Below are 53,911 nucleotides of genomic sequence, written 5' to 3' on the forward strand. Positions count from 1 at the left end.
CAGGAGGTCAAGGACGAGTACAAGGACTCCGAGGGCAAGCCCGAGGTCAAGGCCAAGGTGCGCCAGATGCAGCGCGAGATGGCCAACCGGCGGATGATGCAGGCGGTGCCCCAGGCCGACGTGGTGATCACCAACCCGACGCACTTCGCCGTGGCCCTGCAGTACGACGGCGACAAGGGCGGCGCGCCGAAGCTGCTGGCCAAGGGCAACGACTTCATGGCCCTGAAGATTCGCGAGATCGCCCAGGAGCACAAGGTCACCGTGCTCGAATCCCCGGCCCTGGCACGGGCGGTGTACTACTCCACCGAGCTGGACCAGGAAATCCCTGCCGGCCTCTACCTCGCCGTCGCCCAGGTGCTGGCCTACGTCTACCAGCTCAAGCAGTACCGCGCCGGCAAGGGCAAGCGCCCGGGACCGATGCCGGACCTGCCGATTCCGCCGGATCTGCGCCGCGACGAGTAGTTTTCCGCCTGGAGTGTCGCCCGGCGATGTGGCAGCCTGCCCGGTTTCGATGGGTTGGCGGGCTGGGAAGTTGCCGATGAAGATGATGCTATTGCGCCATGCCGCGCTGTGTTGGCTGCTGGCGATCTGCGCCCTGTGTGTGCCGCTGCGTGAAGCTCGCGCTGACATTCCCGAGGGCGCCATCCGGCTGGACTTGTCGGACCGCGTCATTGATCTTACCGATACGCTGGACGCCCCCACGCGCCAGCGACTGGTCAGCAAGCTCGCGGCGCTGGAGCAGCGCCGCGGCGCGCAACTGGTGGTGCTGATGGTGCCCGGCACCGGCAAGGCCAGTATCGAGGACTTCACCTTTCGCCTGTTCAACACCTGGAAGCTTGGCCGCAAAGGGGTGGATGACGGTGTACTGATCGTCGTGGCCAAGAACGACCACCGCATGCGCATCGAGGTCGGCTACGGCCTGGAGGGCGCGATCCCCGACGTGCTGGCCGGGCGCATCATCCGCGAGCGCATGGCGCCGGCCTTCCGTAATGACGACTACGCCGGCGGCATCGAGTCGGCGGTCGATGCACTGATTCTGCTGGTCGACGGCGAGGCGCTGCCGGAGCCCGCCAGCGAACCGTTGCACTTCCCGTTGCAAGCCTGGCTGCTGCTGGCATCCTTCGTGGCCGGCGGAGTGGGCGGGGTACTGCTCGCCGCCCGGCGGATGGGCTGGCGCGGCGCCCTGGCATTCTGTGCGGTGGTGGTCGTGCTGGTGGCCATGTTGTCCGGTGGCAAGGATGCGCTGGGAGTGGTCGCCGTCACGCCGATCTGCCTGCTGGTCGGCGGCGCCACCTTCGGCGCGCTGTGGACGGCTCGTGGGGTGTTCTACAGCGTGCTCGGGCTGATCGCCTACTGCATCCTGCTCGGCTTCCTGACGCCGCGCTTCGGCGGACTGCTGTGGGTCTATGCGCTGGCCGCGCCGCTGGCGACCTTGTTCGTCATCGGCCTCTGGTGGCTGCTGATCTCGATGATGCGTGACGTCTGGCGTGGCCCGCGCAAGCGCCGCAATGGGCGCAAGACCGGCAAAGCGGCGGACGGGCACAAGGCCTTCTACTGGCGCCTGACGGTGTTCATCGGCCTGTACCTGCTGATCGGCCTCTTCGCCGGTGCGCCAGAGGCTCCGCTGAACTGGCTGCTGGTGCTGCCCTTCATGTGCCTGCCGGGGTTGGTGGTGTTCGGCGCGGGGCCGGGCGGTTCCGGTTCGGGATCTGGCAGCGGTTCCTCGGGGGGCTCCTCCGGCGGCAGCTCGGGCGGCGGCGGTTCTTCCGGTGGCGGCGGCTCCAGCGGTGGCGGTGGTGCGTCGGGCAGCTGGTGACGGCATAATTTGCCGATTTCCGGGCCGCCAGGCCTGCAACCTTCAGGGACAGAAGGCATGAACATCTGGATTCGCGGCGCGCTGTATCTGCTGCTCCTGCTCGCTACGGCCGGCGTGCGGGCAGAGGTGCCGAGCGTTGCCGTGCCGCAAGCAGCGGAGACGCTGGTCGCAGTACCTGACAAAGCTGAACCTGCGCCGGCCGCCAGCATTGCGGTGCCGGAGCTGAAGAGCCCGGTCACCGACCTCACCGGCACCCTCGACAGCGGCACGATCATCACGCTGAAGCAGCGGCTGCTGGCGCTGCAGCAGCGCAAGGGCTCGCAGATCGCCATTCTCATGCTGCCCACCACGGGCCAGGACAGCATCGAGCAGTTCGCCACGCGGGTCTTCGAGCAGTGGCGCCTGGGGCGCCAAGGCATCGACGACGGCGTGCTGGTGCTGATCGCCAAGGATGATCGGCGCATGCGCATCGAAGTCGGCTACGGCCTGGAAGGCGCGATTCCCGACGTGGTCGCCAGCCGCATCATCCGGGAAGAAATGGTTCCGGCTTTCCGCGCCGGTGACTTCGCAGGCGGCATCGAGCGCACGGTGGATCGGCTGGAGCAACTGATCGACGGCGAGACCTTCGCCGAGCCCTCCCGCCGTGGTGGCTTAACCCTGGAAGGCTGGCTGCTGCTTAGTGGCCTGGTGATCGGCGGTGTAGCCGGCATCGTCCTGCGCCGTCGCTGGATCAAAATGAAGGTGGTGCTGCCGAGCATGGTGGTCGTGGCGGTGTTGCTGGCCGCCAGTGGTGGCCTGCAGAGCGGGCCGGTGCTGCTCTTTGCGTTGCCCTTCGCCATGCTCATTGGCGCCGGTATCGGTGCGGTGGCGGCCGGCTCGCGGCGCTCGGCGCTGATCGTCGGCGCCATCCTCGCCTACCTCCTGACGCTGGTGGGCTGTGCACAGTATTTCGACGGTGGCGATGTGGCGCTCTACGGTCTCGCCGCGCCGCTGGGCGGCGGCGCAGCACTGATCTTCCTCAGCCTGCCGTTCCTGTTTGCCTATGCCGCCTGGAAGCGCAGCCGCCGCGAGTTCTTCATCCGCCTGGCCGTGACGGGCGGCATCGTCGGCTTCCTGCTCAACATCACCGATGCCATCAACCAGCCCTGGGAGTTTCCCGATTCGTTGATGCTGATCCCGATGTTCTTCGTCCCGGCGATGATTGCCTTCATCGCCGGCACGGGTTCGGGCTCGGGGGGCGGGTCGGGCTCGGATTCCAGCTCGTATTCCAGCTCCAGCAGTGACAGTTCGTCTTCGTCCAGCAGCGACAGCAGCTACTCCGGCGATGGCGGCTCCAGTGGTGGTGGTGGTTCGTCCGACAGCTGGTGACCCGCCGAACGTCAGGGGAACCTAATCGCGGACGCGAGGGGTCGAACCGAAGCAGTAATGAGCGCTGGCGGAGGGATGAAGATGGGTAGGGATCGCTTGAAACTGCTGGCGCTGGCGGCGATGGTCGGCTTCGTCGCGGGCTGCGCGCCGGATGTGCCGGTCACCCGCTACAGCCTGCAGGTCTGCGGCCAGGAGCACAGCTCGCAGGTGCGCGACCGCTGGTGGGGGTCGCTGTACGTGGCGCAACTGATGGGCGACAGCGAACTGGTGGTCGGTGTACCGCTGGCGGTACCGGGGGAGGGCGGCCGGCCGGCGACGCTGACCGCGCAGTTCCACCTGACCACCCTGGAAGACCAGCTACGCCGCGCCCCGGAGCAGCTCAAGGGGCGCTACGCCATCGGCGCGGCGCAGGCGGGCAGGTCCCGCCCAGGCGAGGGCGCCGCCGTGCTGTTCCGCGAGCAGCCCGAGGATGCGCTGCGGGCCAGCGCCGGTGAGCTGGTGATCGACAGCGTAGAGATTGTCCGGCGCGAGGACGACACGGCCTATGGCGTGATGTCCGGGCATTACCGCTTCGAGGCGCGCAGCGATGCCGACCAGTCCACCTGCGCCATCGCCGGGAGCTTCAAGGACGGCACTTTCAAGCTGGTCGGCGACAGCTCCTGAGGCCCGCCCGGGCCTTTTCGTAAAAGTTGGAACGCTTCCTGCAAAACCCTGTGCGGATGCCCCTTCGGGCGTCAAAAGTTTGATCCGCTGGCCATCTCGGCCAGCGAAGCGCAGGGGAATATCGGGTGGATCGTACGCAACTGATCGGCACTGTTCGCAGCAATCTGGCCGGGCTCAGCCGGGGCAACCTGGGTGTGCCGCTGCTGTTGCTGGCCATGCTGGCGATGATGACCCTGCCGATCCCGCCGTTCCTGCTGGACGTGCTGTTCACCTTCAACATCGCCCTGTCCATCGTCGTCCTGCTGGTCAGCGTGTACGCCCTGCGCCCGCTGGACTTCGCCGTATTCCCGACCATCCTGCTGGTCGCCACCCTGCTGCGCCTGGCGCTGAACGTCGCCTCCACCCGCGTCGTGCTGCTCCACGGCCATGACGGCCATGCCGCTGCGGGCAAGGTGATCCAGGCCTTCGGCGAGGTGGTGATCGGCGGCAACTACGTGGTCGGTATCGTGGTCTTCGCGATCCTCATGATCATCAACTTCGTGGTGGTCACCAAGGGTGCCGGGCGTATTTCCGAGGTGAGCGCGCGTTTCACCCTCGACGCCATGCCCGGCAAGCAGATGGCCATCGACGCCGACCTCAACGCCGGCCTGATCGAGCAGGCGGAAGCCAAGAAGCGCCGCGCCGAAGTGGCCCAGGAAGCCGACTTCTACGGCTCCATGGACGGTGCCAGCAAGTTCGTCCGCGGTGACGCCGTCGCCGGCCTGCTGATCCTCTTCATCAACCTCATCGGTGGCGTGGCCATCGGCATGATCCAGCACTCCATGAGCTTCGGCGATGCCGGCAAGGTCTACGCCCTGCTGACCATCGGTGACGGCCTGGTGGCGCAGCTGCCGTCGCTGCTGCTGTCCACCGCTGCGGCGATCATGGTGACCCGTGTCTCCAGCTCCGAGGACATGGGCCAGCAGGTCAACCGGCAGATGTTCGCCTCGCCCAAGGCGCTGGCCATCTCCGCCATCATCCTGATCGCCATGGGCCTGGTCCCGGGCATGCCCCACGTGTCCTTCGTCGGCCTCGGCGGCCTGGCCGCCGGCGGCGCCTGGCTGATCTGGCAGCGCCAGCGCAAGGCCAGCCAGCAGACCGAGCAGGAAACCCAGCGCCAGCAGGAGCTGCTGCCCGCCGAGCGCCCGGAGCAGACCAAGGAGCTGGGCTGGGACGACGTGACCCCGGTGGACATGGTCGGCCTGGAAGTGGGCTATCGGCTGATCCCGCTGGTGGACCGCAACCAGGGTGGCCAACTGCTCGCGCGGATCAAGGGCGTGCGCAAGAAACTGTCCCAGGACCTGGGTTTCCTGATGCCGTCGGTGCACATCCGCGACAACCTTGACCTGCTGCCCAACGCCTATCGTTTGACGCTGATGGGCGTCAGCGTGGCGGAAGCCGAGATCTACCCGGACCGCGACCTGGCGATCAACCCCGGCCAGGTGTTCGGCACCCTCAACGGCATTGCCGGGCGCGATCCCGCCTTCGGCCTGGAAGCGGTGTGGATCGAGGCTTCCCAGCGCGACCAGGCGCAGTCCCTGGGCTATACCGTGGTGGACGCCAGCACCGTGGTCGCCACCCACCTGAACCAGGTGCTGCACAAGCATGCCCACGAACTGCTCGGCCACGAGGAAGTGCAGCAACTGATGCAGCTGCTGGCCAAGACCTCGCCCAAGCTCGCCGAAGAGCTGGTGCCGGGGCTGATTTCCCTGTCGACCCTGCTCAAGGTGCTGCAGGCGCTGCTGCAGGAACAGGTGCCGGTACGCGACATCCGCACCATCGCCGAGGCCATCGCCAACGTGGCGGTGAAGAGTCAAGATCCCGCCGCGATGGTGGCGGCGGTGCGTGTCGCGCTGGCCCGCGCAATCGTGCAAACCATTGTGGGACTAGAGCCGGAGCTGCCTGTGATCACTCTGGAACCCAGGTTGGAACAGATATTGCTCAATAGTCTTCAGAAGGCCGGACAGGGCTCCGAAGACGGCATGTTGCTGGAACCCGGAATGGCCGAGAAGCTGCAGCGCTCGATGGTTGAAGCGGCGCAGCGTCAGGAGATGCTTGGCAAGCCGGCGATTCTGCTGGTGGCAGGTCCGATCCGCGCGATGATGTCGCGATTCGCGCGGATGGCGGTTCCTACCATGAACGTGCTGGCTTACCAGGAAATTCCCGACAACAAGCAAGTCACGATTGTCGCCACTGTTGGGCAGAACTGATTGAGGTCCAAGGCCATGCAGGTAAAACGCTTCTTCGCCGCTGATATGCGTCAGGCCATGAAACTGGTCCGTGACGAGCTGGGCCCGGACGCCTCGATCATCGGCAATCGCCGTGTCGCCGGTGGCGTGGAGCTGACCGCGGCGCTGGATTACCAGGCCCCGGCGGCGGCCAGCAAGCCCAACCCGGCGCTGGAAGCCGAGCTGCGCAAGACCCAGGCGAAGATCGCCCAGGCCAAGGCCGATCTGTCGGCCCCCAGCCGCATGGCCGAAGGCGTACGCAAGGACCGTCAAATGTACGGCAGCGAGGCCCCGCGCCGCAGCGCCGCCGAGACCCTGGCCGAAGCCATGGCCGCGCCGGCTGCCCCGGCCGCCGCCGCAGTGGGCCACCAGGCGCTGGAAGCCATGCGCTTCGAGCTCAATGGCCTGCGCGAACTGATCGAAGTGCAGCTGGGCTCCATTGCCTGGAACCAGCTGCAGAACCAGCGCCCGAAACAGGCCAACCTGTGGCGTCGCCTGCAGCGCATGGGCCTGCCGGCAGACCTGTCGCGCAGCCTGCTGGAGCGCGTCGCCTCCATCGCCGATCCGAAGCAGGCCTGGCGCATGCTGCTGGCGCACCTGGCGCGCTCGATCAACACCCCGGAAGTCGACCTGCTGGAGCAGGGCGGCGTGATCGCCCTGGTCGGCCCCGCCGGCATGGGCAAGACCACCACCCTGGCGAAGATGGCCGCCCGCTACGTACTCAAGTACGGCGCGCAGAGCATCGCCCTGGTGTCCATGGACAGCTTCCGCATCGGCGCCCAGGAACAGATCAAGACCCTGGGCCGCATTCTCAACGTGCCGGTGACCCTGGTCGATCCGGGCCAGTCGCTGGTCCAGGCCATGGCGCCGCTGGCGCGCAAGCGCCTGGTGCTGATCGATACCGCGGGTCTGCCCGCCAACGATCCGGCGCTGCGCATGCAGCTCGAAGCCCTGGCGGCGCCGAGCCTGAACGTGAAGAGCTACCTGGTGCTGGCGGCGACCAGCCAGAGCCAGGTGCTCAAATCGGCCTGGCAGAACTATCGTTCCTGTGGGCTGGCCGGTTGCATCCTGAGCAAGCTGGACGAAGCGGGAAGCCTCGGCGAAGCTCTGGCTCTGGCTATCAGCCAGCATCTCCCGGTAGCCTATCTGGCGGACGGGCCGAAGATCCCGGATGACCTGCATGTGGCACGGGCGCACCAGCTGGTCAGCCGTGCGGTGAGCCTGCAGGCGCCGGAAGAGCCCAGCGAGGACGCCATGGCCGACATGTTCGCCGGCCTTTACCAGCAGCCGGTGCGTCGCGCCAGCTGACGAATGTGTGACGCTCCCCGGATGGGAGCGAGGGGCTGGCCGGTTGCGCCGCCCAAGCGATGCGGATGCTCTGTTAGATGATCCGCGAGCACCGGAAGTGGTGGAGCACCACGGCCGGATTAGCCGAAGCGCCAGAAACGCGACGGTCGAACGACGAGACAAGGTATTGATATGGGCATGCATCCCGTTCAGGTAATCGCAGTCACCGGTGGCAAGGGTGGCGTCGGCAAGACCAACGTGTCGGTGAATCTGTCGCTGGCGCTGGCCGATCTGGGCCGTCGCGTCATGCTGCTGGACGCCGACCTGGGCCTGGCCAACGTCGACGTGCTGCTCGGGCTGTCGCCCAAGCGGACGCTGGCCGACGTGATCGAAGGCGAGTGCGACCTGCGCGACGTGATCCTGCAGGGCCCCGGTGGCGTCCGCATCGTCCCGGCGGCCTCGGGCACCCAGAGCATGGTGCACCTCACGCCGATGCAGCATGCCGGCCTGATCCAGGCCTTCAGCGACATCAGCGACAACATCGACGTGCTGGTGGTGGACACCGCCGCCGGCATCGGCGACTCGGTGGTGAGCTTCGTTCGCGCCGCCCAGGAAGTGCTGCTGGTCGTCTGCGATGAACCCACTTCCATCACCGATGCCTATGCTTTGATCAAGCTGCTCAACCGCGACTACGGCATGACCCGTTTCCGCGTGCTGGCGAACATGGCCCACAGTCCGCAGGAAGGGCGCAACCTGTTCGCCAAGCTGACCAAGGTCACCGACCGCTTCCTCGACGTGGCGCTGCAGTACGTCGGCGCCATCCCCTACGACGAGTCGGTGCGCAAGGCCGTGCAGAAGCAGCGTTCGGTGTATGAGGCGTTCCCGCGCAGCAAGGCTTCCCTGGCTTTCCGTGCGGTGGCGCAGAAGGTCGACAGCTGGCCGCTGCCGGCCAACCCACGCGGGCACCTGGAGTTCTTCGTCGAGCGCCTGGTGCAGCATCCGACCACGGGTTCGGCCGTATGACCGCGGCCTCCGGAGCGCGTATGTACAGCAAGGCACAGGCGCACAACTCCCAGGAACTGCTGATCCAGAAGCACGCCCCGCTGGTGAAGCGGATCGCTTACCACCTGCTCGGCCGCCTGCCGGCCAGCGTGCAGGTGGAAGACCTGATGCAGGCCGGCATGATCGGCCTGCTGGAAGCGGCGAAGAAGTACGACCAGGGCAAGGGCGCCAGCTTCGAGACCTACGCCGGCATCCGCATCCGTGGCGCGATGCTCGACGAGGTGCGCAAGGGCGACTGGGCCCCGCGTTCGGTACACCGCAACACCCGCATGGTCAGTGACGCCATCCGCACCGTCGAGGCGCGCACCGGACGCGACGCTAAAGATCAGGAGGTTGCTGCCGAACTCAATATGAGTCTCGAAGACTATTACGGCATCCTCAGCGACACCCAGGGCAGCCGGTTGTACAGCTTCGACGACATGCTGCAGGACGGTGACCAGGGTGGTGGCTTTGCCGAAGACGCCTCGCACCACGACAACGAGCCTTCCCACGGCCTGGAAGACGAGCGCTTCCAGGCGGCGCTGGCCGACGCCATCACCAAGCTGCCCGAACGCGAGCGCCTGGTGCTGGCGCTGTACTACGACGAGGAGCTCAACCTCAAGGAGATCGGCGAAGTGCTGGGGGTCAGCGAGTCGCGGGTCAGCCAGTTGCACAGCCAGTGCGCCGCGCGCCTGCGCTCGCGACTGGCGGAGTGGCGCGCGCGCTGAGCATCGGGTAGTTTCGCGTCGGTTTCTTCTGAGAGGCAGTGCTGAAGGGAATTTCCTTAAGCGCGTTATAGGCTTACGAATTTTTGGGTGACGTTCCTTTGACGCGCCCGCACCCAGGAGCGTACGGCGCTCAATGAATTGACGGCACGCCCGCCAGGGCGCGTTTGGTATCGATGGAGGCAGGCTTGGACAAGAACATGAAAATTCTCATCGTGGACGACTTTTCCACGATGAGGCGCATCATCAAGAACCTCCTGCGGGACCTGGGGTTCACCAACACCGCAGAGGCCGACGACGGCACTACGGCGCTGCCGATGCTGCACAGTGGCAACTTCGACTTCCTCGTTACCGACTGGAACATGCCCGGCATGACCGGCATCGACCTGCTCCGTGCGGTCCGCGCCGACGAGCGCCTCAAGCACCTGCCGGTGCTGATGGTCACCGCCGAAGCCAAGCGCGACCAGATCATCGAAGCGGCCCAGGCCGGGGTCAACGGCTATGTGGTCAAGCCTTTCACCGCTCAGGTGTTGAAAGAAAAGATCGAGAAGATTATCGAGCGGGTCGGCAGCTGAGGCTGACCAAGAGGGCGTCATGGATTTCAACGAATCCGCGGGTGACTTCGAGTCGACCCTGAAAAAACACGCGCACGAATTGGTCGAGTGCCTCGAGCGTGGCGACGTTCAGACTGCCGTGCAGCTGATCTCCGAGCTCAACCAGGCGCGTGACCGCGGCCTCTACCAGGAGGTCGGCAAGCTCACCCGCGAACTGCACAACGCCATCGTCAACTTCCAGATCGACCCCAACTCCCGGCACGCCGAGGAGATGTCGCAGATCGCCGACGCGACCGACCGCCTGTCCTACGTGGTGACGATGACCGAGAAGGCCGCCAACCGCACCATGGACCTGGTGGAAGAGTGCACCCCGGTGGTCATGCACATCGAGACCCAGGCCAAGGAGCTGCAGGAAGACTGGTCGCGCTTCATGCGCCGCGAGCTGGGCCCGGAGGCCTTCCGCGAGCTGGCCAAGCGTGTCGACCAGTTCCTCTACGTCAGTGCCCAGGACAGCCGCAAGCTCTCCGCCCACCTCAACGACATCCTCCTCGCGCAGGACTTCCAGGACCTCACCGGCCAGGTGATCAAGCGTGTCACCAAGCTGGTGACCGAGGTTGAGTCGAACCTGGTGAAGCTGGTGTGGATGGCCGGTCAGGTCGATCGCTACGCCGGTATCGAGCATGACCACGACGGCATGCGCGATGCGGTGGAAAAAGAAAGATCGTCCAAGGGTGAAGGTCCGCAGATTGCTGCCGATACAAGAAAGGACGTCGTGTCCGGTCAGGACGACGTCGATGACCTGTTGTCCAGCCTTGGTTTTTAAGCGTCGCCTGACGCTGTAGAGGGAGCACCGAATGAGCTTCGACGCCGATGACGAAATCCTCCAGGACTTCCTGGTGGAGGCCGGCGAGATCCTCGAGCTACTGTCCGAGCAACTGGTCGAGCTGGAAAGCCGCCCGGAAGACATGGACCTGCTCAATGCCATCTTCCGTGGGTTCCATACCGTCAAGGGCGGAGCCGGCTTCCTCCAGCTGAACGCGCTGGTGGAGTGCTGCCACATCGCTGAAAACGTCTTCGACATGCTGCGCAAGGGCGAACGCCGCGTGGATGCCGAGCTGATGGACGTGATGCTGCAGGCGCTGGATACCGTCAACGTCATGTTCCAGCAGGTGCGTGACGCCGAGGAACCGACGCCGGCCACTCCCGAACTGCTCGCCGCGCTGTCGCGCCTGGCCGACCCCAACGCTGCGCCGGCCGAGGCTCCGGCGATCGCCGTGGTGGCCGCTGCCGAGCCTGTGCAGGAAGCTGCGCCGGCCGCCTACGGCGACATCACCGATGCCGAGTTCGAGCAACTGATGGATGCCCTGGAGCCCACCCCGGACGCGCCTGCCGCGGCGGCGGGTGGCGGTGGCGACGACATCAGCGACGACGAGTTCGAAGCGCTGCTCGACCAGCTGCACGGCAAGGGCCAGTTCAGCGCGGGCGCCAAGGAACCCGCCAAGCCGGCTCCGGCACCGGCTGCCGAAGCTCCGGCCGGCGGCGACGAGATCAGCGACGACGAATTCGAAGCGCTACTCGACCAGTTGCATGGCAAGGGCCAGTTCACCGGTGCCAAGGAAGAGGCCGCTGTCACCGCAGCCGCGCCGGCAGAAAAGGCCGAGCCTGTCCCGGCTGCCGCGGGCGACGACAACATCACCGACGACGAATTCGAGAAGCTGCTCGACGAGCTGCACGGCAAGGGCCAGTTCACCGGAGCCACCGAAGCGCCGGTCGCGGCCGCCCAGCCTGCGACTCCTGCTCCTTCTCCTGCGCCCAGGCCCGCCGCCGCGCCGGCACCGGCCGCAGTTGCCAAGCCGGCCGCGGCCAAGCCCGCTGCCGCTGCTGCGGAAAAGCCCGCCAGCGAAGCGGAAACCACCGTGCGCGTGGACACCGCCCGCCTGGACGAGATCATGAACATGGTCGGCGAACTGGTGCTGGTGCGTAACCGCCTGGTGCGCCTGGGCCTGAACAGCGGCGACGAGGCGATGGCCAAGGCCGTCAGCAACCTCGACGTGGTCACCGCCGACCTGCAGTCCTCGGTCATGAAGACCCGCATGCAGCCGATCAAGAAGGTCTTCGGCCGCTTCCCGCGGCAGGTCCGCGATCTGGCGCGCAACCTGAAGAAAGAGATCAACCTCGAGCTGATCGGCGAAGAGACCGACCTCGACAAGAACCTCGTCGAGGCCCTGGCCGACCCGCTGGTGCACCTGGTGCGCAACGCGGTCGACCACGGCATCGAAGGCCCCGACGAGCGCGAGGCCGCCGGCAAGTCGCGTTCGGGCAAGGTGGTGCTGTCCGCCGAGCAGGAAGGCGACCACATCCTCCTGTCGATCTCCGACGACGGCAAGGGCATGGACCCCGACGTGCTGCGCGCCAAGGCCGTGGAGAAGGGCCTGCTGGACAAGGACGCGGCCGACCGGCTGTCCGAGTCCGACTGCTACAACCTGATCTTCGCCCCGGGCTTCTCGACCAAGACCGAGATTTCCGACGTCTCCGGCCGCGGTGTCGGCATGGACGTGGTGAAGACCAAGATTTCCCAGCTCAACGGCATCATCAACATCTACTCGACCAAGGGCCAGGGCTCGAAGATCGTCATCAAGGTCCCGCTGACCCTGGCGATCATGCCGACCCTGATGGTGATGCTGGGCAACCAGGCCTTCGCCTTCCCGCTGGTCAACGTCAACGAGATCTTCCATCTCGACCTGTCCAACACCAACGTGGTGGACGGCCAGGAAGTGGTGATCGTCCGCGACAAGGCCCTGCCGCTGTTCTACCTCAAGCGCTGGCTGGTGCCGGGCGCCCAGTGCGACGAGTCCAGCGAGGGCCACGTGGTGATCCTCTCGGTGGGCACCCAGCGCATCGGCTTCGTGGTCGACCAGCTGGTGGGCCAGGAAGAAGTGGTGATCAAGCCGCTGGGCAAGATGCTGCAGGGCACGCCGGGCATGGCCGGGGCGACCATCACCGGGGACGGGCGCATCGCCCTGATCCTCGACGTGCCGAGCATGCTCAAGCGCTACGCCCGTCGTATCTGACCGCCATGGGCGGGCCGTGGGACGACCCCGCGCCCGCCCGTGTGATGGAAGAAGTCTTTTTCAGGAGTGTCTATGGCTGTCAAAGTCCTGGTGGTGGACGATTCGGGGTTCTTCCGCCGCCGCGTCTCGGAGATTCTCTCGGCTGATCCGCAGATCCAGGTGGTCGGCACGGCCACCAATGGCCGCGAGGCGATCGATCAGGCGCTGGCGCTCAAGCCCGACGTGATCACCATGGACTACGAGATGCCGTTGATGGACGGCATCACCGCGGTGCGGACCATCATGCAGCGCTGCCCGACGCCGGTCCTGATGTTCTCCTCGCTGACCCACGAGGGCGCGCGGGTGACCCTGGACGCGCTGGACGCCGGCGCGGTGGACTACCTGCCGAAGAATTTCGAGGACATCTCGCGCAACCCGGACAAGGTCCGCCAGTTGCTGTGCGAGAAGGTCCATACCATCGCCAAGAGCAACCGGCGCTTTTCCGCCTATGCCACCAGCGCCCCGGCCCCCGCGCCGAGCGCCGCAGGCAGCAGCGCGCGCCCGAGCGTATCGCCGAGCGCCCACTCCAGCAGCCACGCGCCGGCCGCACCGGCTCCGGCGACTTCCGCCGCCCCAAAGCGTAAGCCCTACCGGCTGGTGGCCATCGGTACTTCCACCGGTGGGCCGGTGGCGCTGCAGCGGGTGCTGACCCAGCTGCCTGCCAATTTCCCCGCACCGCTGGTGCTCATCCAGCACATGCCGGCGGCCTTCACCAAGGCTTTCGCCGAGCGCCTGGACAAGCTGTGCAGGATCACCGTCAAGGAAGCCGAGGATGGTGACATCCTGCGTCCTGGCGTGGCGCTGCTGGCCCCCGGTGGCAAGCAGATGATGGTCGATGCCCGTGGCGCGATCCGCATCCTGCCCGGTGACGAGCGCCTGAACTACAAGCCCTGCGTCGACGTGACCTTCGGTTCCGCGTCCAAGGCCTATGGCGACAAGGTCCTGGCGGTGGTCCTCACCGGCATGGGCGCCGACGGCCGCGAAGGCGCACGCATGCTCAAGCAGGGCGGCGCCCAGGTCTGGGCCCAGGACGAGGCCAGCTGCGTGATCTACGGCATGCCCATGGCCATCGCCAAGGCCGGCCTGGCCGACGCGGTGTACAGCCTCGACGACATCGGCCGGCACCTGACCGAGGCCTGCGGCTGATGGATGTCCTCAGCCTGGTCGGCCTGATCCTCGGGCTGGTGGCCATCATCGGTGGCAACTTCCTCGAGGGCGGGCACGTCGGTGCCCTGGCCAACGGCCCGGCGGCCCTGATCGTGATCGGTGGCACGCTCGCCACCGCGCTGCTGCAAACCCAGGTGGGCGTGCTCAAGCGCGCGCTGACCATGCTGCGCTGGATGGTCCTGCCGCCCAGGGTGGACCTGGTCGGCGGTATCAACCATGTGGTCGGCTGGAGCATGACGGCGCGCAAGGAGGGCCTGCTGGGCCTGGAAACCGTCGCCGACGCCGAGCGCGATCCCTATGCGCGCAAGGGCCTGCAACTGCTGGTGGACGGCGTCGAGCCGGAGGCCATCCGCAGCATCCTCGAAGTCGATCTGTTCAACCAGGAGAACCGCGACCTGGCGGCGGCCAAGGTCTTCGAGGCCATGGGCGGCTACGCGCCGACCATCGGCATCATCGGCGCGGTGATGGGCCTGATCCACGTGATGGGCAACCTCGCCGATCCCAGCCAGTTGGGCAACGGCATCGCTGTGGCCTTCGTCGCCACCATCTACGGCGTCGGCCTGGCCAACCTGCTGCTGTTGCCCATCGGCAACAAGCTCAAGAGCATCGTGCTGCGCCAGTCCTGCTACCGCGAGATGCTCATGGAGGGCCTGCTGTCCATCGCCGAGGGCGAGAACCCGCGATCCATCGAGCTGAAGCTGCAAGGCTTCGTCGGCTGAGGGGGAGGGATGCGCATGCCTCGCCGCCGGCGTCATGAGGAACACGAGAATCACGAACGCTGGCTGGTGTCCTACGCGGACTTCATCACCCTGCTGTTCGCCTTCTTCGTGGTGATGTACTCGATCTCCTCGATCAACGAGGGCAAGTACAAGATCCTCTCGGAAACCCTCACCGGCGTGTTCAACCAGCCCGACCGCTCGGTGCGCCCGATCCCCGTCGGCGACGAGCGCCCGCGCACCCAGCAGCCCGACCAGTCGCTCACCGATCCGCAGGACGAGGGCCAGGCCCAGGGCAACCCGGATTCGCTGCAGCAGATCAGCGACAGCGTGCGCCAGGTCTTCGGCGACCTGATCTCCACCGACCAGCTGTCGGTGCGCGGCAACGAGCTGTGGATCGAGATCACCCTCAATTCCAGCCTGCTGTTCTCCAGCGGCGATGCGATCCCCAATGACGCGGCCTTCGAGATCATCGAGAAGGTCGCCAAGATTCTGTCGCCATACCGCAACCCGGTGCACGTGGAAGGCTTCACCGACAACGTGCCGATCCACAACGCGCAGTACCCGACCAACTGGGAGCTGTCCACCGCCCGCGCCGCCAGCATCGTCCGCCTGCTCGCCCAGGATGGCCTGGACGCCGGTCGGCTGGCCGCGGTCGGCTATGGCGAATTCCAGCCAGTGGCGGACAATGCCACGGCAGACGGTCGCGCGCGCAATCGCCGGGTGGTCCTGGTGATTTCCCGCAACCTCGAAGTGCGCCGCAGCATCAGCGGCGTGGGCAGTGCCAAGGCGCAGCCCGACCAGGCGTTGCGGCACGCTGGCACGCAATCTGCACCAGTGGTTGCCAGCGAGGCGCCCGGCAGTGGCGCCGTCAATTCTTCGTCATCGGCCCCAGGGAACTGACGTCATGATTACCCTGAACCGATCCTGTGCCAGCGGGGAGCCAGCACTATGAAAGTCTGGGCGGTAGCCAACCAGAAAGGTGGCGTCGGCAAGACCACATCCTCCATCGCCCTCGCGGGTTTGCTGGCGGATGCCGGCAAGCGCGTGCTGATCGTCGACCTGGACCCCCATGGCTCGATGACCAGCTACTTCGGCCACGACCCGGACAGCCTGGAGCACAGCGTCTTCGACCTGTTCCTGCACCAGGGCAACGTGCCCGAGGGCTTGCCCGAGTCGCTGCTGCTGCCCACCAGCCACGAGAACATCCGCCTGCTGCCGTCGAGCACCGCGCTGGCTACCCTGGAGCGCCAGTCGCCGGGGCAGAACGGCCTGGGCCTGGTGATCGCCAAGAGTCTGGCGCAGCTGTGGAACCAGTTCGACCACGCGATCATCGACAGCCCGCCGCTGCTCGGCGTGCTGATGGTCAATGCCATGGCAGCCAGCCAGCACCTGGTAATCCCGGTGCAGACCGAGTTCCTCGCCCTCAAGGGCCTGGAGCGCATGGTCAACACCCTGAAGATGGTCAACCGCTCGCGCAAGCAGGCGCTGCCGTTCACCATCGTGCCGACCCTGTTCGACCGCCGCACCCAGGCCTCCCTGGGCACCCTGCGGGTGCTGCGCGACACCTACCCGGAGACGCTCTGGCAGGCGTTCATCCCGGTGGACACCAAGCTGCGCGACGCCAGCCGCCTGGGCACGGTGCCTTCGCGCAACGACAGCAACAGCCGCGGCGTGATCGCCTACCGCGCGCTGCTCAAGCATCTGCTGGCCCATGTGCCGGCGAGCCAGGTAGCCTGAGCATGTCGTCGAAGCAGGCCGGCTTAGGCCAAAGAATCCGACGGATGCGTTCAAGTCCCACGCATCCGCTGCCGATAGGCTGGACAGTCACCTTGCGCGGTCATTCCTCATGAGTCGTTCCGCTACCGCCACGCGCCCCCAGCTCGCGCTGCAGTCCTACCTGGACGCGCTGCTGCAGGAGGCCACTTTCGAAGACTTCGCCGCCGAGCCGGTGGCGCAGCCCGTGGTCGCGCCCGTCGCACCGATCGCTCCGGTGGCCCTGGTGGTCAGCGAGCCGGTCATCGCGGCGCCGACCGTCATCGCCGAGCCCCAGGCCCTGCTGGCCGAGGCGCCTGAAACCAGCGTCAGCATCGACGAGTTCGAAGCCGCCGTGCTGGAAGAGCAGGTGCGCGATGCGCGCCTGGGCGCAGCGTTGCGCGCGCCGCTCGTGCAGGAACCGATCGCCGAACTGCGCCTGCCGTCAGTGCCGGCCGTGGCCGAGCCGGCGAGCGAAACCGCCTTCGCCGACGAGCCGTCCGCGCCGCTGGCCCAGGTCATCGACCTGCACCAGCCCGGCAGCGCCGAACTGCCCGCCGCGCCCCTGGCGTTGCTGGACGACGGCCGCCCGGTATGGGCCGCCGAACCCTTCGAATGCCTGCTGTTCGACGTCGCCGGGCTGACCCTGGCGGTGCCGCTGGTGTGCCTGGGCTCGATCTACCCGCTGGCGGGGCACGACCTGACTCCGCTGTTCGGCCAGCCGGACTGGTTCCTCGGCATCCTGCCCGGCCAGAACGGCAACCTGAAGGTGCTGGATACCGCGCGCTGGGTGATGCCCGAGCGCTACCGCGATGATTACCGCGAAGGTCTGCAGTACGTGATTTCCGTGCAGGGCTACGAGTGGGGGCTGGCTGTGCACCAGGTCAGCCGCTCGGTGCGCCTGGACCCGTCCGAGGTGAAATGGCGCAGTCATCGCCAGCAACGCCCGTGGCTGGCCGGCACGGTGATCGACAAGATGTGCGCGCTGCTTGACGTCTCGGCCCTGGCCGAGCTGATCGCCAGCGGCGCAGCCAGGCACCTCAAGCCCTGAGGCGCGGCGCCAATCCATTGAACGAAAACCACCGCGCCGCCAGCGGCGCGGTACCAGACAGAAGAGGCGAGGGGATATGAAGAAAACGTCAGCGCAAGGTGCCGAGGATCCGATTCTGCAGTGGGTCACCTTCCGCCTGGACAACGAGACCTACGGCATCAACGTGATGCAGGTCCAGGAAGTACTGCGCTACACCGAGATCGCGCCGGTCCCGGGTGCCCCCAGCTATGTGCTGGGCATCATCAACCTGCGCGGCAACGTGGTCACCGTGATCGACACCCGCCAGCGCTTCGGCCTGGACCCGGCGCCGGTCTCGGACAACACCCGGATCGTCATCATCGAGGCCGACAAGCAGGTGGTGGGCATCCTGGTCGACAGCGTCGCCGAGGTGGTCTACCTGCGCCAGTCCGAGATCGAGACCGCGCCCAACGTCGGTAACGAGGAATCGGCCAAGTTCATCCAGGGCGTCTGCAACAAGAACGGCGAGCTGCTGATCCTGGTCGAGCTGGACAAGATGATGACCGAGGAAGAGTGGTCGGAGCTGGAGAGCATCTGAGGTGCTGATCGCCCTGGTGGTCCTGGCCGTCCTCTGCGCCGGCCTGGTCGGCGCCTGCTACTGGCTTGTCGGGCGCCAGCGCGCGCAGGAAGCGCAGACGGTGCAGCTGGAGAAGCAGCTCGCGGTGTTCGAGCAGCGCCTGAAAGAGCAGGGCAAGCGCATCGAGTCCTACCAGCAGATCAACATCCGCATGGGCGAGGAGCTGCGCGAGCTGAGCAAGCAGGTCGCGCCGCTGCCCGAGCGCCTGGTGCGCATCGAGCAGCGCGACCCCACCAGCCTGTCCTTCAGCCAGGCGGCGCGCCTGGTGGGCATGGGCGCTAGCCCTGAAGACCTGACCCAGAGCTGCGGCCTGTCCCAGGCGGAAGCGGAACTGGTGGCGCGGCTGCACCAGGGCAAGGGGCAGGACTGAGCCAGCGGGCTGTGCCCCGCGCGCAAAAGCGGAGCGTACCGTTGATCGGGCGGGTGAAATTGTAGGAGTTTCATTACTCCTGTTTAGGACTTGTCTGATAAGAAAAGTGGCAAATCGTCGCTAAATTGGCCCTCATCAACACTTTTCCGAGGGCCATCGAGATGGCGACCATTTCCCGTCGTGCCATGGTGCTTTGCTCCCATCCCGGTCGACTGCTGAATTACAGCGTGCTGCTCAACCGGCTGGAGTTCTATCACCTGAGCCTCTGCCTGAACCTGGACGAGGTGCGCAAGGCGCTCTCCGCCCGGCACCGCTACAGCCTGTTCATCCACGACGACTTCGCCCCGGGGCCCAGCGAGCTGCTGAGCCTGAAGTCGCTCAGCCAGAGCAACGCCTTCCGCCAGTTCCTGCTGGTGGGCAACTACAGCGCCGAAGAGAAGCGCGGGCTGATGCAGTGGGCCTGGGCCAACCGCGTGCCGCTGCTGGACGTGCTGGACAAGCCGATCTCCCTGGCGCAGCTGCGCGAGGTGACCAGCAGCATGGTGCTCTACCACAGCGAGGACGAGCGGCCGATCCGCTCCGCCGTCCGCGAATTCCGCGACTACGCTCCCGGCGGCGATCACCCGCCGGTCCAGCTGGGCTGCGAGTGCCGCGCCTGAGGCGACTCAGCGCCGCCGTGAATCCGGCCCCTGCAGCAGCAGGGGCATGGCGTCCGGCACATCGCCGGGCGCGTCGTTGAGCGGGCTCTTGCCCTTGAGGTACCAGGCGAAGGCGATGATCTCGGCGATGGTGCGATAGAGCGCCTCGGGGATCGCATCGCCCAGTTCCAGCCGCGCCAGCAGGCGTACCAGCTCACCGTTCTCGTAGATCGGCACCTCGTGGTGGCGGGCAATGGCGAGGATGGTTTCCGCCAGCTCGTCGTCGCCCTTGGCGGTCAGGGTCGGGGCATTCTGGCCGTCGTAGTTCAGGGCGATGACCTGGCGCGGCGGCTTTCTCGTCTTCTTCATGCGGTCTCGTCCACCCAGCGCTGCTCCACGGCGGTACGCGTGCCCTGGGGCGGCCTGCCCTGGCGGCAGCTCAGCTCGCCGACGCTGAGGCCGGCGTCGTTCAGGCGTTGGCGCAGGGTCTGCAATTCACTGTCGATCAGGCTCGCGGTGGCGGCGCGCTCGGCCCATAGCTGGCTGCCGATGCTGCCGTGGGCGAGGGTGGCCTGGACCTGCAGCGGGCCGAGGCTGTCCAGGTCGAAGGCCAGGTCGACCCGCCAGAGCATCTCGCGGGGCTGCTGTTCGCGTTCGCCCTTGCTGCCCTGGCTGTCCTTCTCCTCCTGCTGGATGCGCACCTGGATCGGCACCATCTGCTGCTGATGGCGCAGGGGGATTTCCAGTTGCCAAGTATTCACCAGCGTGCCGTCGGGCAGCACGTCGCTCTGCGCCAGACTGCCCAGCTGGTGGGTCTGCAGTCGCGAGACGGCGGCCGCGGCCAGCTTCAGCAGGGCTTCCAGGTCGCCCTCCTGCTCCAGTTCCTGGGCCAGCCGGCTGGGCAGCGGGAAGCTCACCGGAGCGGGCGTGCGGCCGCTGCTCTGGCCGATCACCCCGAGGGCATTACGCACGAACGAGGGCATGGCCTGTGCCAGGTTGCTGGCACCGGCCAGGGCAGTGCCCGGCAGGTTGTTCAGGACTGCCGCCGCGGTGCCGCTCTGCACCGCCGGCAGCAATTGCGCGATCAGCCGCAGCAGGTTGGCCTTGAGGTCCTGGGGCAGGCCTTCGACGCCGCGCAGCAACTGGGCTTCGAGAAACACCCCGCTCTGCTGGAAGGCCTGGGCGACGCCCTTGGCGTCGCTGAGCTGGCGCACGTCCGGCAGCGCGCCGAGCAGCTTGTCCACCGCCTGGCGCAGGTCGGGGCTGATGTCCGCATCGGCATTGGCGCCGGCGCCCTGCAGGGCCTTGAACAGGCCGTCCAGCGAGCCCTGGCGGCTCTGCTGGGCGCTCAGTTGCAGGCTCAGGTCGAGCTGGTCCAGGCGTGCGTTCAGCGGCAGGAACTGCAGGGCTTGCTGGTCCTGCACGCGGGCACTGAGCAGGCTGTTGAGCGGCAGCGGGTTGGGCGATTCGAGACTCAGCTGGCGCCCGGCCAGCGGGGTGTTGAGCAGGGTCACCAGGACCTTGTAGACAACCTGTGCGGCCTTGCCCTGGGCGATCAGCTGGCTGGCGTCCACCTTGCCCTGGATCAGCGTACCCACCGGCAGTACATCGAGGTCGAGGCTGTTCAGCGGCCCCTGGCTGACCCCGCCCAGGCCCAGGCTGGGCGGGCTGAGCAGGGTGGCGGCGAGGTTGGTCTGGGTCAGCGAGGCGAGTTGCAGGGTGCTGCCCTTGGCCAGCGCCTGGGGGCTTTCGGCCACCACCAGCGCCTGCTGGCCGCTGGCCATGGTCAGGCGCAGCAGCAGCTGGAAATTCACTTGCCCCTCGCGGACGGCGAGCACTTCGGCGTGGGCCTTGTCCCCTGGCGGTAGCAGGTCGCCCAGGCTCTGGGCGAGCTTGAGCGTCAGCTCGGCGGCGCTCTGCGAGCTGCGCGGCGAAGGCGTGGGCGGTAGCGGGCGGGAAGCGCCAATTTCGCTCGGCATCGGGAACCTGCAGGTGGAGACGGGGTTACGCCCAGTGTATCGGCGCGGACCCGGAGCACTTTAGACGCTTCGGCGCGCCGGGCCGGAGAGCGGAGCAGGCCGACCAGGGATAAGCGGGCAGCTGCCGGGTTGTCGGGGTCCGAGAACTTTAAGAGAGAGTTAAGGATTGCCGCGCAAGCTGACCTTCTCGCCTATCGGCAGCCTTTGCTGTGCAAGGGCCGGCGCGATTGTTGCGTGGTGGCGAACGCAGCGTTGCTTTGTGCCGATGGGCGGTATCAGAGTAAAATTGCGTTTTCATTGCCGCAGGGACCGCAGGCTGGACCGGGTGGATGCAGTAATGACCTTTGCGCAATTGAAACGGCTGTGGCGGATCGAGATGCTGGGGGGCGAGCAACGTCGCTTCAGCTGGTCGCGGCTGTTTCGCCGTTACCGTCAGCGCGCCCGTTACCGCTACCTGTTCTGGTTCCGCCTCGCCCAGTTCCTCTACTCCAGTCCCCGCGATTTCTGGCAGAAGCGCGCCTTGCGCCTGGGGGATCGTCTGGCGGAACGCTTCGGTATCGAGATTCCCATCAGCATTCCCGTCGGCGAAGGGCTGTACATCCCCCATCCGGTGGGCATCGTCATCTCGCGCAAGACGGTGATCGGCCGGAACTTCAGCATCTTCCAGAACACCACCATCGGGCAGAAGAACGATGGCAGCGGGCCGATCGTCATCGGCGATAACGTCAGCCTCGGCGCCAACGTCTGCATCATCGGTGATGGCCTGCATATCGGCGACAACGTCTCGGTCGGGGCGGCAGCCTTCGTCAACCGCGATATCCCGGCCAACCACGCCTACATTTCCCGCCACACCCACAGCCTCATTGCGCAGCAGGAACGCTCGCCGATCAGCACCATGCACACCAGGCTGGCCCGCGACGAAGCGGCGCAGGGCGATGATGACAAGGGCCCGGAGGCCCGGCGCAGCGCCTGAGGCAGGTTACACCCTGTCGAAAAACCTGACGTCTGGCGTAGGAACGGCTGTGTATAATGCGCCGCCCGTGGCCGTGCTTGGCGGTCCGGATGGTATGGCCGCTTTTTTGCACGCCTGACTGTTTTCTGCCCGACGGTTGCCGATGCCCTTGACCCATCCCCTCCTCGAAACCGTGGCGCTCGCCTGCGAGCGGGACTGGCGCATGCTGTTCGAGCGTCTCGATCTGCGACTGGGCGCGGGCGAAATGCTACAGATCGTCGGCCCCAACGGCAGTGGCAAGACCAGCCTGCTGCGCCTGCTCAGCGGCCTGATGCAGCCCACCGCCGGTGACGTGCTGCTCAACGGCAAGCCGCTCACCGAGCAGCGCCACGAATTGGCGCGTCTGCTGCTGTGGATCGGCCACGCCGCCGGGATCAAGGGCCTGCTCAGCGCCGAAGAGAATCTCGCCTGGCTCTGCGCCCTGCACCAGCCGGCCAGCCGCGACGCCATCTGGCAGGCGCTGGAAGCCGTCGGCCTGCGCGGCTTCGAGGATGTTCCCTGCCACACCCTGTCCGCCGGCCAGCAGCGCCGCGTGGCCCTGGCGCGCCTGTACCTGGACGCGCCGCCGCTGTGGATCCTCGACGAACCCTTCACCGCCCTGGACAAGCAGGGCGTGGCGCAGCTGGAAGAGCACCTGGCCGCCCATTGCGAACGCGGCGGTTTAGTCGTGCTGACCACCCACCACAGCCTGGAACGTATGCCTGCCGGCTACCGCGCCCTGGACCTGGGCCAGCACGCACGGGAGGTGGCGGCGCGATGAGCAACGTCTTCACCCTGCTGCTCGCCCGCGAAGCACGCCTACTGTTCCGCCGTCCGGCGGAGCTGGCTAATCCTTTGGTGTTCTTCGCCATCGTTATCGCGCTGTTCCCGCTGGCGGTCGGCCCCGAATCGGAAATGCTCAAGAACCTCTCGCCGGGGCTGGTCTGGGTCGCGGCCCTGCTGGCGGTGCTGCTGTCGCTGGACGGCCTGTTCCGCAGCGATTTCGAGGATGGTTCCTTGGAACAGTGGGTCCTTTCGCCGCACCCCCTGCCACTACTGGTCCTGGCCAAAGTGCTGGCACACTGGCTGGTTTCAGGGCTGGCCCTGGTGCTGCTGTCGCCGCTGTTCGCCCTGATGCTGGGCCTGCCGGCACGCTGCCTGCCGGACCTGCTGCTGTCGCTGCTGTTGGGTACGCCGATCCTGAGCCTGCTGGGCGCCGTGGGCGCGGCGCTCACCGTCGGCCTCAAGCGCGGCGGCCTGCTACTGGCCCTGCTGATCCTGCCGCTCTACATTCCGGTGCTGATCCTGGGCAGCGGAGCGCTGCAGGCCTCGCTGCAGGGGCTGCCCACCGCCGGGCACCTGTTGTGGCTGGCCAGCCTGACGGCGTTAGCATTGACGCTGACGCCCTTTGCCATCGCCGCCGGGCTGAAGATCAGCGTCGGCGAGTGAACGAACGATCGCCGGGCTGGGAAGCGGCACCGGCGACAGACTAGAGCCCTGAATTACAGAGCCTGATGATGAACTGGACTTGGTTTCACAAGCTTGGCTCGCCCAAGTGGTTCTACGAGATCAGCGGACGCTGGATGCCCTGGTTCGCGGTCGCCGCGATCCTGCTGATGGTTGCCGGCACCGTCTGGGGCCTGGCCTTCGCGCCGCCGGACTACCAGCAGGGCAACAGCTTCCGGATCATCTACATCCACGTGCCGGCGGCGTTCCTTGCCCAGTCCTGCTACGTGATGCTGGCGGTGGCCGGCGCGGTGGGGCTGATCTGGAAGATGAAGATCGCCGACGTCGCCGTGCAGTGCGCCGCGCCCATCGGCGCCTGGATGACCTTCGTCGCACTGGTCACCGGGGCCATCTGGGGCAAGCCGACCTGGGGCGCCTGGTGGGTCTGGGACGCGCGCCTGACCTCGATGCTGATCCTGCTGTTCCTCTACTTCGGCATCATCGCCCTGGGCCAGGCCATCACCAACCGCGACAGCGCGGCCAAGGCCTGCGCAGTGCTGGCCATCGTCGGCGTGGTGAACATCCCGATCATCAAGTACTCGGTGGACTGGTGGAACACCCTGCACCAGCCGGCCACCTTCACCCTCACCGAGAAGCCGCCGATGCCGCCGGAGATGTGGATCCCGCTGCTGATGATGGTTGCCGGTTTCTACTGCTTCTTCGCCGTGGTGCTGATGATGCGCATGCGCCTGGAAGTGCTCAAGCGCGAAGCCCGCGCGAGCTGGGTCAAGGCCGTGGTGGAGCGCGCGCTATGAGTAGTTTCGAGTCCTTCTCCGATTTCCTCGCCATGGGTCACCATGGCCCGTACGTGTGGTCCGCCTACGCCATCTGCGCGGTGGTCCTGGCGATCAACGTCGTCGCGCCGATCGTGGCGCGCCGGCGTTACCTGCAAGAAGAGGCGCGCCGTCTGCGCCGGGAGGCCAGCAAGTGAATCCGGTCCGCAAGAAGCGTCTGTACATCGTCCTCGCCATCGTCGCCGGCGTGGGCGTCGCCGTCAGCCTGGCGCTGTCGGCCCTGCAGGAAAACATCAACCTGTTCTACACCCCGACCCAGATCGCCAACGGCGAAGCCCCGCACGACACGCGCATCCGCGCCGGCGGCATGGTGGAGAAGGGCTCACTCAAACGCTCGGCTGACTCGCTGGACGTAGAGTTCGTGGTCACCGACTTCGCCAAGGAAGTCACCGTGAAGTACCGCGGCATCCTCCCGGACCTGTTCCGCGAAGGGCAGGGCATCGTCGCCCTGGGCAAGATCAACGAAGCCGGCGTGCTGACCGCCGACGAAGTGCTGGCCAAGCACGACGAGAAATACATGCCGCCGGAAGTCACCAAGGCACTCAAGGACAGCGGCAAGCTGGAGCACTACGAGGCCAGCCAGAGCGGCAACGCCGCGCCGCAGCAGGGGAGCAACTGACATGGTTCCCGAACTCGGCCACCTTTCGCTGATCCTCGCGCTGTGCATGGCGCTGGTGATGTCGTTCTTCCCGCTGATCGGCGCCTGGCGCGGCGATCGCCAATGGATGAGCCTGGCGCGCCCGGCCGCCTGGGGGCAGTTCGCCTTCCTGGCATTCTCCTTCGGCTGCCTGACCTGGGCCTTCCTCCACGATGATTTCTCGGTGGCCTACGTCGCCAGCAACTCCAACAGCGCGCTGCCCTGGTACTACAAGTTCAGCGCCGTATGGGGCGCCCACGAAGGTTCGTTGCTGCTCTGGGCACTGATCCTCGGCGGCTGGACCTTCGCCGTGTCGGTGTTCTCCCGCCAACTGCCGGAAGTGATGCTGGCCCGCGTACTGGCCGTGATGGGCATGATCAGCACCGGTTTCCTGCTGTTCCTGATCATTACCTCCAACCCCTTCAGCCGCCTGCTGCCGCAGGTTCCGGCCGACGGCAACGACCTCAACCCGCTGCTGCAGGACCCCGGCCTGATCATCCACCCGCCGATGCTCTACATGGGCTACGTGGGCTTCTCGGTGGCCTTCGCCTTCGCCATCGCCGCGCTGCTGGGCGGTCGCCTGGACGCCGCCTGGGCACGCTGGTCGCGTCCGTGGACCCTGGTGGCCTGGACCTTCCTCGGCATCGGCATCGTACTGGGCTCCTGGTGGGCCTACTACGAACTGGGCTGGGGCGGCTGGTGGTTCTGGGACCCGGTGGAAAACGCCTCCTTCATGCCCTGGCTGGTGGGCACCGCGCTGATCCACTCGCTGGCGGTGACCGAGAAGCGCGGCGTGTTCAAGAGCTGGACCGTGCTGCTGGCCATCGCCGCCTTCTCCCTGAGCCTGCTGGGCACCTTCCTGGTTCGCTCCGGCGTGCTGACCTCGGTGCACGCCTTCGCCTCGGACCCCGAGCGCGGCGTGTTCATCCTGGCCTTCCTGCTGCTGGTGGTCGGTGGCTCGCTGACGCTGTTCGCCCTGCGCGCGCCGGTGGTCAAGAGCCAGGTCGGCTTCGCCCTGTGGTCCCGCGAGACCCTGCTGCTGCTGAACAACCTGATCCTGGTGGTCACCGCCTCGATGATCCTGCTGGGCACCCTGTACCCGCTGGTGCTCGACGCCATCAGCGGCGCCAAGCTGTCGGTCGGCCCGCCGTACTTCAACGCGCTTTTCGTGCCGCTGATCGCCATCCTCATGCTGGCCCTGGCGGTCGGGGTGCTGGTGCGCTGGAAGGACACCCCGACCCGCTGGCTGCGCAACATGCTCACTCCGGTGCTGATCGGCACCGTGGTGCTGGGCGGCCTGGGCAGCTTCCTGTATGGCGAGCTGCACTGGGAAGTGCTGACGGTGTTCATGCTCGCCGCCTGGGTGGTGCTGGCCGGCGTGCGCGACTTCTTCGACAAGGTCCGCCACAAGGGCGTGATCGCCGGTGCCGCGGGCCTCAACCGCAGCTACTGGGGCATGCAGCTGGCGCACTTCGGTATCGCCATCTGCGCCATCGGCGTGGTCCTCACCAGCCAGTTCAGCGCCCAGCGCGACCTGCGCATGGCGCCGGGCGAGTCGGTGGAGCTGGCCGGTTACCAGTTCCGCTTCGAAGGCACCCATCACTTCGAAGGGCCGAACTTCACCTCCGACAAGGGCACCATCCGCGTGACCCGCAACGGTTCGGAAGTGGCCACCCTGCACCCGGAAAAACGCCTGTACAGCGTGCAGAACTCGATGATGACCGAAGCCGGCATCCACGGCAGCCTGACCCGCGACCTCTACGTCGCCCTGGGTGAGCCGCTGGACAACGGCGCCTGGGCCGTGCGCGTGCACATCAAGCCCTTCGTGCGCTTCATCTGGCTCGGCGGCCTGCTGATGGCCCTGGGCGGCGTGCTGGCAGCGCTCGACCGGCGCTACCGGGTGAAAGTGAAAACGCGTGTACGCGAGGCCCTGGGCCTCGCCGGACAGGGAGCCTGAGTGTGAAGCGTGCGATCCTGCTGTTGCCCCTGGCGATCTTCCTGGTCGTCGCGGTGTTCCTCTTCCGTGGCCTCTGGCTGGACCCCAGCGAGCTGCCCTCGGCGCTGATCGGCAAGCCGTTCCCGGCGTTCTCCCTGCCCAGCGTCACCGAGCCGGGCAAGACCTACACCGAGGCCGATATCAAGGGCAAGCCGGCGCTGGTCAACGTCTGGGGCACCTGGTGCCCGACCTGCCGCTTCGAGCACCCGGTGCTCACCGATCTGGCCGCCAAGGGCGTGGTGATCTACGGCATCAATTACAAGGACGACGGCGCCGCCGCGCAGAAGTGGCTCAAGGAGCTGCACAACCCCTACCTGCTGAACATCGCCGACGCCCAGGGCACCCTGGGCCTGGACCTGGGCGTGTACGGCGCGCCGGAGACCTACATCATCGACAAGGACGGCATCATCCGTCACAAGCTGGTCGGTGCGGTGGACGAGAAGGTCTGGCGTGAACAGCTGGCGCCGATCTACCAGGGCCTGGTCGACGAAGCGGAGGGCAAATGAAGCGCTTATTTGCCGCCGCCGCATTCTCTTTGGGATTGGGACTATGCCTGACCGGCATCGCCCATGCCGCCATCGACACCTACGAGTTCGCCAACGACGCCGAGCGCGCGCGCTTCCGCGACCTGACCACCGAGCTGCGCTGCCCCAAGTGCCAGAACCAGGACATCGCCGACTCCAACGCGCCGATCGCCGCCGACCTGCGCAAGCAGATCTACACGCAGATGGCCGCCGGCAAGAGCAACCAGCAGATCGTCGACTACATGGTCGATCGCTACGGCGAGTTCGTGCGCTACAAGCCCGAAGTCAGCGAGCGCACCTGGCTGCTCTGGTTCGGCCCCGCCGCGCTGCTGGGCCTGGGCGTGATCGTCATCGGCGCCATCGTCGTGCGCCGTCGCCGCCCGGCCGCTGCCACTTCCACCACGCTGTCCGCCGAGGAGCAGGCGCGTCTCGACCAATTGCTGGATAACCAAGACAAATGATCGATTTCTGGCTCGCCGCCGGCCTGCTGTTGCTGGTGGCCCTGGCATTTCTCCTCGTCCCTCTGCTGCGCGGCCGCAAGGCCCAGGCCGAGGAAGACCGCACCGCCCTCAACGTCGCCCTGTACCAGGAGCGCCTGGCCGAACTGAGCGGCCAGCGTGACGCCGGCACCCTCGACGCCGCGCAGTTCGAAGCCGGTCGCGCGGAAGCCGCTCGCGAGCTGCTCTCCGACACCGAAGGCGCCGCCGAAGACCGCCGCTCGCGCCTGGGCCGCGCGGCGCCGCTGGCCGCCGCGGTGATCCTGCCGTTCCTCGGCCTGGGGCTCTACCTGCATTGGGGCGCCAGCGACAAGGTCGAACTGGCCCGCGAGTTCGCCACCGCGCCCAAGTCCATGGAAGAGATGACCTCGCGCCTGGAGCGCTCGCTCAAGGCCCAGCCCGACTCCGCCGAAGGCTGGTACTTCCTCGGCCGTGCCTACATGACGCAGAACCGCGCCGCCGATGCCGTCAAGGCCTTCGAGCAGGCCGCACGGCTCTCCGGCCGCCAGCCGGAGGTGCTCGGCCAGTGGGCCCAGGCGCTGTACTTCGCCGGCGACAAGGCGCTGACTCCGCAGGTCCTCGCCCTGGCCGACGAAGCGCTGAAGAAGGACCCGCAGGAAGTCACCACCCTCGGCCTGCTCGGCATCGCCGCCTTCGAGGGCGAGAAATACGCCGACGCCATCGACTACTGGGGCCGTCTGGTCGCCGTGCTGCCGCAGGACGATCCGTCCCGCGAGGCCATTGCCGGTGGCATCGAGCGTGCCCGCCAGCGCATGACCGAGAAGGGCCAGACCCCGCCGGAGGCACCGGCCGCTGCCGCTACCGCCGGCGTCACCCTGAAGGTGAAGGTCGACCTGACCGCCGCCGTGAAGGGCCAGGTCAAGCCGGACGACAGCGTGTTCATCTTCGCCCGTGCCGTGAGCGGGCCGCCGATGCCGCTGGCGGTGAAGCGCCTGACCGTCGCCGACCTGCCCAGCGAGGTGTCGCTCAGCGACGCCGACGCGATGATGCCGCAGCTCAAGCTCTCCCAGCACCCACAGGTGCAGCTGGTCGCGCGGATCTCCCGTGCCGGCAATGCGATCTCCGGCGAATGGATCGGACGCAGCGAAGCGTTGTCTACTGCCAACGCGGGCGAACAGAGCGTCACCATCGACAGCCCGGACCGGAAATAAGCAGAAGAGGGTGGAGCGATGAAGGGCAGACTGCTGGCGCTTGGCGCCATGCTGGTACTGGGTGGTTGCGTGGTGCATCCACAGCAGCCGGAACAACCACCGGTGCAGACGCCGCCGCCTTCACAGCCGGGCACGCCGATCCCGCCGCCGCCCAAGACCTCTTCCTCGCCGATCACCCCGCAGCCCAGCACCGCACCGGCCGCCAAGCGCCCGACCCAGTTCGCCCCGCCCCCTGGCGGCAAGGGCCGCTGGGACGCCAGCCTGGGCGTCTACGTGATCCAGGGTCAGAAGGACCTGTATTACCGCCAGCGCACCTACTACCACTGGGACAACGGTTGGTACTGGGGCGTCGGCCCGCAAGGCCCCTGGACCGAGACCGACAGCAGCGGCGTCCCGCCGGGACTGACGCGCAAGTACCCGCAGTAACCCGCTCTCGCAGGAGCGGACTGCGTCCGCGATCGATTCGCCGTCGCTCCGCTCAACCAGGGAGCACGGCCGGCCCATCGCGGACAGAGCCCGCTCCTACGCAGATTGATGGTCTGGTTCCGCTGTTAGGTCCCAGATGGACAACCGTTCGTGGTTGTCCTCCGCCGTACCCCTTCACGTAGGAGCGGACTGCGTCCGCGATCGAATCGCCGTCGCTCCGCTCAACCAGCGAGCACGGCCGGCCCATCGCGGACAGAGTCCGCTCCTACGAATGGTCACTCCGTGTTGCTCTGATATCGGCTTTGGCTCTTGAGGTCTTCCAGCGAAACATCCGCACGCGCCGAAGTGCCCCTTTCAGGAGGCCGAAGGTGATCGGAGTTTCAGGGGGAGAGCGGCATGGATGCCGCGCAAGCCGCGACTGGCCATGGATGGCCCTTGGCGGCGGCCCCCTGAAACTCCGAGGAACCGAGGGTACTTTTCGCGAAGCGAAAAGCCGGATGGCAGGGGCGAAGACCTTTGCCTCCTTTGGGTCGTTTGCCAAAGGAGGTCGCCCGAGGGGGCGAAACAGGAAGTCTGAGCGCACACCGAAGCGGCGCAGGACCACCCCAACTCCAAGCAAGCAATCGCATCGCGGACAGAGTCCGCTCCTACGCACCCGGCGAGTCAGGCGTTCAATCGAACGTGCCCATCTCCGCCCCCAGCTCGATCACCTCCACCCGGTTGCGGCCGCTGGCCTTGGCCTTGTACAGCGCCTTGTCCGCCGCCGCGTAGAGGTTTTCGTAGGTACCCGGCGTGCCGGCCTCCAGGCAGGCGATGCCGAAGCTGGCGGTGAGGTAGAGCAGGCCGTCCTTCATCGGCAGCGGGGTTTCTTCCAGCAGCCGTCGCACCTTTTCGGCGATGACCCGGGCCTGGGGCTGCGAGGTGTCCGGCAGCAACAGCAGGAACTCCTCGCCACCCAGGCGCGCCACGCTGTCGCCGGTGCGCGTGTAGTTGCGCAGCAGCGTCGCGGTATGGCGGATCACCTCGTCGCCCAGGGGGTGGCCGTAGCGGTCATTGATGAACTTGAAGTGGTCCAGATCGACCATCAGCAGGCTGATCGGCGCCGGCTGGCGGGTGACGCGGGCCAGCTCCATGGCCACCAGCTGGTCGAACTGGCGGCGGTTGAACAGCCCGGTGAGCGGGTCGTGACCGGCCAGGTACTCCAGCTGCCGGTTCTTTTCCTCCAGCTCCTGCCGCTGCTGGCGCAGGAACTGGCGCTGGCGCAGGTTGCGCACATGGCCGTGCCAGAGGATCAGCGAGAGGATCAGGCCGATGCCGCAGATGGTCAGGCCACCCATCTGGTTCGACAGGCGCAGCTGCGGGCTGCCCTGGGCCAGGCTCATGGCCAGCTCGAAGGCGGCCAGGGCGAGGAGATAGAGAAGGATCGCCAGCCGCGGCCGCAGCAGGATGATCAGGGCGGTAGCCACCGAGGCCATGAGGAAGGGCGTGATGCTGCTGGTGATCTGCTGGTCGGTGGCGGTGATGGCCACGCCGAAACCGAGCACGGTGGCGCTGCCGGCCACGGTCAGCGCCTGCAGGTAGCGCAGCGGCGGGTTGCGCCGCGGCCGCGAGGCGATCCAGGCGAGCAGGCCGAGCAGGGTGAAGAGGACCGCGACGCTGGCGTGGACGCGGATGATGCCCAGGCGCCAGCCGTCGTACTGGGGGCTGGAGCCTTGCAGGTTGAGCCAGAACACCAGGATGTGGATCAGGTCGAAGGGCACGGCGAGCAGGGCGGCCAGGTACACCCGCCGCAGGTTTTCCCGGGCGATCGGCAGGGCCAGCGCGTCGTTCACGGCGATGGCGTGGTGCAGCCTCTGGATCAGCGTCCTGGACAAGGGCTCGGGCCTCCTGGGCAAGTGCCGGGCACCTTGCAGAATAGACGCAGCGCCGCTTCGCTGTGGGGTGGGTTGTTGTCTGGAGGCCGCTGTGGCTGCCCTGGACGTGACGCGGCGGCGCTGCACGACAGTCACAGGCGAAGTCGATAATTGTCCGGATCACGCAACGAAGCGGCTTGGAACATTGTCGGATTCCCCCTCGGCGGGCATAGTCCGCAACCCGGATCGCTCAAGGAAATCATCATGACCAGAGTGCAACGTTTGGCGGCGGAACAGGGCCTGGACGCCGAGCGGGCGCTGCTCGACGCGACCTTCGCCGGCCAGCGCGACAGTGGCCTGCTGTTCTGGAGCCCGCTGGAACAGTCCCTGGTGATGCCGCGCCGCCTGAGCCGCCTGGAAGGCTTCGGCGCCGCCGAGAAGGCCTGTGCTGAGCTCGGCTGGCCGATCGCCCTGCGCGACACCGGCGGCGAGCCGGTGCCGCAGTCCGCCGCGGTGCTCAACGTGGCGCTGGTTTACGCGATCCCGCCCAGCGACAACGAGCAGACGCGCATCGAGACCGCCTACCTGCGCCTGTGCCAGCCACTGTGCGACTGGCTGGCGGCGCTGGGCCTCGATCCGGGCCTGGGGGAAGTGGAGGGCGCTTTCTGCGACGGCCGCTACAACGTCAACCTCGGCGGTCGCAAGCTGGTCGGCACCGCCCAGCGCTGGCGCCGCCGGCCCAGCGACGGGCGCTACGTGGTGCTGGCCCATGGCGCGATCCTGATGGAGAACCAGCGCGAGCCGATGGTCGCGGCGGTGAATGCCTTCTATGAGCACTGCGGGCTCGAAGCCCGCGTGCGTGCCAGCAGCCATGTGGCGCTGGACGAGCGCTATGGGCAACCCTGGGAGCAGGTGGAGGCCCTGGCCGGGCAGTTCCAGCGCCACCTGCTGGCCGAGGGCGTGGTGCTGGATGTGTGAAATGAACGACGTGGGTGGAATTTCGCTTCGCCCCAACCCTTCCAAGGAGTCTTGATAGATGGAACATGGGACGAATTACCTGCAGTCGGCAGTGGTCTTCCTGCTCGCGGCGGTGTTCATGGTGCCGATCGCCAAGCGCCTGCAGCTGGGCGCGGTGCTCGGCTACCTGCTCGCCGGGGTGTTCATCGGCCCTTCGCTGCTGGGGTTGATCGACAACCCCGACAGCGTCGCCAGCCTCTCCGAACTGGGCGTGGTGCTGCTGCTGTTCATCATCGGCCTGGAGCTTTCACCCAAGCGCCTGTGGGTGATGCGCAAGCAGGTATTCGGCGTCGGCCTGGCGCAGGTGCTGATCACCGCGCTGGCCATCGGCAGCGTGGCGGTGCTGGCCTTCGGCCTGCCGGTGAATACCGCGGTGGTGCTGGGCGGCGGCCTGGCGCTGTCGTCCACCGCCTTCGGCCTGCAGATTCTCGCCGAGCGCAAGGAGCTGACCACGCCCTACGGTCGCCTGGGCTTCGCCATCCTGCTGTTCCAGGACATCGCCGCGATCCCGCTGATCGCCATGATCCCGCTGCTGGGGGCGCGAGCCGATGCCGCAGCGCCCGGCGGTGACTGGGCCCACGTCATGGAAGTGATCGGCAGTATCGCCGTGGTGGTGATCGGTGGGCGCTTCCTGCTGCGCCCGGTGTTCCGCTCGGTGGCGCGCACCGGCCAGGCCGACCTGTCCACCGCCACCGCGCTGCTGGTGGTGGTCGGCACCGCCTGGCTGATGGAAGAGGCGGGCGTCTCCATGGGCCTGGGCGCCTTCCTGGCCGGCCTGCTGCTGGCCGACTCGGAATACCGCCATGAACTGGAAGCGCAGATCGAACCCTTCAAGGGCCTGCTGCTGGGGCTGTTCTTCATCAGCGTGGGCATGAGTGCGGACCTCGGGCTGATGAAGAGCGAGCCGCTGGTGGTGCTGGGCCTGACCCTGCTGCTGGTGGGGATCAAGATGCCGCTGCTGTTCCTGGTCGGCCGACTGGCCGGCGGGCTCGACAAGGTGTCGGCGATCCGCCTGGGCGTGCTGCTGGGCGCTGGCGGCGAATTCGCCTTCGTGGTGTTCAAGCTGGCCCTGGCCCAGGGCCTGATGGACGGCAAGCTGCATGCGCTGCTGGTGCTGTGTATCACCCTGTCGATGGCGATGACGCCGCTGCTGGTGCTGGCCCTGGCGCGCAGCATCAAGCCCAAGCCGGCGGCGCTGCGCGAGCCGCCGCCCGAATACCGCCAGCTGCCGGACGACGCGCCGCGGGTGGTGATCGCCGGCATGGGCCGGATGGGCCAGGTGGTCGCCCGGATCATGCGCGCCCAGGGCGTGCCCTTCGTTGCGCTGGACACATCGGTGGACACCATCGAGCTGACCCGCAGCTACGGCAATATCCCGATCTTCTACGGTGATCCGCTGCGTCCGGAGATCCTCCGTGCTGCCCAGGTGGAGAAGGCCGAGTTCTTCGTCGTCGCCACCGATGACCCGCAGACCAACATCGAGACCGCGCGACTGGTGCGCAAGCTCTATCCGCACATCAAGGTCATCGGTCGGGCGCGCAACCGCCAGCACGTCTACCACCTGCTGGACGCCGACGCGACGCCGGTGCGGGAGACCTTCCATTCCAGCCTGGAGATGAGCCGCCTGTTGCTTACCGGATTGGGGTTGAGCGAGGAGCAGGTCGGTGCGCGCATCCGCCGCTTCAAGCGCCACGACGAAGCGGTGCTGATGGCCCAGTACCGCGTCTACGACGACGAGAAGGCGGTGATCCAGACCGCCCGCGAGGCGCGCAAGGAACTGGAGACGCTGTTCGAGGCCGACCACCTGGAAGACCAGGGCATCGGCCATCACTGAGGAGGGAGCGACGGCTTCAGGCGGAGCGTACCAGCACCGCCTCGTTGGCCGCGCTGCCCAGCAGCGGCCGCACCAGCTGGTGCTTCACGGCCGGACGCGGCTTGCGGCTGGCCGCCGGGCGCGGATCGGCGATCACCAGCGGCTGAGCCGGCGAGCGCAGGGTCAGCACGGCGATCACGCTGAGCAGTACCACGCTGGCCAGCACGATCACCGACAGGGCGAAGTACAGCAGCAGCTCCACCAGGGAGCCGACCAGCAGCAGGGAATCGAGAATGACTTGCATGATGGTGTCCTCTTGACGATTGGGCGCGAACTTCGCCGGTAGCTCGTTCGCCCCTGCGGCCCGTGGGTGGGGCCGGCGAATCTCCTGCCTGCGACTTGATGGGTTCAAGATGCCAAGCAGGCTCGATCAAGAGAACTGAATGCGTCGACTGATCACTATCGACGTCATCGATAGCTGCGCCAAGGCCCGCCGTAGAGCTGCGGGGTTCACTTTCCGATCAGATCGAATGTGCCTTCAACTGCTGCAGCAGCAATTCCATGTCGATATCCGGCTGCTGGTAGTGGGCATAAGGGCTATTGTCGGCGGCCTCTGCCCGGCGTTCGGCGTGTTCTGCGTCGACCGAGTAGCCGAACAGCTCCGACTCTCCGCCGCTGAGGACCTGGTCGAGCGAAACCCTGAGCGGCTTTTGTTCCGCCTCACTGTCCGGTAGCGGATACGGCAAGTCGTCCGGTCTGATTTCGTAAGGGGGGAGAGCGGGCGCTTCTTCGATCCGTTGGACCTCGAAATGCCTGATCGGCTGGCCGTCATGCGGATGCTCTGCCTGCAGGACGTCACGAATCGGTTTGGCGACCGCGATGAAGACGGCGTCTGTGGTGGCGATGGTGTCACGGCTCGCCGCTTTCGGGTGCAGTTCCGGCGGCAGGAGTGCAGCCCCTTCGTTCAAGTGGTGATCGCCATCGGCGACTCTCGCGTCGAGCGGAGCCACCGGCGTGGTCAGGGGATGCGTCGGCAACAGCCCTTCGACAACAGCGGGCGCCCCGGGGAGGCCGTGGCCAGGCAGCGCGCCCGTCGACTGCGGTGGCAACCAGGATTTGTGGTTTGAGTCCGTGGCGGTCAGTGTATCGGTCGGGTGCAGGGTCGCCAGAGGCGCCCTCGCAAGGGGCGAAGGAACTCCGTACTGGGTGGGATGGCTGCCGTGGTTGACGTAGGTTGTTTCGATTGGCGCGACCTGACGGGACGCCGGGCCCTGGTCGGAAGGTGTGCCGGCGGAGCTCGTCTGCATGACAAGGTCGTTGGTCTGCGGGGCCATGATGATCCCATCTCCGGTATAGATACTGAAAATGGGCGAAGCTTAGGAGGGAGAGTCTGATGGATTGATCAGTACATTCTTCCGTACCTGAAGGATTTTTCTCTTTAGGCGAGGTTTCCGATAGATTTCATCTGATTGGCCCAGTGGGGTAAGGGCGCCGTCTTCGTGCATTCTGAATCGATTCAGATAGACGTCTCTGTCTACCCAACTCCAGGCCACTCAGCACGGCGCCTCCGGCGAGCTCAGAACTTCTCGCCCGGCTGCAGGAAGCGCCACTGGCCGACGGGCAGCTTGCCCATGGCCACGCCACCCAGGCGCAGGCGGCGGATCGAATCGGCGTGCAGGCCGACGGCGCGGCACATGGCGGCGATCTGGCCGGGGCGGAACTGCTTGCCGGCGAAGCGCAGGCGGTTCTCGCTCTGCCAGCTGACTTTCAGTGGCGGCAGCTCGCGGCCATCAATGACCAGGCCGCGGCACAGGCGCTTCAGGCCGTTGTCGGCGATCTGCCCGCTGACTTCCACCACGTATTCGTGCTCGATGTTGTCCGCCTCATCCACCAGCCGGCGCTGCACGCCGCGACTCTGGGTGTAGACCAACAGGCCGCTGGCGTCGGTTTCCAGCACCGTGGTGTTGAGCTGGTGGCCGAAGTGCTTGCGCAGCAGGCGCTGCTGCAGGTTGTCCTCGGCCCAGCGCTTGTCCGCGGTGAGCAGTTGCTGGGCGGAGTTGGCGCCGTTGCCGCTGCCCAGGCCGACCGGCTTGTTGACCAGGATGGTCACCGGGTGGATCGGGTCGGCGGAAGCGCCTGGCAGCAGCTCGATGCGCTGGGTGTCGACCTTGAACTGCGGTTCCTCCACGCGCTGGCCGTCCACCGTGACCCAGCCGCCCTCGATGTACAGCTCGGCATCGCGGCGCGAACAGGGCAGCAGTTCGGCGAGGCGCTTGGACAGGCGGATGGCTTCGGACATTTCGGGCAACCAGACAGGGGAAAGCCGCCATTGTAACCGCAAGCCGGCGGAATGATCCGCGCCCTGATCGGTCACAACTGTCAGACCAAGCGGCGAGGAAGCGCGATGCGGATCACCCTGATCGATGGCCTGGGCTGGGACCTGGACGAACATGGCACCGGTGGCCTGATCAACCGGCGTGGCGACAAGGTGCACCTGCGCCAGGGCGACATGGACGGCGCCTGCGGGCCCTATTGCCTGGTGATGGCGATGCTCGCCCGCAACCAGCTGGGCCGGCGCCAGGCCAAGGGGGTGACGCCGGTGGACTCGCGCACCCGCTACGGGCGGCTGATGGAGGCGCTCAACGAGCACGAGACGCTGGTGCGTGTCGGCACCACCGGCGATGACCTGCTGGAGCTGCTCAAGGTCATCAGCGACAAGGAGTACCGCGTCGAGCGCGACAACGGCACGCGGATGATCGAGCTGACCCGCCGCCACCTGGAGGAGGACATCCCGGTGGTGCTGGGTTTCCACGGCCGCAAGGGCAGCGACATCCGCCACTGGTGCCTGGCGGTGGGGATGAGCGACGACGCCTTCTTCCTCCTCGCCCCGGCGCACGACCTGCAGCGCGGGCTGGCCTGGAACGCGGTGCTGACCACCCAGGCCAACGGTTCGCGCTTCGGCTATCGCTACCTCAACGCGAAGGGGACCTGGGCGGTGACGCTCAAGGAGATGGTGGCGCTGCTGTGAGTCAGCGGGTGAAGCGGAACAGGTTGTAGCCGCCCAGCTGCTCGGGCACCAGCAGGACGAAACCATCGTGGGAGTCACGCACCACGCCGACCACGTCGGACTCGCGCGCGGCCGCCTGCTCCAGGCCGCTGTAGCCCACCTGCGGATCGTCGTTCACCGAGGCACCGCCGACGAATACCAGCTGCTTGTCGTCCAGGCGCTGCAGGTAGCCGCTGATGCGCTGCGAGCCGCTGGTCTTCTCCAGGAACAGGCCCTTGGGCGTCTGCCGCACCGAGCACTTGAAGTTCGGGTAGCCGTACAGCGCCTGGGTCTCGATCTGTACCGAGCGGCACTTCCAGTTGCCGGTCAGGGCGGCATCGGCCAGCGGCTGCGGGTCTTCCAGGACGATGCGGTAGAGGTTCAGCGCCTCGTTGCGGGCCGTTTCGTCCGAGCTCTGCTGGAGCTGGTCGAGCAGTTGCCTGACGTCGCTGTCCAGCCGGTCCAGGCGCTGCTGGTCGGCGGCGTTGACCACGGCGGGCCAGACGGTGGCTGGCTCTTCGGCGAAGGCCAGCGGCGAGAGCAGCAGGCCGGCGGCGAGGAGGGCGGTGGCGAGGGAGCAGCGTTTCGACATTGTCAGCATTCCATTGCAGGGTGGATGCCCGCGGCGCGAGCCTCGGGCGAAGAGGGTCAGGACAGCGGTGGCGCGGGCGGTTCGACGGGGGGCGTAACGGGCGCCTCGCGTTCATGCACCCAGGACATGAACAGCTCGTAGCCCAGGGCCAGCACCACCGGGCCGACGAACAGGCCGATGATGCCGTTGCTGAGCATGCCGCCCAGGGCGCCGATCAGGATCACCGCCATCGGCACCTTGCTGCCGCGGCCGAACAGCAATGGCTTGAGCACGTTGTCGGAGAGGCCGCCGACCACGGTCCAGACGGTGAACAGGATGGTCACCAGCAGCGAGTCGCTGGTCATGAACACATAGATGATCGCCGGCAGGGTGATCAGCACCACCGGCAACTGGGTGATGCCCAGCAGCAGGACGCCCAGGGCCAGCAGGCCGGCGCCGGGAATGCCCATGACGATGAAGCCCAGGCCGAGGATCAGGGTCTGGATGAAAGCCACGCCGACCACGCCCTGGGCCACTGCGCGGATGGTCCCGGTGCACAGTTCGGCCAGGCTCGGGCCGCGGTCCGGCCCGGAAATACGGATGGCGATGTCGCAGGCGGTGCGGCTGCCCAGCTTGCCGTAGGCCATGATCACCCCGGCGATGATGAACGCGGCGAGGAACTGCATCAGCCCCATGCCCACGCCCGCCGCCTGCCCGGCGACCTTCTTCGCCACGCCCTGCAGGTGCGGGGCCATCTGGTGCGCCACGCCCATGAAGTCGGTCGCCACGCGGGTCCAGAAGGGATAGACGTACTGCCCGATCACCGGCCAGTTCTGCACCGATTCGGGCGGCAGCGGGATCTGCAGGGTGCGGTTCTGGATGGCGTGCACCAGATCGCGCACGGAATCGGCCATGGACAGGCCGATCACCACCACCGGCACCAGCAGGATCACCAGGCCCAGCACCACGATCAGCGTCGCCGCGCTGTTGGGCCGCTCGCCCAGCCAGCCGCTGAACAGCTGGTGCAGCGGGTAGAGGGTGATGGCGAGGATCACCGACCACAGCATCAGGTCGAGGAAAGGATGGAAGATGCGGAAGCAGAAGAGAGCCAGCAGAAGAATCAGGCCGGCGCGGATCAGTACGTCGAGCAGGTTGCGCGACAGCAGCTTTTCCGGAGAGGGCAGCATGGGGTTGCTCCTTGCGAGGGGCCTCGGTTTGGCCCAGTCCTAACTATCGGCGGACTCTGCCCGAGTGCAAGGTGCACAGCAATAAAGGATGTTCGGAATTGCGGAGGGGTAGCGCGAAGTGCGGGTGCGAGGCGGGCAGCCTGCCGGGGTGCGGCAGGCTTGCCAGCAGGTATTACTTCTTGCCGAGGCTGATGTGGCGGCTCGGTGCGCCGTAGTTCTGACCGGTCACGCCCTTGGCGATCTGCTGGATCTCACCGCCGGAGTTCAGGAAGGCGGCGATCTGGGCTTCCAGCGCTTCGCTGGTAGCGGTCGCGGCGGGGGCCTTGGGGGCGGCTTTCTGGCGGGTGGAGGGCTTGGTAGTCATATCTGCCATACCTGTCTGCGCAAATTGGCCGCCCATTGTACATCAAACGAGCAGCTTTCGGGGCGGTTATGGAACGAACGGTCCCATTGCGCTGCCTGAATCGTCCTTCGCGTGGTGCGCCGCGGCGGTGCTACCCTCTGCCCATCCCGGCCGTTCCGAGCCCACCATGTCCCTGTTGTCGTCCCGTCAGCGCAATGCCCTGCGTCTGGCCCGCTCGTTCCTCGCTCCGTACCGCTGGCGCGCCCTGGGCGCCCTGCTGGCTCTGCTGTTCACCGCTGCCATTACCCTGTCCCTGGGCCAGGGCATCCGCCTGCTGGTGGACCAGGGTTTCATCACCCAGTCCGAGCAGTTGCTCGGCCGCGCCATCGGCATCTTCTTCCTGCTGGTGCTGTGCCTGGCGGTGGGAACCTTCGTGCGCTTCTATCTGGTGTCGTGGATCGGCGAGCGCTTCGTCGCCGACATCCGCCAGCGCGTGTTCGACCACCTGATCCAGCTGCACCCCGGCTTCTACGAGAACAACCGCGCTTCGGAAATCCAGTCGCGGCTGACTGCCGACACCACGCTGTTGCAGTCGGTGATCGGCTCCTCGCTGTCGATGGCGCTGCGCAACGTGCTGATGCTGCTGGGCGGGGTGATCCTGATGTTCTTCACCAACGCCAAGCTGACCAGCATCGTGGTCGCCGCGCTGCCGCTGGTGATCGCGCCGATCCTGCTGTTCGGCCGCCGCGTGCGCAGCCTGTCGCGGCTCAGCCAGGACCGCGTGGCGGACGTCGGCAGCTACGTCGGCGAGTCCCTCGGCCAGATCAAGACGGTGCAGGCCTACAACCACCAGGCGCAGGACCGTGCGCGCTTCGGTCGCACCGTGGAGGACGCCTTCGACACCGCGCGCAAACGCATCATGCAGCGCTCCTGGCTGGTCAGCGTGGTGATCCTGCTGGTGCTCGGCGCGGTGGGCGTGATGCTCTGGGTCGGCGGCATGGACGTCATCGCCGGGCGCATCAGCCCCGGCGATCTGGCGGCCTTCGTGTTCTACAGCCTGATCGTCGGCATGGCCTTCGGCACGCTCAGCGAGGTGATCGGCGAGCTGCAGCGCGCGGCCGGCGCCGCCGAGCGCATCGCCGAGCTGCTGCGGGCGCGCAGTGAAATCCATGCCCCGGCCAGCGACCTGCTGCACCTGCCCGAACGCATCGTCGGCAGCATCGAATTGCAGGCCGTGCGCTTCGCCTATCCTTCGCGTCCGGAGCAGTGGGCCATCGACGGCATCGACCTGCGCGTGGCGCCGGGCGAGACCCTGGCGCTGGTCGGCCCGTCCGGCGCCGGCAAGTCCACCCTGTTCGACCTGCTGCTGCGCTTCTACGACCCGCAGCAGGGGCGCATCCTGATCGACGGCCAACCCATCGCCCAGCTCGACCCGGCCGACCTGCGCCGCAGCTTCGCGCTGGTGTCGCAGAACCCGGCGCTGTTCTTCGGCACCGTGGAGGAGAACATCCGCTACGGCCGCCCCGGCGCCAGCGACGCCGAGGTGGAAGCCGCCGCCCGCGCCGCCCATGCCCACGAATTCATCCTGCGCCTGCCCCAGGGCTACCAGACGCATCTGGGCGAGAGCGGCCTGGGCTTGTCCGGCGGCCAGCGCCAGCGCCTGGCGATCGCCCGCGCGCTGCTGGTGGATGCGCCTATCCTGTTGCTCGACGAAGCCACCAGCGCGCTGGATGCGGAGAGTGAACACCTGATCCAGCAGGCGTTGCCGGGGCTGATGCGCGATCGCACCACCCTGGTGATCGCCCACCGCCTGGCCACCGTACTCAACGCCGACCGCATCGCGGTGATCGAGCACGGCCGGCTGGTCGCCCTGGGGCGGCATGCCGAGCTGGTGGTCAGCAGTCCCCTGTATGCCCGTCTGGCCGAGTTGCAGTTCGGCCAGAAGGAAAACCTGTAGGAGCGGACTCTGTCCGCGATGGCCTCCGGTGCGTTGCGACCACATCGCGGACGGAGTCCGCTCCTACGTAAAGTTCTTCGCGGGGACTGCCCTCTCCCTGAAGGGAGAGGGCTAGGGAGAGGGGAAATCCGAGGCACGAACAAACAGAAGAAGACAGTTGCTCCTACGGACGCATTTCAATTCGGTGCTGTTCTTGTAGAAGCGGGCCAGGCCCGCGCTGCGCGTCGATGACGCGCCCCCGATCCGGCAACCGGCGGCAGCCAGATCGCGCCAATGGGCGTAGAATGCCCGCCCCGTTCACGAGGTAAGCGTCATGGCAGTCATAGGTCGGTTCAATTCGTTGCAGGTGGCCAAGCACACCGATTTCGGTCTCTACCTGGATGGCGAGAGCCATGGCGAAATCCTCCTGCCCAAGCGCTACGTGCCGAAGAACGAACCCACCGAGGTCGGCGACTGGCTCAACGTGTTCATCTACCTGGACAGCGAAGACCGCCTGATCGCCACCACCCAGAAGCCCAAGGTGCAGGTCGGCGGCTTCGCCAGCCTGAAGGTGGTGGAGGTCAACCGCGTCGGCCTGTTCCTCGACTGGGGCCTGCCCAAGGACCTGCTCCTGCCGCATTCTGAGGAGAAGCGCCCGCTGCAGGTCGGCGACTACTGCGTGGTCTACGTCTACCTCGACGAGCGCACCCGCCGCATCACCGCCACCGCGCGCCTGGATCGCTACCTGGACAACGTCCCGGCCAACTACAAGGTCGGCCAGCAGGTGGACCTGCTCGTGGTCGAGCGCACCGACCTGGGCTACAAGGCCATCATCGACGGCAAGCACTGGGGCCTGATCCACAAGAACGAAGTCTTCAAGTTCATGCGCAACGGCCTGCGCGAGACCGGCTACATCAAGGAAATGCGCGCCGACGGCAAGATCAGCCTGAGCCTGCAACCGGCGGGCGCCGGTCTTTCCGACGCGCTCAGCGAGCAGATCCTCACCGCCCTGCGCGAGGCCGGCGGCACCCTGGCGCTCAGCGACAAGAGCCCGCCGGAGCTGATCGCGCAGCAGTTCGGGGTCAGCAAGGGCAACTTCAAGAAGGCCATCGGCGGCCTGTTCAAGCAGGGCCTGATCGTCATCCACGACGAACGCATCGAACTGGCCTGAGCGTTGCGCGGCTGACGGCTCAGCCGCGCCCGCGAACGATGGACTCGGCCACCGCGCAACGCGGCTGCGCCGGGGCCAGCGAGCCCATGCGCTGCAGATCGATGGGCGTGCCCGGCGCGGCCTTCAACTGACGGCGCAGATCGTCGAACACCCGGTCATGTTCCTGGCGAAAGCGCAGTACCGGCCCGGAACAGACCCGCAGGCCATGGCGGCGCAGCACACGGGTGGCGCTGCCGGCGAAGTTGAAGGCAATGTCGCCGGGCAGCTCGAAACCGTCCCTGAACGGCAGGCCGTCGATCTCGCCCTCCAACTCGAACTTCACCACGGCATCCCGGCTGGCGGCGTTCTCCACCGCATAGCTGAGGCGGATGCGGTACTGCTGGCGGTCGAGCCCGGCGGTGGAATGGATGGTGACCCCGGTGGACGTGGTCATGCTTTCCTCCTCAAGCACAAAAGCCCGCGGCCGCAGCCGCGGGCATCGGGAACTGGCCTCAGAGGCTCAGCTGGCCCGCGTAAAGACCGTAGCCGGCAGCCAGGGTCGCGGCCAGCAGCACGGCGAAGATCAGCCATTCCGCCTTGCTGAACACGCGCTCGCCGCGTTCGCGCTTGGCCATCACGAAGAGCACCGCGCCCGGGGTGTAGAGCAGCGCCGAGAGCAGCAGGTGGTCCATGCCACCGGCGTACACCAGCCACAGGCTGTAGATGAGCGCGATGGCGCCGATCACCAGGTCCTTGCGGCGCTCGCGCAGCAGGCCCTCGTAGCTTTCCCCGCGCAGGCACAGCAGCACGGCGTAGCCGGCGGAGAACAGGTAGGGCAGCAGTGCCATGGACGCAGCCAGGTACACCAGGCTGGTGTAGGTGCTGGCGGCGAACAGGGTGACCACCAGGAACACCTGCACCGTGGCGTTGCTCATCCACAGCGCGTTCACCGGCACGTCCTTGTCGTTCTCGCGGGCAAGGAACCTGGGCATGGTGTGGTCGTGGGCGGCGGCGAACATGATCTCCGCGCTCAGCAGGATCCACGCCAGCAGCGCACCGAACAGCGAGACCACCAGCCCGGCGATGATCAGCACCGCACCCCAGTGGCCGACCACGTGCTCCAGCACATAGGCCATGGACGGGTTGGGCAGGCCGGCCAGCTGCGCCTGGTTCATCAGGCCCATGGACAGCACGTTCACCAGCACCAGCAGCGCCATCACCGAGACGAAGCCGATCACCGTGGCGGTGCCGACGTCCGAGCGTTTCTTCGCGTGGCCCGAATACAGGTTGGCGCCTTCGATGCCGATGAACACCCACACGGTGATCAGCATCATGTTGCGCACCTGGCTCATCACGCTGTCGAAATCGACATGGCCGTGGCCCCAGAAGTCGGCGGTGAACAGGTCCATGTCGAACGCCACCAGGCCGATCAGGATGAACAGCACGATGGGTACGACCTTGGCGACCGTGGTGACCTGGTTGATGAAGGCTGCCTGCTTGATCCCGCGCAGGATCAGGAAGTGCAGGCCCCACAGCAGCAGGGACGAACAGGCGAAGGCGATCACCGTGTTGCCCTCGCCGAACACCGGGAAGAAGTAGCCCAGCGCGCTGAAGATCAGCACGAAGTAGCTGACGTTGCCGAGCATGGAGCTGATCCAGTAGCCCCAGGCCGAGTTGAAACCGATGTAGTCGCCGAAGCCGGCCTTGGCGTAGGCGTAGACGCCCGCGTCCAGTTCCGGCTTGCGCCTGGACAGGCTCTGGAAGACGAAGGCGAGCATCAGCATGCCGACGCCGCTGATCGCCCAGCCGATCAGCACGGCGCCGGGGCTGGCGCTTTTCGCGACGTTCTGCGGCAGCGAGAAGATGCCGCCGCCGATCATGGAGCCGACCACCAGGGCGGTAAGCGCGGCCAGACCGAGTTTCTGGTTGGGCGATGTGGACATTTCCCAGCCTCCTGATAAATGGGACTCGAATAGTGTCGAGTTCGACAGGAGGTACCCGGCTGACATGAATCAATAGCAGGCTAACGGTTCCTGAATGATTCCTGAACGGCCGCCCATTCGCTCCGCCAAGGGGCATTCGCCCGCCCCGCAGTGGCCAGACCGCTGGCCGCTGCGGGCGCGGAGGAGCAGTGCAGCAAGCCGCCGGTGCTCCTCACATCATGTGGCGGAAGCGATTCCAGGCCTGTTCCACCGACAGCCACCAGGCCGGCGTGGCGCTGCCGAAGCCGGCGACCTGCAGGCGCGGGTGCAGCCCGACGACCCGTTCCAGTGCCGCCTCCTGCTCGGGTTTCACGTCGACGAAGAATACGTGGCGACCTTCCTGCAGGTTGTCCTGGAAGCGCCGCACGTCCGCACTGGGGCGTTGCAGGCCGAAGAAACTGCTTTCCCACAAACTGAACGCACCAAGCACCACGGCAAGGAAGATGATCGGTACCCAGCCCGCGGCCGTCTGGTTCCAGCCGCCGAAGTAGCCGCCGAGCAGCACCAGGACCGCCAGCACGGCGCCGATCAGCGCGCCGATCTTGCCCCAGTGCACCACGTCCTTCTTCATCATCGAGGGCACTTCGTGGAGGTGGTGCTCCTGCAGTTCCGCATCGCGCTCGCTGAGCACATGCATCTGCTCCAGGCCGATGCCGCGTTTGCTGAGCTCCTGCTCGACCTGTTCGAGGTCGTCCAGGTTGTCGCTGAGGTAGTAATGCCGGTTCATGACGAGTCTCCTGCCCCCAGGAATCCCCCATGAAGAAATCAGCAAGGATTGCCGAAATTAGTCCATAGATCGCAGTCATTCAGCACAAATGACCTGCAAGGCAGTTTAGCACCGGGCGCGCTCGGGCAGCGCTGGGGCGACAGGCTGCCCGCGTGAGGCCGGCGAGCCGGTGCGAGGCTTGACCCGCCTCAGGGATTCGCCGGCCCATCCCCACCATAGTGGGCTTCCCTGGGGAGGAGAGCAGCGCGATGGGCGGAGCATGGGTGATACACGTGACGGCGGCGGGACTCTGGCTGGGATGCGTGCTGGTGGAGATCGTTTTCGAGCGCCGCCTGGCGGCGCTGGAGCAGTGGTCATTGCTGGCCAGCCTGCATGATCGCGTGGATCGCTGGATCGAGTTGCCGGCACTGGCGGCGGTGGGGCTCACGGGGGCGTGGCTGCTGTACCCGCAGCTGATACGCGGCAGCCTGTCCGGGTGGCTTTGGGCGAAGCTGGTATTCGCCGCTCTCGCCATCCTGGCGAACCTGTACTGCGCCGCCCTGGTGTTCCGGCGCTGGCGCCTGGCCGAGAGCGGCGACATGCCCGGCTTGCGGCGCGTGGACCAGCTGCAGCACAAGGTCGGGGCTCTGGTGCTGCTGGGCCTGCTGGGTGCGCTGGGCTGTGCCCTGGCAATGGCCGGCTGAGGCTTGCGTAGCGGCCGCGGCTGGCAGAGGATGCGGCTCTTCACGAGGCAGGAGATCGTAATGATCCGCGAGATTCTCAAGATGGGCGACGAGCGCCTGCTGCGCATCGCCCCGCCGGTGCCTGAGTCCATGATCGGCAGCGCCGAGTTGCAGCAGCTGATCGATGACATGTTCGAGACCATGCATCACGTGGGGGGCGTCGGGCTCGCGGCGCCGCAGATTGGCGTCGACCTGCAACTGGTGATCTTCGGCTTCGAGCGCAGCGAGCGCTACCCGGATGCGCCGGCGGTACCGCCGACCATCCTGCTCAATCCGCTGATAACACCCATCGTCGACGAGCTGGAAGAGGGCTGGGAGGGTTGCCTGTCGGTGCCGGGCCTGCGCGGCGCGGTGAACCGTTATCGAAGCATTCGCTACCAGGGCGTCGATCCCCAGGGGCAGCCGATCGACCGCACGGTGGAGGGATTTCACGCGCGGGTGGTGCAGCACGAGTGCGATCACCTGATCGGTCGGTTGTACCCGTCGCGGATCACTGACTTCGGCAAGTTCGGTTTTACCGAGGTGCTGTTCCCGGGGCTCGATCCGGCGGCGGATGACTGATCGCCCGATGCTCGCCGCAAGACTTCCTTCATAAGCGCCGGTGTTCGAGTGGTCGTAGGAGCGGACTCCGTCCGCGATTGGCCTGCATCGAGCCGGACGCCATCGCGGACAAAGTCCGCTCCTGCGGGTAACCAGCAAACCGCCCGGCCCCTATGCACGAACGTCGATGTTTGAGCTGTCGTAGGAGCGGACTCCGTCCGCGATTGGCTGGCATCGCGCCGGAGGCCATCGCGGACAAAGTCCGCTCCTACGGATAACCAGCAAACCGCCCGGCCCCTATGCACGAACATCGATATTTGAGCTGTCGTAGGAGCGGACTCCGTCCGCGATTGGCCTGCATCGCGCCGGACGCCATCGCGGACAAAGTCCGCTCCTACGGGTAACCAGCAAACCGCCCGGCCCCTATGCACGAACGTCGATATTTGAGCTGTGGTAGGAGCGGACTCCGTCCGCGATGCTTTTGCTTTGGGCTGGGTTTTCCTGCGCCGCTTTGGCGTGCGCGCGCACTTCTTGTTTCGCCCCCTCGGGCGACCTCCTTTGGCAAACGACGGATGGCCGCCCCACCCAAAGGAGGCAAAGGTCTTGCCTCGGACATCCGGTTTTTCGCTTAGGCGAAAAATCCCCTCGTTGAAGCGAAGTTTCAGGGGCCCGAACTAGGCGTCCCCCCACGAAGGGCCATCCCTGGCCCATCGCGGCTCTCGCGACATCCATGTCGCTCAACCCCTGAAACTGCGCTTCAACGAGGCCTCCTGAACGGGGCATTCGGAGTGTGCGGATGTTTCTCTGGAAGTCTCTAAGAGCCAAAGCCAAAGCCAAAGCCAAAGCCAAAGCGGCATGGAGTGGCTTTTCGTAGGAGCGGACCTTGTCCGCGAAATCCCCGCGGCGTACTCCGTGGCCCGGCCATGACGCCAACCTGCAGTGCTACCTGTAGGAGCGAGCTTGCTCGCGAACCGCAACCCACTGCAGCTGATCCAACGGGACCCTACGCGCTGCCAGGGAGAAATGGGTGGGCACAGGGCAGGGCGTACAACCGCCGCCGGTTGTACGCCGATTCGCCGATGGGAACGATCAGGAGGGCTGCTGCGGGGTGCCCAGCAGGGATTTGCCGGTTTTCTTCTGCCGCTTGGCCATGCGTTTTTCGTGGGCGGTTTTCAGCGGTTTCTTCTTCGCTTGTTTCTTCGCGTCGAGGCCTTTCATACGTCTGTCCTCCGAAGGGACGCCCTCGGGTCGAGGGCTGACTGCTTCAGCATAGTCCCGCCGCGCCAGGCCGTGCGGCCGTTCAGCCAGCGGCCAGGCGCTGCAGTTCGCGGCGCACCATGTTGGCGTAATGCGGTGGGCTGAGCTGGTACAGCTCGGCGGCAACCCAGGGCAACCAGCGGGCGCCGAGCCTGTCGCGTTCGGCCAGCAGGCGCCGGGCTTCGGCCACGGCGCGCTGGGCGTGTTGCTGGTGGTAGTCGGCGCGGCTCATCAGTGACGGATCAGGTCTTGGCACAGCTCAGGGTCTGCGGGTCGATGGTGATGCTGGCCAGCGGCTTGGCATCGCTGCCCAGGTACTCGTGGGTGACGCCCAGGTGGTGTTCGCGGAAGCGCTGCAGCAGGTCGGTCTGCTCGCAGGTGGTGCTTTCCAGCTGCTTCTTCAGGCCGCTCTCGAACTTGGCGCGGGCGCCCAGGTCCATGGCGTCCAGGCGCAGGTTGGAAATGGCGTAGCGGTAATACAGCATCTTCTTCGCCGGGTCGAGCTGCACGCTGTTGAGGGTGGTCACCTTGTCTACCTGGCGCGGCAGGTTGGCCTTGGTCACCTGGTCGAAGTAGTCCGCCGATTCCTTGAGGAATTTCGCTTCGTCGGGGGAGTCGTCGGCGTGGACGGCCAGGCTGGTGAGCAACAGCAAGGGCAGGGCGAGACGGGCAAGCGGCATGGGAGATTCCTGTACGGCTGATGGGGGTGGGGCGAAGGTGCAGGTTCAGTAGCTGCGACCGCGAGGGCGTGGCCGGGTTCGGTCGGCTGTGCGCTGACGGCGCGCTCATGGCGTGTGAGTGTAGAGCACCGCCGGCCGCCAGCCGCTCGCGGGGCGATTCTTTTGCGGGTAGGCTTGCCGGCGGCCGTTCCCCACCCATTCTTTTGCAGGTTTGCTGCCCGCCATGCTCGAACTGACCCAGATCGACCTCGCCGCCGATCCCGCCGCGCAACGCGTGGTGAAGGACGAAACCGTCACCGTCAAATTCGCCGCGGCGCCGGGTGAATTGATCAGCCTGGAAGGCCCCAACCGCTACGCCGTGGGCGACGCGATCATCTGCGCGGCGAGTGGCGAGCGCTGGGTCGTGTCCCGCGAGCGTTTCGATCCGAAATACCGGCCCGCCGATGCGGCGCTCGTCCATGGCCAGCCCGGCGCCTACCGCAATGTGCCCACTACGCTGCTGGGTCGACGCATGGACGAACCCTTCACCCTGCTGCGCTCGGCCGGTGGCGACCGCCTCACCGGTGCGGCCGGCGACTGGGTGCTGCAGTACGCGCCCGGCGACTACGGCGTGATCAAGGCCGAACGCTTCGCCAAGGTCTATCGCCTGGCCGACTGACGGGCATCCGCACTGGCCTCATCCCGCCGCAAACGGCTATGGTCTGTCCTGGCCGGCGCTCTGCGCCGCGCTTTTGTTGCAACTTTGCCGCGGCGCTGCGGGTCCACCCTGCAGCCGCCCTCTGGCGGAGCGCTCATCGGGAGGACGGTGCGGAATGCGATTCATGGATATGCGCGGGCTCAGCCTGGGGCCCTGGAAACTGCTCAAGCTGACGGTGAAGGAGTTTCTCGACGACGAGATGCCCACCTACGCCGCGGCCCTGGCGTACCAGGGGCTGTTCTCGCTGTTTCCCTTCCTGCTGTTCCTCATCGCGCTGCTGGGTTTCCTGCACCTGCCCGAATTCTTCGACTTCCTCCGCCAGCAGGCCGACTACGTGCTGCCGGCCCAGGCGCTGGAGCAGGTCAACCCGGTGATCGACCAGTTGCAGCAGCGCCAGGGCGGGCTGCTGTCCATCGGTATCGTGGTGGCGCTGTGGTCGTCCTCGGCGGCGGTGCGCTCGCTGATGATCGCGCTCAACGCTGCCTACGACGTGCGCGAAGGCCGCCCGGCGTGGAAGCGCATCCCGCTGTCGCTGTTCTACACCTTCGGCCTGGTGGCCATGCTGATGCTGATTGCGGCGCTGATGATCCTCGGGCCGCAGGTCATGGGCTGGATCGCCGCCAAGGTGGGCCTGGAGGAATTCGTGGTGATCCTCTGGAGCATCCTGCGCTGGCCGGTGATCGTGCTGCTGATGATGATGGCGGTGGCGATCATCTACTACGTCACGCCCAACGTGCAGCAGAAGTTCCGCTTCATCACCCCCGGCTCGATGCTGGCGGTGGTGCTGTGGATATCGGCATCCCTGGGCTTTGGCTACTACGTGAAGAACTTCGCCGACTACAACGCCATGTACGGCAGCGTCGGGGCGATCATCGTCCTGCTGCTGTACTTCTACATCTCCTCGGCGGTGCTGCTGCTGGGTGCGGAGCTCAATGCGGTGATCGAGCACCACCTGCCCCACGGCAAGGCGCCGGGCGAGAAGACCTTCGAAGAGGCCACGCCGGCGCCGGAACAGGGCTAGGGCTGCGCCGGCTGACCGGCCACGGCGGGCGGTTCGCTGAGCAGCGCGTTGACCAGCGCGGTGGCCTTGTCGAAGGACGGATAGCCGCTCCTGGCGACGTCCAGGTGGCCGTAGTCCTCCTGGTACTGCTGGGCCTTCTGCGGATCGGCCTGCTCCACCAGGAAGGGTTCCGACCAGATCTTGTAGAGCAGCGCCACGGCATAGGGTTGGCCGGCGTCGGCGGCCTTCTCCAGCAGCGGCAGCACCTCGTCCACCTGCGGGCCTTCCTTGATCTTCAGCAGCGCCATGTAGAAGCTCGCCTCGCCGCGTTCGTCCTTCTCCAGGGCGCGGGCGAGCAGGGCTTCGGCCAGCTCATAGTTGGCCAGGTCGCCGGTGGCGATCAGCAGCTTCGCCTGCAGCATGTCGTTCTGGTAGAGCAGGCGCTCCTGGCGGCAGGCCTCGCCGCTCAGCGGTTCGTCGCAGGGGCTGGTGGCGGACGTCGAGCAGCCGGCCAGCAGCAGCGGCAGGGCCAGGGCGGTGAGCAGGTAAGGCGTGGGGTGCTTGCCCATGAAGGTCCCTCGGGAACGGATATCAGGGTTCGACCGGTCGGGGCGCGCGCCGGTTCTGTCGTTTGCCGAAAAGCATAGCCGCCAGCGCTCGCCACCGGTCATCCGAGGGCTTCGAAACCGGGCAGCTGCGGCAGGCGCTCGATGAGGAAATCGATCAGCGCGCGGGTCCGGGCGGGCAGGTAGCGACGCGAAGGATACAGCAGGCTGGCCTCCTGGGTCGGGCCGCGCCAGTCCGGCAGCAACTGCTGCAGCGTGCCCTCGGCGAGCAGGTCGGCCACCAGCCAGGCCGGCGTCAGCCCGAAGCCGGCGCCCAGGCAGTAGCTCTCGCGGATCGCCAGGGAGCTGTTCACCGTGTAGCGGCTGCGCGTGGCGAGGTTCAGGTCGCGGCCGTCGGCGTGGCGCAGCAACAGGTTCTGCCCGGCGTCGAGCCAGGCGAAGCGCAGGTAGTCGGCCAGCGGCAGGTCGGCGGGGCTGGCCAGCGCCGGTTGCTGCGCAATCCACCGCGGTGACGCCACCAGGTAACGCGGCGAGCGCGCCAGCGGGCGGGCGATCAGTTGCTCGGGCAGTTCGCCGCCCAGGCGCAGGGCGAGGTCGATGCCTTCCTCGGCGAGGTCGACGAAGCGGTCGTTGAGCAGCAGCTCCACCTCGACTTCCGGGTGCCGCTGCATGAACTCCAGCAGCAGCGCGTTCAGCCGCAGCACGCCCAGGCTCACCGGCGCGCTGACCCGCAGGCGACCGCGGACCTGCTCGGTCTCGCCACGGGCCTCGCTGACGCCTTCGGCGTAGCTCTCCAGCGTCTGCCGGGCGTGCTCGTAGAAGCGCCGGCCCTGTTCTGTCGGCTGCACGCGGGTGGTGCTGCGGATCAGCAATTGTGTGCCGACCTGGCGTTCCAGGGCGGCCATGGTCTTGCTCACCGTCGGCTGGCTGCTGGCGGATTCGCGCGCCACGGCGGACAGGCTGCCCAGCTCCACGGCCCGGACGAAACAGTGCAACGCCTTGAGGGTATCCATGTCCTATTCGTTTATCGAATGGTGGGTCTGCAAATATGCCGTCTACCGCTGTGATTGGGAATGGCTGAGCCTGTGCTCATCCCATCACCGCTATCGAGGAATGCCATGAAACGCTTTCTGCTCGCCACCCTGATCACCCTGGTCCTGCCGCTGGCGCAGGCCGACGAAGGCCACTGGCAGGCGACCTGGAGCGCCAGCCCGCAGCGCACCTGGGGCAAGGAAGCACCGCTGCCGCTGGGGGTGCCGCCAGTGATCGGCAACCACACGCTGCGGCAGACCGTGAAGGTCAGCCTGGGCGGGCAGCGCGTGCGCATCGCCCTGTCCAATGCCTATGGCAGCCAGCCGGTAGCTATCGGCGGTGTTGCCGTGGCCCTCGCCGCATCGGCCGGCCGGCTCGAAGGTCCGAGCCGGCGCCTGACCTTCGCCGGCCAGCCCACCGCCTACATCGCACCGGGCGCCGAGCTGCTCAGCGATCCGCTGGACCTCGCCGTTCCGCCGCTGGGCGAATTGGCCGTATCGATCTACCTGCCGCAGCCCACCGCCATCGAAAGCTTCCACTGGGACGGCAAGCAGCGCGTCTACGGCGGACCGGGCGAACAGCTGGACGCGGCGCAGCTGCCGGCGGACGGCGGGATGGAGGCGCGGCTGTTCCTCGCCGATGTGCTGGTCGAGTCGGCCGCGCCACGTCCGGTGGTGGCGGTGCTGGGCGATTCGATCAGCGATGGCCGCGGCGCCAGCCTGGACGGCAACCAGCGCTGGCCGGACGTGCTGGCGCAGCGGTTGGCGGCGCGTGAGGTGGGCGTGATCAACGCCGGCATCTCCGGCGCGCGACTGCTCTCCGACGGCATGGGCCAGAGCGCCCTGGCGCGCTTCCAGCGCGATGTGCTCGGCAAGCCGGGAGTGAGGGCGGCCATCGTGCTGCTGGGGATCAACGACATCTCCTGGCCCGGCAGCACCTTCGCGCCGAACAACCCGCTGGTGCAATACGAGGACCTGATCGCCGGCTACCGGCAACTGATCGCCCAGGCCCACGTGCAGGGAGTGCGCATCGTCGGTGCGACCCTGCTGCCGTTCGAGCGGGCACTGAGCGGCTCGCCCATCGAGCACTACCATGCGGCCAACAAGGAAGCCTTGCGCCAGCAGCTGAACCAGTGGATTCGCAACAGCGGCGAGTTCGACGCGGTGCTCGACCTGGACGCCCACCTGCGCGACCCGGCCCGCCCGCAGCGCCTGCTGCCGGCCTACGATAGCGGCGATCACCTGCATCCGGGGGATGCGGGGAATCGGGCGATGGCGGAAGCGGTGGATATCGATGCACTGCTGCAGGGGATATGACGCCTGGATTTCGGCGTTGCCGGGGATCTATCGCGGACGGAGTCCGCTCCTACGCAAGCGCTAACAGGATACGTAGGAGCAACTGTCTTTCTCTGACAGACCGTGCCTGGGATTCCCCTCTCCCTAACCCTCTCCCTGAAGGGAGAGGGGACCGTTCGGTGCAGGTTGAAACGGTGGCGTCAGCCGGCACGGATAGCTCCCTCTCCCTTCAGGGAGAGGGCGGGGGATATGGCCGCCATTCGCGAAGGAGTTTCCCTTGTAGGAGCGGACTCTGTCCGCGATTGGCCCCACCCTGGCACCCTCCGACCAGGCTTGCTTAGCTGCCGAACGCCGACCCCGTGCTGTCATCGTCCATGCCGCGCTCCAGCTTGATCTTCAAGGCCAGGTCGGTGCGCGAATCGGCGAACTTCAGCGCATCGGCGACGCTGACGCGGCCCGCTTCCAGCAACTGGTAGAGGCTCTGGTCGAAGCTCTGCATGCCACTCTCCAGCGCACGTTCCACCGCGCCCTTGAGCTCGGGCAGCTCGTCGCGCTGGATGATCCCGCGGATGTGCGGCGTGCCCAGCACCAGCTCCACCGCCACCGCGCGGCGCTGCTGGGTGCCGGGCACCAGGCGCTGGCCGACCAGCGCGAGGATGTTCTGCGACAGGTCGGCCAGCACCTGGGGCCGCGCCTCGTCGGGGAAGAAGCGGGTGATGCGCTCGATGGCATGCCGGCAGCTGGTGCCGTGCAGCGTGGCCACACACAGGTGGCCGGTCTCGGCATAGTGCAGGGCGTGCTGCATGGTGGCGGCGTCGCGGATCTCGCCGAGCATGATCACGTCCGGCGCCT

At 66.9% G+C, this 53,911-nt stretch carries 58 protein-coding genes (2 of these 58 only partly in view); 40 read left to right on the forward strand and 18 right to left on the reverse strand.

What is annotated here, in order from left to right; genetic code table 11:
* The 19 genes from flhB to HNP46_RS25325 form a co-directional block, all read left to right on the forward strand.
* On the forward strand, positions 1-462 hold the end of the coding sequence (gene flhB, locus HNP46_RS25235) for a flagellar biosynthesis protein FlhB (protein WP_184594467.1). Its footprint begins 675 nt before the window's first position; 462 of the gene's 1,137 nt are visible here — the last part of the coding sequence; its start codon lies off the left edge, out of view; it ends in the stop codon at positions 460-462.
* A gap of 76 nt (positions 463-538) precedes the next feature.
* Positions 539-1,816, forward strand: coding sequence for a TPM domain-containing protein (locus HNP46_RS25240; protein WP_311771840.1), 1,278 nt, complete (start codon positions 539-541; stop codon positions 1,814-1,816).
* Between the two features lie 57 nt (positions 1,817-1,873).
* Complete coding sequence (locus HNP46_RS25245) at positions 1,874-3,184, forward strand: TPM domain-containing protein (protein ID WP_184594470.1); 1,311 nt, start codon at positions 1,874-1,876, stop codon at positions 3,182-3,184.
* Positions 3,185-3,265: 81 nt separating this feature from the next.
* Entirely contained in the window at positions 3,266-3,847 is a 582-nt protein-coding gene (locus HNP46_RS25250) for a hypothetical protein (RefSeq protein ID WP_184594472.1), read from the forward strand.
* A gap of 125 nt (positions 3,848-3,972) precedes the next feature.
* Positions 3,973-6,096, forward strand: a complete 2,124-nt coding sequence (flhA, locus tag HNP46_RS25255) for a flagellar biosynthesis protein FlhA (protein WP_184594474.1) — start codon at positions 3,973-3,975, stop codon at positions 6,094-6,096.
* A gap of 15 nt (positions 6,097-6,111) precedes the next feature.
* Positions 6,112-7,422 carry a flagellar biosynthesis protein FlhF gene (gene flhF / locus HNP46_RS25260; RefSeq protein WP_184594476.1) on the forward strand — a complete coding sequence of 437 codons (1,311 nt, stop codon included), beginning with the start codon at positions 6,112-6,114 and terminating at the stop codon, positions 7,420-7,422.
* Between the two features lie 171 nt (positions 7,423-7,593).
* Positions 7,594-8,424 carry a flagellar synthesis regulator FleN gene (gene fleN / locus HNP46_RS25265; RefSeq protein WP_184594478.1) on the forward strand — a complete coding sequence of 277 codons (831 nt, stop codon included), beginning with the start codon at positions 7,594-7,596 and terminating at the stop codon, positions 8,422-8,424.
* On the forward strand, positions 8,421-9,170 hold the full coding sequence (fliA, locus tag HNP46_RS25270; RefSeq protein ID WP_184594480.1) for an RNA polymerase sigma factor FliA: 750 nt from the start codon (positions 8,421-8,423) through the stop codon (positions 9,168-9,170). Before fleN ends, fliA begins: the two co-directional genes overlap by 4 nt.
* 197 nt (positions 9,171-9,367) lie before the next feature.
* On the forward strand, positions 9,368-9,742 hold the full coding sequence (locus tag HNP46_RS25275) for a chemotaxis response regulator CheY (RefSeq protein WP_184594482.1): 375 nt from the start codon (positions 9,368-9,370) through the stop codon (positions 9,740-9,742).
* Positions 9,743-9,761: 19 nt separating this feature from the next.
* On the forward strand, positions 9,762-10,544 hold the full coding sequence (locus HNP46_RS25280) for a protein phosphatase CheZ (protein WP_184594484.1): 783 nt from the start codon (positions 9,762-9,764) through the stop codon (positions 10,542-10,544).
* Between the two features lie 31 nt (positions 10,545-10,575).
* On the forward strand, positions 10,576-12,792 hold the full coding sequence (locus tag HNP46_RS25285) for a chemotaxis protein CheA (protein WP_184594486.1): 2,217 nt from the start codon (positions 10,576-10,578) through the stop codon (positions 12,790-12,792).
* 72 nt (positions 12,793-12,864) lie between these two features.
* Positions 12,865-13,977, forward strand: coding sequence for a protein-glutamate methylesterase/protein-glutamine glutaminase (locus tag HNP46_RS25290; RefSeq protein ID WP_184594488.1), 1,113 nt, complete (start codon positions 12,865-12,867; stop codon positions 13,975-13,977).
* Positions 13,977-14,717 carry a flagellar motor protein gene (locus tag HNP46_RS25295; RefSeq protein WP_184594490.1) on the forward strand — a complete coding sequence of 247 codons (741 nt, stop codon included), beginning with the start codon at positions 13,977-13,979 and terminating at the stop codon, positions 14,715-14,717. Before HNP46_RS25290 ends, HNP46_RS25295 begins: the two co-directional genes overlap by 1 nt.
* A 15-nt stretch (positions 14,718-14,732) precedes the next feature.
* Positions 14,733-15,617: a flagellar motor protein MotD gene (gene motD / locus HNP46_RS25300; RefSeq protein WP_184594492.1), complete on the forward strand. Its 885-nt coding sequence runs from the start codon at positions 14,733-14,735 to the stop codon at positions 15,615-15,617.
* Positions 15,618-15,665: 48 nt separating this feature from the next.
* A complete protein-coding gene (locus HNP46_RS25305) occupies positions 15,666-16,454 on the forward strand; it encodes a ParA family protein (protein ID WP_184594494.1) in 789 nt (262 codons plus the stop codon).
* 109 nt (positions 16,455-16,563) lie between these two features.
* Positions 16,564-17,520: a CheW domain-containing protein gene (locus HNP46_RS25310; protein ID WP_184594496.1), complete on the forward strand. Its 957-nt coding sequence runs from the start codon at positions 16,564-16,566 to the stop codon at positions 17,518-17,520.
* A 76-nt stretch (positions 17,521-17,596) separates the two neighbouring features.
* Complete coding sequence (locus tag HNP46_RS25315; protein ID WP_015476565.1) at positions 17,597-18,076, forward strand: chemotaxis protein CheW; 480 nt, start codon at positions 17,597-17,599, stop codon at positions 18,074-18,076.
* A gap of 1 nt (position 18,077) precedes the next feature.
* Entirely contained in the window at positions 18,078-18,485 is a 408-nt protein-coding gene (locus HNP46_RS25320; protein ID WP_184594498.1) for a DUF2802 domain-containing protein, read from the forward strand.
* A gap of 161 nt (positions 18,486-18,646) precedes the next feature.
* On the forward strand, positions 18,647-19,144 hold the full coding sequence (locus HNP46_RS25325) for a hypothetical protein (protein ID WP_260403260.1): 498 nt from the start codon (positions 18,647-18,649) through the stop codon (positions 19,142-19,144).
* Between the two features lie 6 nt (positions 19,145-19,150).
* Here HNP46_RS25325 and HNP46_RS25330 read toward each other — a convergent pair whose 3' ends face one another.
* Together HNP46_RS25330 and HNP46_RS25335 are read right to left on the reverse strand one after the other, a co-directional pair.
* Complete coding sequence (locus tag HNP46_RS25330; protein WP_184594500.1) at positions 19,151-19,492, reverse strand: EscU/YscU/HrcU family type III secretion system export apparatus switch protein; 342 nt, start codon at positions 19,490-19,492, stop codon at positions 19,151-19,153.
* Positions 19,489-21,102, reverse strand: a complete 1,614-nt coding sequence (locus HNP46_RS25335; RefSeq protein WP_184594502.1) for a flagellar hook-length control protein FliK — start codon at positions 21,100-21,102, stop codon at positions 19,489-19,491. Before HNP46_RS25335 ends, HNP46_RS25330 begins: the two co-directional genes overlap by 4 nt.
* 337 nt (positions 21,103-21,439) lie before the next feature.
* Between HNP46_RS25335 and HNP46_RS25340 the strand changes: the two genes are divergently transcribed.
* From HNP46_RS25340 to HNP46_RS25390, 11 genes are all read left to right on the forward strand, one after another.
* Positions 21,440-22,075 (forward strand): serine acetyltransferase, encoded by a 636-nt coding sequence (locus tag HNP46_RS25340; protein WP_184594505.1) that lies wholly within the window; start codon positions 21,440-21,442, stop codon positions 22,073-22,075.
* Between the two features lie 142 nt (positions 22,076-22,217).
* Positions 22,218-22,874, forward strand: coding sequence for a cytochrome c biogenesis heme-transporting ATPase CcmA (gene ccmA / locus HNP46_RS25345; protein WP_184594508.1), 657 nt, complete (start codon positions 22,218-22,220; stop codon positions 22,872-22,874).
* Positions 22,871-23,542: a heme exporter protein CcmB gene (gene ccmB, locus HNP46_RS25350; protein WP_017520311.1), complete on the forward strand. Its 672-nt coding sequence runs from the start codon at positions 22,871-22,873 to the stop codon at positions 23,540-23,542. The genes ccmA and ccmB overlap by 4 nt, the downstream gene beginning before the upstream one ends.
* Positions 23,543-23,607: 65 nt before the next feature.
* On the forward strand, positions 23,608-24,354 hold the full coding sequence (locus HNP46_RS25355; protein WP_026079188.1) for a heme ABC transporter permease: 747 nt from the start codon (positions 23,608-23,610) through the stop codon (positions 24,352-24,354).
* Positions 24,351-24,530, forward strand: coding sequence for a heme exporter protein CcmD (gene ccmD / locus HNP46_RS25360; RefSeq protein WP_184594509.1), 180 nt, complete (start codon positions 24,351-24,353; stop codon positions 24,528-24,530). Before HNP46_RS25355 ends, ccmD begins: the two co-directional genes overlap by 4 nt.
* Complete coding sequence (ccmE, locus tag HNP46_RS25365) at positions 24,527-25,012, forward strand: cytochrome c maturation protein CcmE (protein ID WP_045212029.1); 486 nt, start codon at positions 24,527-24,529, stop codon at positions 25,010-25,012. The genes ccmD and ccmE overlap by 4 nt, the downstream gene beginning before the upstream one ends.
* Before the next feature lies 1 nt (position 25,013).
* Positions 25,014-26,987, forward strand: coding sequence for a heme lyase CcmF/NrfE family subunit (locus HNP46_RS25370; RefSeq protein ID WP_184594511.1), 1,974 nt, complete (start codon positions 25,014-25,016; stop codon positions 26,985-26,987).
* Between the two features lie 2 nt (positions 26,988-26,989).
* Positions 26,990-27,532, forward strand: coding sequence for a thiol:disulfide interchange protein DsbE (gene dsbE, locus HNP46_RS25375; protein ID WP_017520316.1), 543 nt, complete (start codon positions 26,990-26,992; stop codon positions 27,530-27,532).
* The gene (locus HNP46_RS25380) at positions 27,529-28,011 is read left to right on the forward strand and encodes a cytochrome c-type biogenesis protein (protein ID WP_184594512.1); all 483 of its coding nucleotides are present in this window, start codon (positions 27,529-27,531) and stop codon (positions 28,009-28,011) included. The genes dsbE and HNP46_RS25380 overlap by 4 nt, the downstream gene beginning before the upstream one ends.
* Positions 28,008-29,219, forward strand: a complete 1,212-nt coding sequence (gene ccmI, locus HNP46_RS25385) for a c-type cytochrome biogenesis protein CcmI (RefSeq protein WP_184594514.1) — start codon at positions 28,008-28,010, stop codon at positions 29,217-29,219. The genes HNP46_RS25380 and ccmI overlap by 4 nt, the downstream gene beginning before the upstream one ends.
* A gap of 18 nt (positions 29,220-29,237) precedes the next feature.
* Positions 29,238-29,645, forward strand: a complete 408-nt coding sequence (locus HNP46_RS25390) for a hypothetical protein (protein ID WP_184594516.1) — start codon at positions 29,238-29,240, stop codon at positions 29,643-29,645.
* Between the two features lie 671 nt (positions 29,646-30,316).
* Here the strand turns inward: HNP46_RS25390 and HNP46_RS25395 are convergent.
* Positions 30,317-31,519 carry a GGDEF domain-containing protein gene (locus tag HNP46_RS25395; RefSeq protein ID WP_184594518.1) on the reverse strand — a complete coding sequence of 401 codons (1,203 nt, stop codon included), beginning with the start codon at positions 31,517-31,519 and terminating at the stop codon, positions 30,317-30,319.
* A 243-nt stretch (positions 31,520-31,762) separates the two neighbouring features.
* Between HNP46_RS25395 and HNP46_RS25400 the strand changes: the two genes are divergently transcribed.
* Both HNP46_RS25400 and HNP46_RS25405 read left to right on the forward strand, forming a co-directional pair.
* Entirely contained in the window at positions 31,763-32,476 is a 714-nt protein-coding gene (locus tag HNP46_RS25400; protein ID WP_184594520.1) for a lipoate--protein ligase family protein, read from the forward strand.
* A gap of 58 nt (positions 32,477-32,534) precedes the next feature.
* Complete coding sequence (locus tag HNP46_RS25405) at positions 32,535-34,349, forward strand: monovalent cation:proton antiporter-2 (CPA2) family protein (RefSeq protein WP_184594522.1); 1,815 nt, start codon at positions 32,535-32,537, stop codon at positions 34,347-34,349.
* A 16-nt stretch (positions 34,350-34,365) separates the two neighbouring features.
* Here the strand turns inward: HNP46_RS25405 and HNP46_RS25410 are convergent, their stop codons facing one another.
* The 3 genes from HNP46_RS25410 to HNP46_RS25420 all read right to left on the reverse strand — a co-directional run bounded on the left by HNP46_RS25410 (position 34,366) and on the right by HNP46_RS25420 (position 36,627).
* The gene (locus HNP46_RS25410) at positions 34,366-34,632 is read right to left on the reverse strand and encodes a hypothetical protein (protein ID WP_184594524.1); all 267 of its coding nucleotides are present in this window, start codon (positions 34,630-34,632) and stop codon (positions 34,366-34,368) included.
* Positions 34,633-34,849: 217 nt separating this feature from the next.
* On the reverse strand, positions 34,850-35,662 hold the full coding sequence (locus HNP46_RS25415; protein WP_184594526.1) for a hypothetical protein: 813 nt from the start codon (positions 35,660-35,662) through the stop codon (positions 34,850-34,852).
* Between the two features lie 242 nt (positions 35,663-35,904).
* Positions 35,905-36,627: an RNA pseudouridine synthase gene (locus HNP46_RS25420; RefSeq protein ID WP_184594527.1), complete on the reverse strand. Its 723-nt coding sequence runs from the start codon at positions 36,625-36,627 to the stop codon at positions 35,905-35,907.
* Positions 36,628-36,732: 105 nt separating this feature from the next.
* Here HNP46_RS25420 and HNP46_RS25425 point away from each other — a divergent pair, with 105 nt between their 5' ends.
* Positions 36,733-37,356 (forward strand): hypothetical protein, encoded by a 624-nt coding sequence (locus HNP46_RS25425; protein ID WP_184594529.1) that lies wholly within the window; start codon positions 36,733-36,735, stop codon positions 37,354-37,356.
* 1 nt (position 37,357) lies between these two features.
* Here HNP46_RS25425 and HNP46_RS25430 read toward each other — a convergent pair whose 3' ends face one another.
* The 3 genes from HNP46_RS25430 to HNP46_RS25440 form a co-directional block, all read right to left on the reverse strand.
* Complete coding sequence (locus tag HNP46_RS25430; protein ID WP_184594531.1) at positions 37,358-37,966, reverse strand: DUF4893 domain-containing protein; 609 nt, start codon at positions 37,964-37,966, stop codon at positions 37,358-37,360.
* A gap of 56 nt (positions 37,967-38,022) precedes the next feature.
* On the reverse strand, positions 38,023-39,132 hold the full coding sequence (locus HNP46_RS25435) for an AI-2E family transporter (protein ID WP_184594533.1): 1,110 nt from the start codon (positions 39,130-39,132) through the stop codon (positions 38,023-38,025).
* Positions 39,133-39,304: 172 nt separating this feature from the next.
* Positions 39,305-39,505 (reverse strand): hypothetical protein, encoded by a 201-nt coding sequence (locus tag HNP46_RS25440; protein ID WP_024765957.1) that lies wholly within the window; start codon positions 39,503-39,505, stop codon positions 39,305-39,307.
* A 157-nt stretch (positions 39,506-39,662) separates the two neighbouring features.
* Here HNP46_RS25440 and HNP46_RS25445 point away from each other — a divergent pair, with 157 nt between their 5' ends.
* Entirely contained in the window at positions 39,663-41,432 is a 1,770-nt protein-coding gene (locus tag HNP46_RS25445; RefSeq protein ID WP_184594535.1) for an ABC transporter transmembrane domain-containing protein, read from the forward strand.
* 313 nt (positions 41,433-41,745) lie between these two features.
* Positions 41,746-42,582 (forward strand): CvfB family protein, encoded by an 837-nt coding sequence (locus HNP46_RS25450; RefSeq protein WP_184594537.1) that lies wholly within the window; start codon positions 41,746-41,748, stop codon positions 42,580-42,582.
* Positions 42,583-42,601: 19 nt separating this feature from the next.
* Here HNP46_RS25450 and HNP46_RS25455 read toward each other — a convergent pair whose 3' ends face one another.
* The 3 genes from HNP46_RS25455 to HNP46_RS25465 all read right to left on the reverse strand — a co-directional run bounded on the left by HNP46_RS25455 (position 42,602) and on the right by HNP46_RS25465 (position 45,270).
* The gene (locus tag HNP46_RS25455; protein ID WP_184594539.1) at positions 42,602-43,015 is read right to left on the reverse strand and encodes a DUF5064 family protein; all 414 of its coding nucleotides are present in this window, start codon (positions 43,013-43,015) and stop codon (positions 42,602-42,604) included.
* 58 nt (positions 43,016-43,073) lie between these two features.
* Positions 43,074-44,504, reverse strand: a complete 1,431-nt coding sequence (gene arcD, locus HNP46_RS25460) for an arginine-ornithine antiporter (protein ID WP_184594541.1) — start codon at positions 44,502-44,504, stop codon at positions 43,074-43,076.
* A gap of 211 nt (positions 44,505-44,715) precedes the next feature.
* Positions 44,716-45,270, reverse strand: a complete 555-nt coding sequence (locus HNP46_RS25465) for a magnesium transporter (RefSeq protein ID WP_184594543.1) — start codon at positions 45,268-45,270, stop codon at positions 44,716-44,718.
* Between the two features lie 248 nt (positions 45,271-45,518).
* Between HNP46_RS25465 and HNP46_RS25470 the strand changes: the two genes are divergently transcribed.
* Both HNP46_RS25470 and def read left to right on the forward strand, forming a co-directional pair.
* The gene (locus HNP46_RS25470) at positions 45,519-45,953 is read left to right on the forward strand and encodes a hypothetical protein (protein WP_184594545.1); all 435 of its coding nucleotides are present in this window, start codon (positions 45,519-45,521) and stop codon (positions 45,951-45,953) included.
* Positions 45,954-46,013: 60 nt separating this feature from the next.
* Positions 46,014-46,553 carry a peptide deformylase gene (gene def / locus HNP46_RS25475; RefSeq protein ID WP_184594547.1) on the forward strand — a complete coding sequence of 180 codons (540 nt, stop codon included), beginning with the start codon at positions 46,014-46,016 and terminating at the stop codon, positions 46,551-46,553.
* 1,068 nt (positions 46,554-47,621) lie between these two features.
* Here the strand turns inward: def and HNP46_RS35935 are convergent.
* The 3 genes from HNP46_RS35935 to HNP46_RS25485 form a co-directional block, all read right to left on the reverse strand.
* Positions 47,622-47,750, reverse strand: coding sequence for a hypothetical protein (locus HNP46_RS35935; protein WP_017516671.1), 129 nt, complete (start codon positions 47,748-47,750; stop codon positions 47,622-47,624).
* Between the two features lie 82 nt (positions 47,751-47,832).
* Positions 47,833-48,021, reverse strand: a complete 189-nt coding sequence (locus HNP46_RS25480; RefSeq protein ID WP_184594549.1) for a hypothetical protein — start codon at positions 48,019-48,021, stop codon at positions 47,833-47,835.
* Positions 48,022-48,031: 10 nt separating this feature from the next.
* Positions 48,032-48,469 carry a hypothetical protein gene (locus HNP46_RS25485; protein WP_184594551.1) on the reverse strand — a complete coding sequence of 146 codons (438 nt, stop codon included), beginning with the start codon at positions 48,467-48,469 and terminating at the stop codon, positions 48,032-48,034.
* Positions 48,470-48,692: 223 nt separating this feature from the next.
* Between HNP46_RS25485 and HNP46_RS25490 the strand changes: the two genes are divergently transcribed.
* Together HNP46_RS25490 and HNP46_RS25495 are read left to right on the forward strand one after the other, a co-directional pair.
* A complete protein-coding gene (locus HNP46_RS25490; protein WP_184594553.1) occupies positions 48,693-49,127 on the forward strand; it encodes a PGDYG domain-containing protein in 435 nt (144 codons plus the stop codon).
* A gap of 154 nt (positions 49,128-49,281) precedes the next feature.
* Positions 49,282-50,187 carry a YihY/virulence factor BrkB family protein gene (locus HNP46_RS25495; RefSeq protein ID WP_184594555.1) on the forward strand — a complete coding sequence of 302 codons (906 nt, stop codon included), beginning with the start codon at positions 49,282-49,284 and terminating at the stop codon, positions 50,185-50,187.
* On the opposite strand, the gene HNP46_RS25500 is transcribed toward HNP46_RS25495, so the two are convergent.
* Both HNP46_RS25500 and HNP46_RS25505 read right to left on the reverse strand, forming a co-directional pair.
* A complete protein-coding gene (locus tag HNP46_RS25500) occupies positions 50,184-50,735 on the reverse strand; it encodes a hypothetical protein (RefSeq protein WP_184594557.1) in 552 nt (183 codons plus the stop codon). The two genes, HNP46_RS25495 and HNP46_RS25500, sit on opposite strands and share 4 nt — an antisense overlap.
* Positions 50,736-50,833: 98 nt before the next feature.
* Positions 50,834-51,745 (reverse strand): LysR family transcriptional regulator, encoded by a 912-nt coding sequence (locus tag HNP46_RS25505; RefSeq protein WP_184594559.1) that lies wholly within the window; start codon positions 51,743-51,745, stop codon positions 50,834-50,836.
* A 60-nt stretch (positions 51,746-51,805) separates the two neighbouring features.
* On the opposite strand from HNP46_RS25505, the gene HNP46_RS25510 reads away from it, so the two are divergent.
* Positions 51,806-53,080 carry an SGNH/GDSL hydrolase family protein gene (locus HNP46_RS25510; RefSeq protein WP_409372470.1) on the forward strand — a complete coding sequence of 425 codons (1,275 nt, stop codon included), beginning with the start codon at positions 51,806-51,808 and terminating at the stop codon, positions 53,078-53,080.
* A gap of 316 nt (positions 53,081-53,396) precedes the next feature.
* On the opposite strand, the gene HNP46_RS25515 is transcribed toward HNP46_RS25510, so the two are convergent.
* A protein-coding gene (locus HNP46_RS25515; protein ID WP_184594563.1) for a PilT/PilU family type 4a pilus ATPase crosses the window boundary here: on the reverse strand, positions 53,397-53,911 show its 3' portion. The gene runs 601 nt beyond the window's last position; 515 of the gene's 1,116 nt are visible here — the last part of the coding sequence; the start codon falls outside the window, past its right edge; its stop codon occupies positions 53,397-53,399.

Source organism: Pseudomonas nitroreducens, from assembly GCF_014204515.1.
In the GTDB taxonomy this organism is placed as follows: Bacteria; Pseudomonadota; Gammaproteobacteria; order Pseudomonadales; family Pseudomonadaceae; genus Pseudomonas; species Pseudomonas nitritireducens_A.

What these genes read in the sequence shown, in the direction of transcription:
- HNP46_RS25240 (WP_311771840.1), top strand. Translation starts at nt 539, where the DNA reads ATGAAGATGATGCTATTGCGCCATGCCGCGCTGTGTTGGCTGCTGGCG.
- HNP46_RS25245 (WP_184594470.1), top strand. Translation starts at nt 1,874, where the DNA reads ATGAACATCTGGATTCGCGGCGCGCTGTATCTGCTGCTCCTGCTCGCT.
- HNP46_RS25250 (WP_184594472.1), top strand. Translation starts at nt 3,266, where the DNA reads ATGGGTAGGGATCGCTTGAAACTGCTGGCGCTGGCGGCGATGGTCGGC.
- flhF (WP_184594476.1), top strand. Translation starts at nt 6,112, where the DNA reads ATGCAGGTAAAACGCTTCTTCGCCGCTGATATGCGTCAGGCCATGAAA.
- fleN (WP_184594478.1), top strand. Translation starts at nt 7,594, where the DNA reads ATGGGCATGCATCCCGTTCAGGTAATCGCAGTCACCGGTGGCAAGGGT.
- fliA (WP_184594480.1), top strand. Translation starts at nt 8,421, where the DNA reads ATGACCGCGGCCTCCGGAGCGCGTATGTACAGCAAGGCACAGGCGCAC.
- HNP46_RS25275 (WP_184594482.1), top strand. Translation starts at nt 9,368, where the DNA reads ATGAAAATTCTCATCGTGGACGACTTTTCCACGATGAGGCGCATCATC.
- HNP46_RS25280 (WP_184594484.1), top strand. Translation starts at nt 9,762, where the DNA reads ATGGATTTCAACGAATCCGCGGGTGACTTCGAGTCGACCCTGAAAAAA.
- HNP46_RS25285 (WP_184594486.1), top strand. Translation starts at nt 10,576, where the DNA reads ATGAGCTTCGACGCCGATGACGAAATCCTCCAGGACTTCCTGGTGGAG.
- HNP46_RS25290 (WP_184594488.1), top strand. Translation starts at nt 12,865, where the DNA reads ATGGCTGTCAAAGTCCTGGTGGTGGACGATTCGGGGTTCTTCCGCCGC.
- HNP46_RS25295 (WP_184594490.1), top strand. Translation starts at nt 13,977, where the DNA reads ATGGATGTCCTCAGCCTGGTCGGCCTGATCCTCGGGCTGGTGGCCATC.
- motD (WP_184594492.1), top strand. Translation starts at nt 14,733, where the DNA reads ATGCCTCGCCGCCGGCGTCATGAGGAACACGAGAATCACGAACGCTGG.
- HNP46_RS25305 (WP_184594494.1), top strand. Translation starts at nt 15,666, where the DNA reads ATGAAAGTCTGGGCGGTAGCCAACCAGAAAGGTGGCGTCGGCAAGACC.
- HNP46_RS25310 (WP_184594496.1), top strand. Translation starts at nt 16,564, where the DNA reads ATGAGTCGTTCCGCTACCGCCACGCGCCCCCAGCTCGCGCTGCAGTCC.
- HNP46_RS25315 (WP_015476565.1), top strand. Translation starts at nt 17,597, where the DNA reads ATGAAGAAAACGTCAGCGCAAGGTGCCGAGGATCCGATTCTGCAGTGG.
- HNP46_RS25325 (WP_260403260.1), top strand. Translation starts at nt 18,647, where the DNA reads ATGGCGACCATTTCCCGTCGTGCCATGGTGCTTTGCTCCCATCCCGGT.
- HNP46_RS25330 (WP_184594500.1), bottom strand. Translation starts at nt 19,492, where the DNA reads ATGAAGAAGACGAGAAAGCCGCCGCGCCAGGTCATCGCCCTGAACTAC.
- HNP46_RS25335 (WP_184594502.1), bottom strand. Translation starts at nt 21,102, where the DNA reads ATGCCGAGCGAAATTGGCGCTTCCCGCCCGCTACCGCCCACGCCTTCG.
- HNP46_RS25340 (WP_184594505.1), top strand. Translation starts at nt 21,440, where the DNA reads ATGACCTTTGCGCAATTGAAACGGCTGTGGCGGATCGAGATGCTGGGG.
- ccmA (WP_184594508.1), top strand. Translation starts at nt 22,218, where the DNA reads ATGCCCTTGACCCATCCCCTCCTCGAAACCGTGGCGCTCGCCTGCGAG.
- ccmB (WP_017520311.1), top strand. Translation starts at nt 22,871, where the DNA reads ATGAGCAACGTCTTCACCCTGCTGCTCGCCCGCGAAGCACGCCTACTG.
- HNP46_RS25355 (WP_026079188.1), top strand. Translation starts at nt 23,608, where the DNA reads ATGATGAACTGGACTTGGTTTCACAAGCTTGGCTCGCCCAAGTGGTTC.
- ccmD (WP_184594509.1), top strand. Translation starts at nt 24,351, where the DNA reads ATGAGTAGTTTCGAGTCCTTCTCCGATTTCCTCGCCATGGGTCACCAT.
- HNP46_RS25370 (WP_184594511.1), top strand. Translation starts at nt 25,014, where the DNA reads ATGGTTCCCGAACTCGGCCACCTTTCGCTGATCCTCGCGCTGTGCATG.
- HNP46_RS25380 (WP_184594512.1), top strand. Translation starts at nt 27,529, where the DNA reads ATGAAGCGCTTATTTGCCGCCGCCGCATTCTCTTTGGGATTGGGACTA.
- ccmI (WP_184594514.1), top strand. Translation starts at nt 28,008, where the DNA reads ATGATCGATTTCTGGCTCGCCGCCGGCCTGCTGTTGCTGGTGGCCCTG.
- HNP46_RS25390 (WP_184594516.1), top strand. Translation starts at nt 29,238, where the DNA reads ATGAAGGGCAGACTGCTGGCGCTTGGCGCCATGCTGGTACTGGGTGGT.
- HNP46_RS25400 (WP_184594520.1), top strand. Translation starts at nt 31,763, where the DNA reads ATGACCAGAGTGCAACGTTTGGCGGCGGAACAGGGCCTGGACGCCGAG.
- HNP46_RS25405 (WP_184594522.1), top strand. Translation starts at nt 32,535, where the DNA reads ATGGAACATGGGACGAATTACCTGCAGTCGGCAGTGGTCTTCCTGCTC.
- HNP46_RS25410 (WP_184594524.1), bottom strand. Translation starts at nt 34,632, where the DNA reads ATGCAAGTCATTCTCGATTCCCTGCTGCTGGTCGGCTCCCTGGTGGAG.
- HNP46_RS25415 (WP_184594526.1), bottom strand. Translation starts at nt 35,662, where the DNA reads ATGGCCCCGCAGACCAACGACCTTGTCATGCAGACGAGCTCCGCCGGC.
- HNP46_RS25420 (WP_184594527.1), bottom strand. Translation starts at nt 36,627, where the DNA reads ATGTCCGAAGCCATCCGCCTGTCCAAGCGCCTCGCCGAACTGCTGCCC.
- HNP46_RS25425 (WP_184594529.1), top strand. Translation starts at nt 36,733, where the DNA reads ATGCGGATCACCCTGATCGATGGCCTGGGCTGGGACCTGGACGAACAT.
- HNP46_RS25430 (WP_184594531.1), bottom strand. Translation starts at nt 37,966, where the DNA reads ATGTCGAAACGCTGCTCCCTCGCCACCGCCCTCCTCGCCGCCGGCCTG.
- HNP46_RS25435 (WP_184594533.1), bottom strand. Translation starts at nt 39,132, where the DNA reads ATGCTGCCCTCTCCGGAAAAGCTGCTGTCGCGCAACCTGCTCGACGTA.
- HNP46_RS25440 (WP_024765957.1), bottom strand. Translation starts at nt 39,505, where the DNA reads ATGGCAGATATGACTACCAAGCCCTCCACCCGCCAGAAAGCCGCCCCC.
- HNP46_RS25445 (WP_184594535.1), top strand. Translation starts at nt 39,663, where the DNA reads ATGTCCCTGTTGTCGTCCCGTCAGCGCAATGCCCTGCGTCTGGCCCGC.
- HNP46_RS25450 (WP_184594537.1), top strand. Translation starts at nt 41,746, where the DNA reads ATGGCAGTCATAGGTCGGTTCAATTCGTTGCAGGTGGCCAAGCACACC.
- HNP46_RS25455 (WP_184594539.1), bottom strand. Translation starts at nt 43,015, where the DNA reads ATGACCACGTCCACCGGGGTCACCATCCATTCCACCGCCGGGCTCGAC.
- arcD (WP_184594541.1), bottom strand. Translation starts at nt 44,504, where the DNA reads ATGTCCACATCGCCCAACCAGAAACTCGGTCTGGCCGCGCTTACCGCC.
- HNP46_RS25465 (WP_184594543.1), bottom strand. Translation starts at nt 45,270, where the DNA reads ATGAACCGGCATTACTACCTCAGCGACAACCTGGACGACCTCGAACAG.
- HNP46_RS25470 (WP_184594545.1), top strand. Translation starts at nt 45,519, where the DNA reads ATGGGCGGAGCATGGGTGATACACGTGACGGCGGCGGGACTCTGGCTG.
- def (WP_184594547.1), top strand. Translation starts at nt 46,014, where the DNA reads ATGATCCGCGAGATTCTCAAGATGGGCGACGAGCGCCTGCTGCGCATC.
- HNP46_RS35935 (WP_017516671.1), bottom strand. Translation starts at nt 47,750, where the DNA reads ATGAAAGGCCTCGACGCGAAGAAACAAGCGAAGAAGAAACCGCTGAAA.
- HNP46_RS25480 (WP_184594549.1), bottom strand. Translation starts at nt 48,021, where the DNA reads ATGAGCCGCGCCGACTACCACCAGCAACACGCCCAGCGCGCCGTGGCC.
- HNP46_RS25485 (WP_184594551.1), bottom strand. Translation starts at nt 48,469, where the DNA reads ATGCCGCTTGCCCGTCTCGCCCTGCCCTTGCTGTTGCTCACCAGCCTG.
- HNP46_RS25490 (WP_184594553.1), top strand. Translation starts at nt 48,693, where the DNA reads ATGCTCGAACTGACCCAGATCGACCTCGCCGCCGATCCCGCCGCGCAA.
- HNP46_RS25495 (WP_184594555.1), top strand. Translation starts at nt 49,282, where the DNA reads ATGCGATTCATGGATATGCGCGGGCTCAGCCTGGGGCCCTGGAAACTG.
- HNP46_RS25500 (WP_184594557.1), bottom strand. Translation starts at nt 50,735, where the DNA reads ATGGGCAAGCACCCCACGCCTTACCTGCTCACCGCCCTGGCCCTGCCG.
- HNP46_RS25505 (WP_184594559.1), bottom strand. Translation starts at nt 51,745, where the DNA reads ATGGATACCCTCAAGGCGTTGCACTGTTTCGTCCGGGCCGTGGAGCTG.
- HNP46_RS25510 (WP_409372470.1), top strand. Translation starts at nt 51,806, where the DNA reads ATGGCTGAGCCTGTGCTCATCCCATCACCGCTATCGAGGAATGCCATG.